Annotated in this window: 44 protein-coding genes and 1 tRNA gene; 31 read left to right on the top strand and 14 right to left on the bottom strand. The window is 33.3% G+C overall.

Annotated features, from left to right (window positions below):
• From rnr to ACOYLT_RS01440, 3 genes are all read left to right on the top strand, one after another.
• Nucleotides 1-1,868: ribonuclease R (rnr, locus tag ACOYLT_RS01430; RefSeq protein ID WP_422852054.1), on the top strand; the 1,868-nt coding region annotated here is incomplete at its 5' end.
• A 62-nt stretch (nt 1,869-1,930) separates the two neighbouring features.
• Nucleotides 1,931-2,596, top strand: coding sequence for a head GIN domain-containing protein (locus ACOYLT_RS01435; protein WP_422852055.1), 666 nt, complete (start codon nt 1,931-1,933; stop codon nt 2,594-2,596).
• 55 nt (nt 2,597-2,651) lie between these two features.
• Nucleotides 2,652-3,338 (top strand): LysE family translocator, encoded by a 687-nt coding sequence (locus tag ACOYLT_RS01440; protein ID WP_422852056.1) that lies wholly within the window; start codon nt 2,652-2,654, stop codon nt 3,336-3,338.
• 145 nt (nt 3,339-3,483) lie between these two features.
• Here ACOYLT_RS01440 and ACOYLT_RS01445 read toward each other — a convergent pair.
• Both ACOYLT_RS01445 and folB read right to left on the bottom strand, forming a co-directional pair.
• Nucleotides 3,484-3,554, bottom strand: a tRNA-Cys gene (locus ACOYLT_RS01445).
• A 96-nt stretch (nt 3,555-3,650) separates the two neighbouring features.
• Nucleotides 3,651-4,010, bottom strand: a complete 360-nt coding sequence (gene folB, locus ACOYLT_RS01450; protein ID WP_422852057.1) for a dihydroneopterin aldolase — start codon at nt 4,008-4,010, stop codon at nt 3,651-3,653.
• Nucleotides 4,011-4,112: 102 nt separating this feature from the next.
• Between folB and ACOYLT_RS01455 the strand changes: the two genes are divergently transcribed.
• The 4 genes from ACOYLT_RS01455 (at nt 4,113) to ACOYLT_RS01470 (ending at nt 7,005) form a co-directional block, all read left to right on the top strand.
• On the top strand, nt 4,113-5,798 hold the full coding sequence (locus ACOYLT_RS01455) for a glutamine--tRNA ligase/YqeY domain fusion protein (protein ID WP_422852058.1): 1,686 nt from the start codon (nt 4,113-4,115) through the stop codon (nt 5,796-5,798).
• Between the two features lie 270 nt (nt 5,799-6,068).
• Nucleotides 6,069-6,398 (top strand): YtxH domain-containing protein, encoded by a 330-nt coding sequence (locus ACOYLT_RS01460; RefSeq protein ID WP_422852059.1) that lies wholly within the window; start codon nt 6,069-6,071, stop codon nt 6,396-6,398.
• Nucleotides 6,398-6,748 carry a competence protein gene (locus ACOYLT_RS01465; RefSeq protein WP_422852060.1) on the top strand — a complete coding sequence of 117 codons (351 nt, stop codon included), beginning with the start codon at nt 6,398-6,400 and terminating at the stop codon, nt 6,746-6,748. Before ACOYLT_RS01460 ends, ACOYLT_RS01465 begins: the two co-directional genes overlap by 1 nt.
• Nucleotides 6,749-6,750: 2 nt before the next feature.
• On the top strand, nt 6,751-7,005 hold the full coding sequence (locus ACOYLT_RS01470; protein ID WP_422852061.1) for a DUF6327 family protein: 255 nt from the start codon (nt 6,751-6,753) through the stop codon (nt 7,003-7,005).
• Nucleotides 7,006-7,125: 120 nt separating this feature from the next.
• Here ACOYLT_RS01470 and gltX read toward each other — a convergent pair whose 3' ends face one another.
• Nucleotides 7,126-8,643 carry a glutamate--tRNA ligase gene (gene gltX, locus ACOYLT_RS01475; protein WP_422852062.1) on the bottom strand — a complete coding sequence of 506 codons (1,518 nt, stop codon included), beginning with the start codon at nt 8,641-8,643 and terminating at the stop codon, nt 7,126-7,128.
• 165 nt (nt 8,644-8,808) lie between these two features.
• Here gltX and ACOYLT_RS01480 point away from each other — a divergent pair, with 165 nt between their 5' ends.
• The 5 genes from ACOYLT_RS01480 (at nt 8,809) to ACOYLT_RS01500 (ending at nt 16,257) form a co-directional block, all read left to right on the top strand.
• On the top strand, nt 8,809-12,204 hold the full coding sequence (locus ACOYLT_RS01480) for a hypothetical protein (RefSeq protein WP_422852063.1): 3,396 nt from the start codon (nt 8,809-8,811) through the stop codon (nt 12,202-12,204).
• Nucleotides 12,197-12,619: an rRNA maturation RNase YbeY gene (ybeY, locus tag ACOYLT_RS01485; protein ID WP_422852064.1), complete on the top strand. Its 423-nt coding sequence runs from the start codon at nt 12,197-12,199 to the stop codon at nt 12,617-12,619. The genes ACOYLT_RS01480 and ybeY overlap by 8 nt, the downstream gene beginning before the upstream one ends.
• 1 nt (nt 12,620) lies before the next feature.
• Nucleotides 12,621-14,492, top strand: a complete 1,872-nt coding sequence (mnmG, locus tag ACOYLT_RS01490; protein ID WP_422852065.1) for a tRNA uridine-5-carboxymethylaminomethyl(34) synthesis enzyme MnmG — start codon at nt 12,621-12,623, stop codon at nt 14,490-14,492.
• A 54-nt stretch (nt 14,493-14,546) separates the two neighbouring features.
• Complete coding sequence (locus ACOYLT_RS01495) at nt 14,547-15,389, top strand: class I SAM-dependent methyltransferase (RefSeq protein ID WP_422852066.1); 843 nt, start codon at nt 14,547-14,549, stop codon at nt 15,387-15,389.
• 292 nt (nt 15,390-15,681) lie between these two features.
• Complete coding sequence (locus ACOYLT_RS01500) at nt 15,682-16,257, top strand: OmpH family outer membrane protein (protein ID WP_422852097.1); 576 nt, start codon at nt 15,682-15,684, stop codon at nt 16,255-16,257.
• A 70-nt stretch (nt 16,258-16,327) separates the two neighbouring features.
• Here the strand turns inward: ACOYLT_RS01500 and ACOYLT_RS01505 are convergent, their stop codons facing one another.
• Both ACOYLT_RS01505 and ACOYLT_RS01510 read right to left on the bottom strand, forming a co-directional pair.
• A complete protein-coding gene (locus ACOYLT_RS01505; RefSeq protein ID WP_422852067.1) occupies nt 16,328-16,711 on the bottom strand; it encodes a DoxX family protein in 384 nt (127 codons plus the stop codon).
• Nucleotides 16,712-16,714: 3 nt separating this feature from the next.
• Nucleotides 16,715-17,866, bottom strand: coding sequence for an ATP-binding protein (locus ACOYLT_RS01510; RefSeq protein ID WP_422852068.1), 1,152 nt, complete (start codon nt 17,864-17,866; stop codon nt 16,715-16,717).
• Nucleotides 17,867-18,091: 225 nt separating this feature from the next.
• Here ACOYLT_RS01510 and ACOYLT_RS01515 point away from each other — a divergent pair, with 225 nt between their 5' ends.
• The 4 genes from ACOYLT_RS01515 to ACOYLT_RS01530 all read left to right on the top strand — a co-directional run bounded on the left by ACOYLT_RS01515 (nt 18,092) and on the right by ACOYLT_RS01530 (nt 23,102).
• The gene (locus ACOYLT_RS01515) at nt 18,092-19,279 is read left to right on the top strand and encodes a phosphoglycerate kinase (protein ID WP_422852069.1); all 1,188 of its coding nucleotides are present in this window, start codon (nt 18,092-18,094) and stop codon (nt 19,277-19,279) included.
• A gap of 99 nt (nt 19,280-19,378) precedes the next feature.
• Complete coding sequence (locus ACOYLT_RS01520) at nt 19,379-21,637, top strand: LysM peptidoglycan-binding domain-containing protein (RefSeq protein ID WP_422852070.1); 2,259 nt, start codon at nt 19,379-19,381, stop codon at nt 21,635-21,637.
• 38 nt (nt 21,638-21,675) lie between these two features.
• Nucleotides 21,676-22,647 (top strand): DUF4837 family protein, encoded by a 972-nt coding sequence (locus ACOYLT_RS01525; protein ID WP_422852071.1) that lies wholly within the window; start codon nt 21,676-21,678, stop codon nt 22,645-22,647.
• Nucleotides 22,648-22,655: 8 nt separating this feature from the next.
• A complete protein-coding gene (locus ACOYLT_RS01530) occupies nt 22,656-23,102 on the top strand; it encodes a GNAT family N-acetyltransferase (protein ID WP_422852072.1) in 447 nt (148 codons plus the stop codon).
• Between the two features lies 1 nt (nt 23,103).
• Here ACOYLT_RS01530 and ACOYLT_RS01535 read toward each other — a convergent pair whose 3' ends face one another.
• From ACOYLT_RS01535 to ACOYLT_RS01565, 7 genes are all read right to left on the bottom strand, one after another.
• A complete protein-coding gene (locus ACOYLT_RS01535; RefSeq protein WP_422852073.1) occupies nt 23,104-23,916 on the bottom strand; it encodes an OmpA family protein in 813 nt (270 codons plus the stop codon).
• Between the two features lies 1 nt (nt 23,917).
• On the bottom strand, nt 23,918-25,555 hold the full coding sequence (locus ACOYLT_RS01540) for a S41 family peptidase (RefSeq protein WP_422852074.1): 1,638 nt from the start codon (nt 25,553-25,555) through the stop codon (nt 23,918-23,920).
• Nucleotides 25,556-25,605: 50 nt separating this feature from the next.
• The gene (rnpA, locus tag ACOYLT_RS01545) at nt 25,606-25,986 is read right to left on the bottom strand and encodes a ribonuclease P protein component (RefSeq protein WP_422852075.1); all 381 of its coding nucleotides are present in this window, start codon (nt 25,984-25,986) and stop codon (nt 25,606-25,608) included.
• A gap of 3 nt (nt 25,987-25,989) precedes the next feature.
• Entirely contained in the window at nt 25,990-26,403 is a 414-nt protein-coding gene (locus ACOYLT_RS01550) for a hypothetical protein (protein ID WP_422852076.1), read from the bottom strand.
• A gap of 113 nt (nt 26,404-26,516) precedes the next feature.
• Nucleotides 26,517-28,403, bottom strand: a complete 1,887-nt coding sequence (locus ACOYLT_RS01555) for a M1 family metallopeptidase (RefSeq protein WP_422852077.1) — start codon at nt 28,401-28,403, stop codon at nt 26,517-26,519.
• A gap of 52 nt (nt 28,404-28,455) precedes the next feature.
• Nucleotides 28,456-30,039: a S8 family peptidase gene (locus ACOYLT_RS01560; protein WP_422852078.1), complete on the bottom strand. Its 1,584-nt coding sequence runs from the start codon at nt 30,037-30,039 to the stop codon at nt 28,456-28,458.
• Between the two features lie 67 nt (nt 30,040-30,106).
• Nucleotides 30,107-30,967 carry an MBL fold metallo-hydrolase gene (locus ACOYLT_RS01565; RefSeq protein ID WP_422852079.1) on the bottom strand — a complete coding sequence of 287 codons (861 nt, stop codon included), beginning with the start codon at nt 30,965-30,967 and terminating at the stop codon, nt 30,107-30,109.
• A gap of 140 nt (nt 30,968-31,107) precedes the next feature.
• Between ACOYLT_RS01565 and ACOYLT_RS01570 the strand changes: the two genes are divergently transcribed.
• The 4 genes from ACOYLT_RS01570 (at nt 31,108) to sufD (ending at nt 35,239) form a co-directional block, all read left to right on the top strand.
• On the top strand, nt 31,108-31,437 hold the full coding sequence (locus ACOYLT_RS01570) for a HesB/IscA family protein (protein WP_422852098.1): 330 nt from the start codon (nt 31,108-31,110) through the stop codon (nt 31,435-31,437).
• Nucleotides 31,438-31,518: 81 nt separating this feature from the next.
• Nucleotides 31,519-32,967: a Fe-S cluster assembly protein SufB gene (gene sufB / locus ACOYLT_RS01575; RefSeq protein WP_422852080.1), complete on the top strand. Its 1,449-nt coding sequence runs from the start codon at nt 31,519-31,521 to the stop codon at nt 32,965-32,967.
• Between the two features lie 140 nt (nt 32,968-33,107).
• Nucleotides 33,108-33,860: a Fe-S cluster assembly ATPase SufC gene (gene sufC, locus ACOYLT_RS01580; protein WP_422852081.1), complete on the top strand. Its 753-nt coding sequence runs from the start codon at nt 33,108-33,110 to the stop codon at nt 33,858-33,860.
• A 62-nt stretch (nt 33,861-33,922) separates the two neighbouring features.
• Entirely contained in the window at nt 33,923-35,239 is a 1,317-nt protein-coding gene (sufD, locus tag ACOYLT_RS01585; RefSeq protein ID WP_422852082.1) for a Fe-S cluster assembly protein SufD, read from the top strand.
• A 23-nt stretch (nt 35,240-35,262) separates the two neighbouring features.
• On the opposite strand, the gene ACOYLT_RS01590 is transcribed toward sufD, so the two are convergent.
• Nucleotides 35,263-36,600 (bottom strand): serine hydrolase domain-containing protein, encoded by a 1,338-nt coding sequence (locus ACOYLT_RS01590; protein ID WP_422852083.1) that lies wholly within the window; start codon nt 36,598-36,600, stop codon nt 35,263-35,265.
• A 133-nt stretch (nt 36,601-36,733) separates the two neighbouring features.
• Here ACOYLT_RS01590 and ACOYLT_RS01595 point away from each other — a divergent pair, with 133 nt between their 5' ends.
• The 5 genes from ACOYLT_RS01595 to ACOYLT_RS01615 all read left to right on the top strand — a co-directional run bounded on the left by ACOYLT_RS01595 (nt 36,734) and on the right by ACOYLT_RS01615 (nt 39,744).
• Nucleotides 36,734-37,948, top strand: coding sequence for an aminotransferase class V-fold PLP-dependent enzyme (locus ACOYLT_RS01595; protein ID WP_422852084.1), 1,215 nt, complete (start codon nt 36,734-36,736; stop codon nt 37,946-37,948).
• 10 nt (nt 37,949-37,958) lie between these two features.
• Nucleotides 37,959-38,393 carry a hypothetical protein gene (locus ACOYLT_RS01600; protein WP_422852085.1) on the top strand — a complete coding sequence of 145 codons (435 nt, stop codon included), beginning with the start codon at nt 37,959-37,961 and terminating at the stop codon, nt 38,391-38,393.
• 21 nt (nt 38,394-38,414) lie between these two features.
• A complete protein-coding gene (locus ACOYLT_RS01605) occupies nt 38,415-38,834 on the top strand; it encodes a SufE family protein (protein WP_422852086.1) in 420 nt (139 codons plus the stop codon).
• 75 nt (nt 38,835-38,909) lie between these two features.
• Entirely contained in the window at nt 38,910-39,233 is a 324-nt protein-coding gene (locus tag ACOYLT_RS01610; RefSeq protein ID WP_422852087.1) for an SUF system Fe-S cluster assembly protein, read from the top strand.
• A 1-nt stretch (nt 39,234) separates the two neighbouring features.
• Entirely contained in the window at nt 39,235-39,744 is a 510-nt protein-coding gene (locus tag ACOYLT_RS01615; RefSeq protein ID WP_422852088.1) for a DUF2480 family protein, read from the top strand.
• A 39-nt stretch (nt 39,745-39,783) separates the two neighbouring features.
• Here ACOYLT_RS01615 and ACOYLT_RS01620 read toward each other — a convergent pair whose 3' ends face one another.
• Nucleotides 39,784-40,926: a cystathionine gamma-synthase gene (locus ACOYLT_RS01620; protein ID WP_422852089.1), complete on the bottom strand. Its 1,143-nt coding sequence runs from the start codon at nt 40,924-40,926 to the stop codon at nt 39,784-39,786.
• 106 nt (nt 40,927-41,032) lie between these two features.
• On the opposite strand from ACOYLT_RS01620, the gene ACOYLT_RS01625 reads away from it, so the two are divergent.
• The 6 genes from ACOYLT_RS01625 to ACOYLT_RS01650 all read left to right on the top strand — a co-directional run.
• On the top strand, nt 41,033-41,392 hold the full coding sequence (locus tag ACOYLT_RS01625; protein ID WP_422852090.1) for an arsenate reductase family protein: 360 nt from the start codon (nt 41,033-41,035) through the stop codon (nt 41,390-41,392).
• A complete protein-coding gene (locus ACOYLT_RS01630; RefSeq protein ID WP_422852091.1) occupies nt 41,385-42,290 on the top strand; it encodes a DMT family transporter in 906 nt (301 codons plus the stop codon). The genes ACOYLT_RS01625 and ACOYLT_RS01630 overlap by 8 nt, the downstream gene beginning before the upstream one ends.
• An 81-nt stretch (nt 42,291-42,371) precedes the next feature.
• Nucleotides 42,372-43,232 (top strand): YicC/YloC family endoribonuclease, encoded by an 861-nt coding sequence (locus ACOYLT_RS01635; RefSeq protein WP_422852093.1) that lies wholly within the window; start codon nt 42,372-42,374, stop codon nt 43,230-43,232.
• 69 nt (nt 43,233-43,301) lie between these two features.
• Nucleotides 43,302-43,874: a guanylate kinase gene (gene gmk, locus ACOYLT_RS01640; RefSeq protein WP_422852094.1), complete on the top strand. Its 573-nt coding sequence runs from the start codon at nt 43,302-43,304 to the stop codon at nt 43,872-43,874.
• A 32-nt stretch (nt 43,875-43,906) separates the two neighbouring features.
• On the top strand, nt 43,907-44,488 hold the full coding sequence (gene nadD / locus ACOYLT_RS01645) for a nicotinate (nicotinamide) nucleotide adenylyltransferase (RefSeq protein ID WP_422852095.1): 582 nt from the start codon (nt 43,907-43,909) through the stop codon (nt 44,486-44,488).
• Between the two features lie 67 nt (nt 44,489-44,555).
• On the top strand, nt 44,556-45,714 hold a 1,159-nt coding region (locus ACOYLT_RS01650; protein ID WP_422852096.1), incomplete at its 3' end, for an iron-containing alcohol dehydrogenase.

Here is a 45,714-nt window from a genome sequence, read left to right on the forward strand (position 1 = left end):
TATTCATCCCTTTTATAAATTTAAATCATGCATTGGATAACGATAAAGTAAAAGCCTATGTGTATGACAGAAGAAGTTCGAGAAAACCTGAAGCAGAGGTAATTGAAATTATAGAAAGACATAAAACAGAATTTGTTGGAGTTGTTGATATTCAGAAAAATTTCGGATTTGTAACTACGGCAAATGCCAAAATGTATACCGATATTTTTATTCCAAAAAATAAGTTAGCTGATGCTGAACATGGTGATGTGGTTTTGGTAACATTAGAAGATTGGCCCGCAAAAGCCGATTCACCGTTTGGTTCTGTTATAAAAGTTCTTGGAAAACCAGGTGAACACAACACTGAAATTCACGCTATTTTAGCCGAATATGGTTTACCTTATGATTTCCCTATTGAAGTAGAAGCTTATGCAAATAAAATAGATACTTCGATAACTCAAAACGAAATAGATAAACGTCGCGATATGCGAAAAGTATTGACATTTACAATTGATCCAAAAGATGCAAAGGATTTTGATGATGCGTTATCTTTTCAAGTTTTAGAAAACGGAAACTATGAAATTGGTGTTCATATTGCCGATGTTTCCCATTATTTAAAAGAAGGAACTATATTAGATGATGAAGCATATAAAAGAGCCACTTCAGTTTATTTGGTAGATAGAGTGGTTCCAATGTTGCCTGAAGTATTATCTAATTTTGCTTGCTCGCTTCGTCCTCATGAAGAAAAATATACATTTTCCGCTATTTTTCAATTAAATGCAAAAGCAGAAGTTTTAGATTCTTGGTTTGGAAGAACAGTAATTTATTCTGATCAACGTTTTTCATATGAAGAAGCTCAAAGTATTATAGAGACCAAATCAGATGTAATTCCAGCAGAAATATCTTTAACAGGAAAAGAATATAAAGTTGCAGCTGAAATAGTCGAAGCTACTTTAAAACAAGATGAATTGGCTAAAATTCTCCGAAGAAAAAGAATGGCTGAAGGTGCCATTTCTTTTGATAAAGTGGAAGTAAAATTCAATTTAGATGAAAATACTGAACCTGTTGGAGTATTCTTTAAAATTTCAAAAGATGCTAATCATTTAATCGAAGAATTTATGTTATTAGCCAATAGAAAAGTTGCCGAATTTATTGGAAAACAAAAGAAAACTTTTATTTACAGAATTCACGATGAACCCAATGAAGACAAGTTAATCAACCTGCAAACGGTGATTTCTAAGTTTGGTTATGCGATAAACATGAAATCCAAACAAGATATTTCAAAATCGTTAAATAAATTACTAAATGATGTTAATGGTAAAAAAGAACAAAATTTAGTTGATACTTTAACTATTCGAAGCATGAGTAAAGCCAAATATTCTACTGAAAATATTGGACATTACGGTCTAGCATTTGATTTTTACAGTCATTTTACCTCACCAATTCGTCGTTATCCTGATGTGATGGTGCATCGATTGTTGCAATTTTATTTAGACGGAGGAAAATCAGCTGATGCTGATATTTTTGAAGAAAAATGTGCTCATTCTAGTGATATGGAAGGTTTAGCTGCTCAAGCCGAAAGAGATTCAGTAAAATATATGCAAGTAAAATACATGCAAGATCACAAAGATCAAGAGTTTCTCGGAGTTATTTCTGGTGTAACCGAATGGGGAATTTATGTAGAAATAATTGAAAACAAATGCGAAGGAATGGTTCGTATTCGCGAAATAAAAGAAGATTATTACACTTTTGATGATAAACAATATGCTTTAATTGGACAAGCAACACAAAGTATTTTGCAACTTGGAGATGAAGTTTTTGTTAAAGTTAAAAATGCCGATTTAGTAAAGAAACAATTGGATTTCCATTTTATTAGAAGAAATGTTTGATATTAAGAGGAGAATGTCCAGTGAACATTCGGTATTTGGTTTATAATAGTAAGTTTGATATAATGAAAAAATTAATTTATAGTTTACTAATAGTCAGTTCGATAGCTTTTGGACAAAACGAAAAAGATGTAGATGATTTTAATAAAGTCACTTCCTTTGACCAAATAGACGTTTTCTTAATTAAGAGCGATGAAAACAAAGTTATTATTGACGGAAAAGAAGCAAACGAAGTAGAATTAGTCAATAAAAAAGGCGAATTAAAAATTAGAATGCCATTGACTAAAATAATGTCTGGAGATAATATTTCGGTTACAATTTATTTTAAAAAAATTGATGCTGTTGAAGCAAATGAAGGCTCGAGATTAACTTGTGAAGACACAATTAAAGCAACGTCTTTTGATATTATAGTCAAAGAAGGTTCTGAAATAAAACTACTACTTGATGTAGAAAAATTGAAAAGTAAAGTTTCAGATGGTTCAATAGTAACTTTGGAAGGAAAAGCGTCAACTCAGGATGTTTTGGTGAATTCAGGAGGAATTTATGAGGCAGAAAAATTAGTATCCAGTCAAACAACTATTACTGCAAATGCTGGCGGACAAGCCGATATTTTTGCAACAAATTTAGTCGATGCAAAAGTTCGCGCTGGAGGAGAAATCACCATTTATGGTAAACCAAAACAAATCAATCAAAAAGTAATTGCTGGCGGAACTATAGAACAAGCAAAGTAATTTTATTTTAAAATATAGATTTTAAATTCTAAATTGCAGTGTCAAAATTGTAACAATGATAGTAGTTAAAGATATTTTATCAGCCATCCCACTTGGTTTCTTTCTAAGTTTTATGATTGGACCAGTGTTTTTTGTACTACTTGAAACCAGTGTAGTCAAAGGATTTAGAGCTGCAATCCTATTTGATTTAGGAGTTGTATTAGCAGATATTATTTTTATAGTAATTGCTTTTTTTAGTAGTTATCGATTAATTCAAAGTATCAAAAACGATCCTGCGTTGTTCATTTTTGGTGGATTAGTAATGCTTACCTACGGCATTATTTCTTTTGTAAAAAATAAAAAAGAATCAAAAAAAAGCATAGACGAAATTGACCCAAACGAATTAGAAAAAACCAATTATTTATCCTTATTTTTTAAAGGTTTTTTCTTAAATTTTATAAATATTGGTGTCCTTGGATTTTGGTTAGCAATCCTGTTAACTATTGGACCACAACTAGAATTAAAAACATCCAGAATGTTAACTTTTTTCTCTACTTTAATTGTGACTTATTTTGTTACCGATATTTTTAAAATAATATTAGCCAAACAATTACGAAACAAACTCAACCCAAGAAACATTCTCTTAATTAAGAAATTCATTAGTATCATTTTGATTATCTGTGGTGCTTTTATACTCTCTCAAGCTTGGTTTCCTAATGAAAAAAAAATGGTAAATTCCGTTTTTGAAAAGTTAGATAAGTAAAAATAATTTTCTAAAATTTACCATAAAAAAATTTCCAAGTTTCCTTGAAGGTTTTTGAGTCAACATTCAGGTTCGAATATAATTTCAATCAATTATTTTAAAAATTAAACTAAAAAAAGAGCTACTATTTCTAGTAACTCTTTTGAGGCATCGCCCGGATTCGAACCGGGGTAGACGGTTTTGCAGACCGGTGCCTAGCCGCTCGGCCACAACGCCAGATTGACGGCAAATATATAAAACAATTGATAATTATCAATTGATAATTGATAATTTTTAGAATTCCTAATTGCTAATTTTGAAATCGTATTTCTTTTAACTACGATATTCTTCTAGTTCAATAGTAACTGCTTCAACATCTCCGCCAATAGGAGGATTCAGTTTAGAAACTGCCAAAACTATTCTAGACACTGATGGAATTTCACTAAAAATTTTAGTAACAATTCGGTGACCTACATGTTCCAATAATTTAGAACGAATAGCCATTTCTTCTACTACAATTTTATTAAGCAAGACATAATCAACTGTATCATTTAAATCATCTGTCATCGAAGATTTTCTTAAATCTGTTTTAATCTCCAAATCCACACGGTAATCGGAACCAATTAATGCTTCTTCTTTTAAGCATCCGTGAAAAGAAAAAGTTCTAATATTTTGTAGTTTTATTGTTCCCATTTTTTAAGTTTCGGATTTCGAGTTTCAGGTTTCGGGTTGTTTGGTTTTTATAAACTTGTAACTCGTAACGTTTTTAATATCTTTGCTAAAATTACAAAAATAATGTCAACAGAAGAGAAGTCACTTAATTTCATTGAACAAATCATAGAAGAAGATTTAAAAAATGGTTTGTCCAATGATAAACTACGTTTTCGTTTCCCTCCTGAACCCAACGGTTATTTACACGTGGGTCATGCAAGTGCAATTTGTTTAAACTTTGGATTAGGATTGGATTATCAAGCACCAGTAAACTTGCGTTTTGATGATACTAATCCAGCAAAAGAAGAACAAGAATATGTTGACGCTATCAAAAGAGATATTGAATGGTTAGGTTTTCAATGGAGTAACGAATGTTATGCTTCGGATTATTTTCAACAATTATACGATTGGGCTATTGAATTTATTAAAAAAGGAAAAGCGTATGTTGACAGCCAATCATCTTCGGCAATGGCAAATCAAAAAGGAACACCAACCACTCCTGGAACCAACTCGCCTTACAGAGATCGTACTGTTCAAGAGAATTTAGATTTATTTATACGAATGAAAAACGGGGAATTTCCGAACGGAACTCATATTCTTCGCGCCAAAATAGATATGTCACACAACAATATGTTGATGCGTGACCCAATTATGTACCGAATTCTGCATGAACATCATCACAGGACAGCAAATGATTGGTGTATTTATCCAATGTATGATTGGGCGCATGGCGAAAGCGATTATTTGGAACAGATTTCACATTCATTTTGTACACTCGAATTCTTGCCTCACCGAGAATTATACGATTGGTTTTTAGACCAAGTTTATGATGAGAATAAAGTTCGTCCAAAACAACGAGAATTTGCTCGCAGAAACCTTTCACATACAGTTGTCTCAAAAAGAAAACTACTGCAATTAGTAGAAGAAAATCATGTTACTGGTTGGGACGATCCAAGAATGAGTACCATTTCTGGAATGCGAAGACGCGGTTATCCGCCAATGGCAATCAGGAATTTTGCAAACACTATAGGAATTGCAAAACGCACGAATTTAATAGATGTTTCGCTTTTAGAGTTTTGTGTTCGCGAAGAATTGAATAAATCAACACACCGTGTGATGGCGGTTCTGAATCCTGTGAAGTTGGTTATCACTAATTATCCTGATGGAAAAGAAGAATGGTTAGAGGCAGAAAACAATCCAGAGGAAGAAATAATGACCTATAGAAAAGTGCCTTTTTCAAAAGAATTGTATATCGAAAGAGAAGATTTTCAGGAAGAAGCCAATAAGAAATTTTTCCGTTTAACCTTAGGAACAGAAGTTCGTTTGAAAAATGGGTATATTATTAAAGGCGAAAGTGTTATTAAAGATACTGATGGTAATATTTCCCAAATTCATTGTACTTATGATACAGACTCTCGAAGCGGAAGCGGTACAGAAGCTTCTCAACGTAAAGTAAAAGGAACTATTCATTGGGTTTCTATCAATCATGCAATTAAAGCTGAAGTTCGTATTTATGACCGATTATTCACTCATGAAAATCCGGATGGCGATAAAGAGGTTGATTTCAAAGAATACATTAATCCAAATTCCTTGGAAGTAATTACAGGATATTTGGAACCAAGTTTACAAACTGTAAAAAATTTAGACCAATTTCAATTCCAACGTTTGGGCTATTTTTGTGTCGACAAAGACTCTTCAGCACAGCAATTAGTTTTTAATAAAACAGTAGGTTTGAGAGACACTTGGGCAAAAGTGGAAGCCAAAGAATAAAAATCAAAATAGATTTTACAAATTAAAAGCTCACTTTGTTGTGGGCTTTTTCTATTATTAGATTTTCTTATTGTTTTATATTAAATCATTTGTTTTAATTATTAAAAATGGCTTTTATATTTTGATTTTAAGCCACTTTTTAGAATTTAACGGCATAATTATTAAAACCAATATAAACATTGGTAATTTTTCTTTAAAACAAGTTTTCGCCTTCCAATCAATCCAAACGATTTTTTTCGTAACTTTATTTGAAATTAAATTTTAGAAATCATGTCAAGTTCAAACAACAATAGCATTTTAGCCCTTCTTGCTGGAGCAGTAGTTGGATTGGGATTAGGAATTTTATTTGCTCCCGATAAAGGTTCGAAAACAAGAGAAAAGATTAAAGATGGTTTGGATGATCTTAAAGATGAAGCTAAATCAAAATGGAATTCCCTGGAAACAGAAACCAAAGAAAAGTTTTCAAAAACAAAAGACGATTTGAAAGATACAATTAATGATTTGCTTTCTGATTCAAGTTACAAAGCGGAAGAAGCAATAACTTTTTTGGAAGAGAAACTAGCAGAGCTTAAAAAACAAAACGCAAAACTTCAGAAATAATGGCTTTTGAAGAATTAAAACAAAACGCAGAAGGCATTCAGCAAAACACCAAAGCATATATAGAAACGAGTTTAGCGTACTATAAACTTTGGGGTTTTAAAGTAGCCATGAAGTCAACAACATTAGCTCTAAAGTTTTTTTTGATTTCAATTTGCTTGATGATTTTTTTACTTTTTATTTCTATTGCAGGATCATTAGCTCTTGGTCAACTTTTTGGCAGCTATCCAATAGGTTTTTTATGTGTAGCAGGGATTTATTTTGTATTAGCTTTATTCTTGTTTTTAATCAAAGATAAAATAGTTGAAAGACCAATTTTAGAAATATTTTCAGAAATATTTTTTAACGACTAATCATGGAAACAAAAAAATATTCATCTTACGCTGAAATAGATTTAGACCTAAAAATTATTCAAATAGAAAGGCAGATTTATTATAAAAAAATACTTAAAAGTGTTGATGACACCAAGGAAGGCATACTCCCTTCTAAAACAATAACTTTAGTAAGCAATTTGTATGAAAAAGTATTTTCAGGAACTTACGGAACGATTATAAAAACAATAATTCCTATTGTAATTAACTGGTATTTAAACAGAAAAAGAGGTAATTAAGCCTCTTTTTATTTTATACAAATGTTAATTTTGGTTTTATAATAGGTTTGAATTTGTCTGACAGATTATAATTAAAAAAGATTCAAGATAAACTTTATAACTATAAATAGTTTAAGTTTTTTATAAAGATACTATTGCTTTTTCAAGTCTTTTAATGGTTTCCTCTTTTCCAATCAATTCAACTATATCAAAAAGATGGGGGCCTTTCAAGGCGCCCACCAAACTCAAACGAAACGGCTGCATTACTTTTCCCATTCCAATTTCGTTTTGCGTCATCCAGTCTTTGACATCGGTTTCAATGTTTGCTGAAGTAAAATCTTTAATATTCTCTAATACCGAAATCAATTCCTGCATCGTTCTCGGCGTATCTTCTTTCCAATTTTTAGCTGCTTTTTCATCATACGATGTTGGTGCTTCAAACAAATATTCTGATAATTCCCAAAAATCCGAAACAAAGTTGGCACGTTCTTTTATTAAGGAAACTATTTTAGTCATTAAAGGTTTGTTTGTCATTTCGTCGAAGGAGAAATCTTTTTTAACCAAATCAGCTACAAATAAATCGGATAGTTTTTCATCACTTTGTTTTTGTAAATATTGATGATTAAACCATTTATTTTTTTCTGGGTCAAATTTGGCTCCAGCTTTGTGAACTCGGTTTAAATCAAATTTTTCAACTAATTCTTCAAGAGAAAATAACTCTTGGTCAGTTCTATCATTCCAGCCTAATAAAGCAAGGAAGTTAATTACAGCTTCAGGGAAAAATCCATTTTCTCTGTAACCCGAAGAAACACCTTCTTCCGACTTCCATTCTAATGGAAATACTGGGAATCCTAATTTATCGCCATCCCGTTTTGATAATTTTCCGTTTCCTACAGGTTTTAAAATCAATGGTAAGTGTGCAAATTCAGGAGCTTCCCAACCAAAGGCTTTGTATAATAAACTATGTAACGGCATTGACGGTAACCATTCTTCACCCCGAATAACATGCGACGTTTCCATTAAATGGTCATCCACAATATTCGCTAAATGATACGTTGGCATTCCGTCAGATTTAAACAAAACTTTATCGTCTAACAAATTCGTTTCAAAACTAATTGTACCTCGAATAATATCATGCAAATCTAAGGTTTCATTTATTGGAGTTTTAAATCGGATGACATAAGCTTCGCCAGCAGCAATTCTTTTTTCTGTTTCTACTTTTGATAAGACTAAAGAAGTATCCAACTTTTCACGATTGTGCCAGTTGTAAATAAATGTTTTTCCTTGTTCTTCGTGTTGTTTTCTATGGAAATCCAAACTCTCGGCAGTGTCAAATGCATAATAGGCATTACCAGAATTTATTAATTGGTCTGCATATTGTTTGTACAAATGCTTTCTTTCGGATTGACGGTATGGGCCAAATTTTTCATTTTTCCCAATGGTTTCGCTTGGCGCTATTCCCAACCAATCTAATGCATCAAAAATGTATTGCTCCGCTCCAGGAATGAAACGATTTTGGTCGGTATCCTCTATTCTCAAATAGAAAATACCCTTATGTTTTTTGGCAAATAAATAATTGAATAAGGCAGTTCTAACACCTCCAATGTGTAATGGTCCAGTTGGACTTGGAGCAAAACGAACTCTAACAGGTCTTGACATTTTGTTGAAATTTTGGCAAAGATAATCAGAAGCAAGAAGCAAGAAGCAAGAAGCAAGAAGTTTTTAATGAGATATAAAATCGAGAATTTTCTTTGGCAAATTTTTAACGCTTTGGTATTCGGTAAAAATTGTACTTTTATCGGTTATAAAAAGAAATTATAAAAATTGGACAATTCGAAGATTATTTATCAAAAGTTAGAAGGCTTCATTAATAAGTATTATACTAATCAATTGCTAAAGGGAATTATTTTCTTTATTGGAATAGGATTACTGTATTTCATAGTTACTTTGTTTATAGAATACTTCCTTTGGCTTAAACCAGCGGCAAGAACCGTATTGTTTTCTTCTTTTATTCTCGTAGAATTCTTTTTATTTCTAAGATTTATTTGTTTTCCGCTATTCAAATTATCCAAACTTCAAAAAGGCATTGATTATGAAGAGGCATCAGTTATTATTGGAAATCATTTCGGCGAAATAGAAGATAAGTTGACTAATTTTTTACAGCTTTCTTATGACAGAAACAAATCGGAGTTGTTAGCGGCATCTATTGATCAAAAAGCAAATACGTTGCAACCAATTCCATTTGGAAACGCTATTAACCTTCGAAATAATAAGAAATATTTGCCTTTGGCGATTATTCCGATATTGTTTTTTGTTTTCTTTTATCTTTCTGGAAACAGCAATCTGATTTCACAAAGTTTGAACCGTGTAGTACACTTCAAGCAACAATTTTTGCCACCGGCTCCATTTGAGTTTCAAGTTTTAAATACCAATTTGCAGACTGAACAAAACAAGGATTTTCTTTTAAAAGTAAAAACAAATGGTAAAGTAGTTCCTGAAAATGCCTTGATTTTTATTGGCGATGAAAGTTATTTTATGGAAAGTATTAAAGCAGGTGAATTTGAATTTGTGATTCCAAAACCTTCTGAAGATTTAGAGTTTCATATAGAAGCCAATGACGTCTCGTCACATAATTATGAATTGAAAGTTGTTACAGTTCCATCGATTGCTAATTTTGAAATGGTGTTGAATTTCCCCAATTACCTGAATAAAAAATCAGAAGTTATCAAAGGAACTGGAAATGCAATTATTCCAGAAGGAACTCAGGTAACTTGGAGAATGAATACGCTCGCTACTCAAAAAGTAGATTGGGTAAATGAAAACGCCCGCTATAGGTTTGCTAAAAATGACAATATATTTACATTGTCTAAAAGTATTCTACAGAATATAGATTATCAAATCCTCACATCGAATAATAAAATTCAGAATTATGAGAAATTAAATTATCAGCTTTCCGTAATTAAAGATCAATATCCGTCCATTACTGTGAACAACGCACCAGATAGTTTAAAGGTCAATAAGAACTTTGTTTTAGGACAAGTTTCTGACGATTATGGATTGTCTAGATTACAGGTTGTCTATTATCCAAAAGACACACCAAATAAACTTAAAAAGGCATTTATAAATGTAAAAAAAGATGTTTATGACCAATTTGTTTTTTCTTTCCCAAGCAATCTACCGGTAGAAGAAGGTGTTTCGTATGAATATTATTTTGAGGTTTTTGATAACGATGCTATTCATAATTTAAAAAGCACAAAGTCTTCTGTATTCAGCAATCGAATTGCAACCGAGACAGAGAAGCAAGACGAAATGTTACAGCAACAAAATGAAAACATTAACTCTTTAGCCAAATCCTTAAAAGCCCAAGACAAACAGCTTTCCGAAATGGAAAAATTACAAAAAATGGGCAAAGAGAAAGATAATCTAGACTATAAAGAACAACAAAAAGTAAATGATTTTATCCAACGTCAAAAGCAACAGGATGAAATGATGAAAGAGTTCTCTGAAAAGATGAAAGATAATTTAGAGCAATTTAAATCAGAAAAGAAAGACGAAAAAAAAGAATTACTTCAAGAACGGTTAGAGAAAACAAAAGAAGAGTTAGAAAAAAACAAAAAACTTTTAGACGAGCTTCAAAAGCTGAATGATAAAATCAGTAAAGAAGAATTGTTTGAAAAAATGGAGAAGTTCCAACAAGCCAGTAAAAATCAAACTAAAAGCTTAGAGCAATTGGTTGAATTAACTAAACGCTATTATGTGGAGAAAAAAGCAGAACAAATTGCAAATAAACTTGACAAATTAGCCGACAAACAAGATAAATTAGCTGACAAAACAGAGGAAAACAAAACGGACAAGCAAGATGAAATCAACAAAGAATTCGATAAGATTCAGGAAGAAATCAACGATTTAGAAAAAGACAATAAAGAATTAAAAGCTCCAATAGATTTACCAAAAACAGAAGAAAAAGAGAAGAGCATAGACGAAGATTTAAATAACGCAAAAGACCAATTACAAAAACAACAGAAAGAAGAGGCAAAACAAAAACAAAAAAGTGCTTCAAAAAAAATGAAGCAAATGAGCCAAGAAATGCAAGAGGAAATGCAATCAGGCGAAAAGGATCAAATGGAAGAAGATGTTGCTATGTTACGTCAAATTTTAGACAATCTTCTGGCCTATTCTTTTTCCCAAGAAGATGTAATGAAGAAGTTTAAAAACTTAAACAGGGGCGCTCCATCATTTAATAAAAACTTGAAAATCCAACAGGACTTAAAGCAACAGTTCAAACATGTTGATGATAGTTTATTTGCCATGTCTCTACGCAATCCAAAAATAGCAGAGAACATCACAACAGAAATCGGAAACGTTCAATATAACGTAGATAAAGCAATTGAAACTTTAGCAGAAGCTAATATCCCGAAAGGAAATTCACACCAGCAATATGCGGTTTCTTCATCTAATAAACTAGCCGACATGCTGAGCGACATTCTTAACGGCATGCAAATGAACATGCAGATGCAAGGTCAAGGAAAACCTAAACCTGGAAAAGGACAGGGTGCAGGAATGCAGTTACCAGACATTATCAAAAAGCAAGATGGTTTGGGTGAAAAGATGAAAAAAGGAATGAAAAAAGGCGAAAAACCAGGAGAAGGTAAAGACGGAAAAGATGGAGAATCTGAAGGCGGAACCGAAGGGAAAAACCAGGGTAAAGATGGAAACGGTAAAAACGGTCAGAACGGCAAAAATGGTCAAGGTGACCGTAATGGAAATTCGCAAGGCAATAAAAATGGCGAAAACGGTCAAGATGGTGAAGGAGACGCAAAAGGCATCATGGAAATTTACAAAGAACAACAACAATTGCGTGAAGCTTTAGAAAACGAATTGAAAAAACAAGGTGTTGGTGGAAGCGGTCAAAATGCTTTAGATCAAATGAAACAAATTGAAAAGCAACTTTTAAATAAGGGTTTTAATAATGAAAATTTACAAAAGATTTTAAACGTCAAATATGAATTATTAAAACTTGAAAAGGCAATACAACAACAAGGCGAAGACAAGAAACGACAATCTGAAACTAATAAGAAAGAGTTTGGCAACAAAGCCAATTTGCTGCCCTCAAAACTTAAAGAATATTTAAAGAGTATAGAAATTTTAAACAGACAAAGCTTACCTTTGCGCTCCAATTTTAACCAAAAGGTTCAAGAATATTTTAAAACAAATGATTAGTTTCAACTACGAGCTAGATTTTACTTTGCAAGACGAATCCTTATATTCGGAATGGATTTCTAAAATCATCAACTCTGAAATAAAGAAGGAAGGTGAGATTAATTATATTTTTTGCAACGATGATTACTTGCTAGAAATAAACAAACAATACCTAAAGCACGACACTTTAACTGATGTAATAAGTTTTGATTACTCTGTAGGAAACGAGTTACACGGAGATGTTTTCATTTCAATTGAAAGAGTTCGCGAAAACGCCCAAGATTTTGATGTTGATTTTCAAGATGAATTAAAAAGAGTTATGGCACATGGAGTTTTACACTACTGCGGATACAAGGATAAAAATAAAGACGACAAAAAACTTATGCGCCTAAAAGAAGAGGAAAAAATGAAGATGTTCCACGTGAAACAAAATTAAAATGTTTTTAGAAAAATACGACACAATAGTAGTTGGAGCGGGTCACGCAGGTTGTGAAGCAGCGGCAGCATCAGCAAATCTTGGCTGTAGCACCTTATTGGTTACTATGAGTTTACAAAATATTGCCCAAATGTCATGTAATCCAGCAATGGGTGGGATCGCAAAAGGGCAGATTGTTCGTGAAATTGACGCGCTAGGAGGATATTCAGGAATTATTTCGGATAAAACAGCAGTGCAGTTTAAAATGTTAAACAAATCAAAAGGACCGGCTATGTGGTCTCCAAGAGTACAATCAGACAGAATGCGTTTTTCGGAAGAGTGGAGGTTGAGATTAGAACAAACTCCTAATCTTGATTTTTATCAAGAAATGGTCAAAAGCCTTTTAATAAAGAATAATAAAATCGAAGGAATTGTAACCTCCCTTGGAATAGAGATTAAAGCCAAAACAGTTGTGTTAACTAACGGAACATTTCTTAATGGATTAATTCACATTGGCGACAAACAATTTGGCGGAGGGAGAGCAGGAGAAAGTGCTGCTTATGGCATTACAGATGATTTAATCAAAGCCGGCTTTGAAGCAGGGAGAATGAAAACAGGAACCCCGCCAAGAGTTGATGGGCGTTCACTTGATTATTCTAAAATGAAAGAAGAAGCCGGAGATTTGGTTCCCGACAAGTTTTCTTATTCAGATGAAACAAAACCGCTAACCCATCAAAAATTGTGTCATATGACTTACACTTCAAATGAAGTCCATAGTATACTTCGCGAAGGTTTTGATCGATCTCCAATGTTTAATGGTAGAATTAAAAGTATAGGCCCAAGATATTGTCCCTCTATTGAAGATAAAATTAATCGATTTGCTGACAAAGAAAGACACCAACTCTTTGTAGAGCCTGAAGGATGGAACACTGTAGAAGTATATGTAAACGGATTTTCAACTTCTCTGCCCGAAGACATTCAGTTTAAAGCATTACGTTCTGTAGAAGGGTTTGAAAAAGTTAAATTTTTCAGACCTGGTTATGCTATTGAATACGACTATTTTCCGCCAACACAGTTGAGGCACACTCTCGAAACAAAGTTAGTTGAAGGATTGTTTTTTGCTGGTCAAATTAACGGAACGACAGGTTATGAAGAAGCTGCATCTCAAGGAATGATGGCCGGAATTAACGCTGCATTAAAAGTAAAAGAACAAGCGCCCTTAATTTTACGCCGAGACGAAGCTTACATAGGGGTTTTAATTGACGATTTAATAACTAAAGGCACTGAAGAACCCTATAGAATGTTTACCTCACGTGCTGAATACCGAACACTCTTACGTCAAGATAATGCCGATTTTAGGCTAACTCCAAAGTCATTCGAAATTGGTTTAGTTTCTGAAAGCAGAATGAGAAGAATGGAACATAAATTCAACGAAAGTGAAAAAATGGTTAACTTTTTCAAAGAAACCAGTGTTACTCAAGAAGAGGCAAATCCTATTTTGGTTGAAAAAGAAAGCGCACCAATGGTTCAGTCTGATAAAATGTTCAAAGTGTTTTCAAGACCACAAATTGATTTAGACGATATATTGAAGTTTGAAAAAGTTCAACACTATATTCAAGAAAATGAATTAGATAAAGAAATCATCGAACAAGCTGAAATACAAGTTAAATATTCAGGGTATATTGAAAAAGAAAGAAACAATGCCGAAAAATTAACCAGATTAGAAGATATTAAGATTCCTGAAAATTTTGATTATAATAAAATTAAATCCATGTCTACAGAAGCAAAACAAAAGTTAAGTAAAATTCGTCCCGTAACTATTTCTCAGGCTTCAAGAATAAGCGGAGTTTCTCCATCTGATGTTTCAGTATTATTAATTTATATGGGAAGATAATTTTTTGTTCCACGTGAAACTAAATCAGTCAAGCCTTATTAATACAGTGTTTATATGAGTTTTCAAAACAATATTTTTTTTCAAAAAGTAAAAGATTATTCGGTTTCAAAAGAAATTTTCGAATTACATCATAATCCAGAATATGATTTATTAATAACTTTTCCAAAACCATCTTTAGAGCAATTACCTAGTTATTACGAAAGTGAAGATTATATTTCTCATACTGATGGCAAACGTTCTTTGTTTGAAAAAGCATATCATTTTATCAAAAGCATAGCAATCAAAAACAAAGTCAAATTAATTAATGCAAAATCAGAAAAAGGAAAACTTTTAGACATTGGCGCTGGCACAGGAGATTTTTTAGTGGCAGCTAAAAATGATGGATGGCAAACCTTAGGAATCGAACCTAGCAAAAAAGCAAAAACAATCGCAATTAATAAAGGAGTAGATTTTGCCGAAAATCTATCAGATTTAGAAAGCCATTCTTTTGATGTCATAACTTTGTGGCATGTATTGGAACATGTGCCTAATCTGGATGACTATATAAAAGAATTAAAAAGAATCCTAAAACCGTCTGGAACAATAATTATTGCAGTTCCAAATTTTAAATCCTTTGACGCAAATTTTTATGGAAGACATTGGGCAGCTTATGATGTACCAAGACATATTTGGCACTTTTCAAAAACCACAATAGACAAATTATTTTCAGAAAAACAAATGAAATTAGTCGAAGTATTACCAATGAAATTTGATAGTTTTTATGTAAGCTTATTGTCTGAAAAGTATAAAACAGGTAGTATGAATTTTGTCAGAGCTTTTTTTGTCGGTTTGAAGTCAAATCTCTCAGGAAAGAAAACAAAAGAGTATTCATCTCACATTTATGTAATAAATAATTAGTAAAACGAAAATAAAAAGCCTCGTTTAATTAAAACTAAAAACATACAAAATCACATACATAAAATAATTAAGCGTCTAAAAACACTTTATTGAAAGCCAAAAACCATAGAAAAATCAAATCAAAAGATTGTTTTTAATAATTATTACTTATGGCGGTTAAAAACAAAAGCGATCACAAATTTTCACAACTAGTTTATACAAGTATATTTTTATAATTTTGGACAAAATATTTAATTCCTTAATAATTCCTTAGAAAAAATCCTAATTTTTCATTAACAACTTTAAAAAAATGATTAAAAAAACACTTTATCTTATTGCAATAACTATTGCAATAACAGCATGTAACAAAACATCAGAGACGAAAGATTTTAAAACGGCTTACATAGATACTTCTAAATTAATGAAAGAATCTACAGAGGCTAAAGATATCGAAGCAAAATATAAAGACAAATCCAAAGTAATGGGAGGTCAATTAGAAGCTGAGGTTTCAAAGTTTAAATCAGAAGCGGCGAGTTTTAAACAAAATGCTATGGCTAACGGGCAGGCTTGGGCACAACAAAAAGGAGCTGAACTGCAACAAAGAGAGCAAGAATTAAATTACGCTCAGCAAGCAATGTTACAACAATTGCAAGAAGAAAGCGGCCTTGAAATGGATACTTTAGTTAAGACATATCGTAAAGTAATAAAAGACTACGGAAAAGAAAAAGGTTATGATTATATTTATGGAACAGGCGAAGCAGCTTCTATACTTTATGCTAAAGACAGTTATGATATCACAAATGATATTTTAAAATCTGTCAACGATAAATATAAAAACGAAGGGAAAAAGGCTGATAAAACAAGCAATAAAAAAGAAGAAAGGCAATAATTTCTAATTCAATATAATTAAAAAATGGCAAGTTGATCATCAACTTGCCATTTTTATATAATAGCTATTATCAGCTTAACCACCAAACAGCAATAATAGACGGGATAAAGTAAATCGCAATTGTTCTTGCACCATCATAATCTTTAGCTAACCTTTGTCCTAATAGCAAGAAAATCAATGTTATACTAGAAAAAACAGCACCATAAAAGCCAAAAGTTTTACCTCCATTAATTAGTAATTCAACACATCCAACAAGAGTTAAAACACCAGTTATTAATTCAAGAATTAAAATAATAAATAAAGCTAACGGCACATTGTTCTTTAAAATAGTTTGAGCAAAATGCCCTTTAAGCCAGTCAATATTTCCTTGCCAAGAAAAAACTTTATCATAGGCAGATTGTATAAAAGTGACAGCAAAAAAAACCAATACTAAAATTGAAGCAGTATTATTCATAATTTATTCATTTTTATGGATTAATCTAGTAAGTTTTATGGATAAATCGGTTAAAATTATTTTAGCGTTTCCATTTCTTTCAATATGATATATTGCATCTGAAAGTTCATTAAAAATAGAGGTAATATTGTTGCCATTTACAAAAGGAGCAAATTTTTCTAAATTAAAATTATCAACTGATGGTTCAAAATAAACCAATTTTTCAGTTTGATAATTTAAAAGCATTGCTTGTCTAAACATCACTACACAATAATCTAAAAATTGTTTCTGCCCTTCACGTCCAATACTCGCTATTTCTTCACTCCAAGAAATTAATTCTTCAATTGCAGCAGTATTTTGTTTAGCTCTAAAGGCAGCACGAACCCAATCTACAAACCATTTCTCAAAAGGAAAATCATTAGTGTCATTATTCAAAATATGCAAGGCTTTGTTATAATTTCCTTGTGCTTGATGAGCTACTTTTGAAGCAGAGGTAGAGTCTAAAAAATATTTTTCACGCATTGTTTTAGCAATAATAAATTCTGGTAAAGCTCCAAAATAAAGAACCTGACACCTCGATCGAATGGTTTGAATGATATCTTCTTCGTTTTCAGAAATTAAAATAAAAAGTGTTTTTTCTGGCGGCTCTTCTAGTAGTTTTAGCAATTTATTCGAAGCCTCAATATTCATTTTGTCAACCATCCAAATAATCATTACTTTATAACCACCTTCATAAGATTTCAATGCCAAAGATTTTAAAATATCCTGTGCGTCTTCAACCCGAATTATTCCTTGTTTATTTTGAACACCTAAATGCTTATACCAATCAAACAAACTTCCATACGGATTTTTCAGAACGAATTCGCGCCAATCCACTATAAAATCTGCACTTTTTGGTTTTGATTTAACATCTTCATTAGCAACATTTGGATATACAAAATGTAAATCTGGATGAGAAAGCGATTGAAATTTCAAATTACAACTTTCATTTCCGCCATTATTCTCCTCCCCATTATTATTACACAAAACAAATTGAGCATAGGCAATTGCAGTTGCTAAAGTGCCGCAACCTTCGGGGCCTACGAACAATTGCGCATGAGGAATTCTTCCCGATAAAGCACTTTTAATGAGATGATTTTTGATATATTCTTGCCCAATAATGTCTGAAAATTGCATGAAGCAAATATAGTAGAAATATTTAGCTATCATAAGTTGCAAAGTGTCTTAGTATCTTTTGAAACATAAAGGCAGCTTCAATTAGTGCTATAAAAACTTTATTCTTTTGAAAATAAACACTTTAATACGTTTAAAAAGCACCTGTCCCATCGATAAAAGCACAACAATCGCCGATGAAATTAATTTTATTATATTTGCAATGTTTTACAACTATATAAAGAGTAAATGAAAACACTTCAAGATTTTAATTTCAATGCAAAAAAAGCAATAATCAGAGTTGATTTTAACGTTCCCTTAGATGAAAATTTTAATGTAACAGATGCTAACAGAATTGAAGCTGCTAAACCTACTATTGACAAAATTCTTGCCGATGGGGGTAGTGTAATTTTGATGTCTCATTTAGGAAGACCAAAAGGAAAAGAAGATCAATATTCATTAAGACATATTAATTCAAAATGTTCGGAAATTTTGAGCGTAAATGTTAAATTTGCTTCTGATTGCATAGGTGAAATTGCTCAAAATGCTGCAAAAAATTTAAAGCAAGGAGAGGTTTTATTACTTGAAAACCTTCGTTTTTATAAAGAAGAAGAGGCTGGAGATGAAAACTTTGCTAAAGAATTAGCGTCTCTTGGTGATATTTATGTAAATGATGCTTTTGGAACAGCACATAGAGCACATGCTTCTACCACAATTATTGCTAAATTTTTCCCAAATCACAAATGCTTCGGAATGCTTTTGGCAAAAGAAATAGAGAGTTTAAATCGAGTTTTAAATAATTCTATAAAACCAGTAACAGCTGTTCTTGGAGGTTCAAAAGTATCTTCAAAAATTACAGTTATTGAAAATATTTTAGACAAAGTCGACCACATGATTATAGGTGGAGGCATGACTTTTACTTTTATAAAAGCACTTGGCGGAAAAATTGGAGATTCAATTTGTGAGGATGATAAACAAGATTTAGCATTACAAATTTTACAACTTGCAAAAGAAAAAAATGTTCAAATCCATATTCCTGTTGATGTTATTGCAGCAGATGCTTTTTCCAATAATGCAAATACAAAAATTGTTGATGTAAGAGAAATTCCAGATGGGTGGCAAGGTTTAGATGCCGGTCCTGAATCTTTGGAGCATTTCAAAGAAGTGATTATGAATTCAAAAACTATTCTTTGGAATGGGCCATTAGGCGTTTTTGAAATGGAATCATTTGCCAAAGGAACAATTACATTAGGGAATTATATTGCAGAATCTACTGCAAATGGAGCTTTTTCTCTTGTTGGTGGCGGTGATTCTGTGGCAGCTGTAAAACAATTTTGGCTTGAAGATAAAATGAGTTATGTTTCAACAGGCGGTGGAGCTATGTTAGAAATGCTAGAGGGAAAAGTGCTACCTGGAATTGCGGCAATTTTAAATTAATTTTGCAGCAACACAATATTAAACAAGAAATTACGTTACTAATTAGCTAATTAATAACAATTTAGATTTAAAAATATAACACTTTATAAATATAAAGTTATGATGATAAAAAAAACAATAACGTTTGCACTACTAATAGCTTCCTCCGTAATTTTTGCACAGGATGATTTAAGTATTGCCCCGTTTAAAAAGCCTCAAACTAAAAAAGAAGTTTTAGACTCAATCAAAGCTTCTTTTGTGCATGATAATATTGCATCGTGTATAGATAGTCTTTGGATGAAAGAATTAGCAAGTTTAGACCTTTATAACGAATTGACTTTAAACATTAAAAATATTAATGTTGATGAAAAAGTTGACTACGAACTACCAACAGAGCTTTTAAAAGAAAGATTAAGAAAAATGGATGAGAAATCACCTTTTAACATAGAGTATAATGTTGGTCTAGAAAACGTAATAAAATCTTTTTTAAAGAACAGAAAAAGAGCCTTTGAAAGATTGATGGGCGTTTCTCAATTTTATTTTCCATTGTTTGAAGAGTCTTTGGCAGCAAAAAACATTCCGCTAGAAATTAAATATTTAGCAGTTGTAGAATCAGCCTTAAATCCAAGAGCAGTTTCAAGAGTAGGTGCAACAGGTTTATGGCAATTTATGTATCAAACAGGGAAACAATATGATTTAACTATTAATTCTTATGTTGATGATAGAAGTGATCCTTTGAAAGCAAGTAATGCAGCGTCCCAATACATGACCAACATGTATAAAATTTTTGGCGATTGGGATTTGGTTTTAGCATCATATAATTCTGGACCAGGAAATGTGGCCAAAGCCATCAGACGTTCAGGCGGAAAACAAAATTATTGGAACATTAGAAAATTTTTACCTAAAGAAACACAAGGTTATTTGCCAGCTTTTTTGGCTACTATGTATATTTTCGAATATCATAAAGAGCACGGAATAAAACCAGACAAAGCTATCGCTAATCATTTCGCAACCGATACGGTAATGATTAAAAACGCACTTACGTTCAAACAAATTTCAGATTTGTTAGATGTTCCAGTCGCTGAATTGCAGTTTTTAAATCCCTCCTATAAAAGAGAAGAAATTCCTTTTATTACAGGAGAGAATCATTATTTAAGATTACCAATCGACAAAATAGCCATATTCACATCTAATGAAGATAAGATTTATGGTTTTGCAAATTATGAATATAGCAGAAGAGAAAGACCCTATGAAACCATGTTGGCCTCGAGAGATTCTTCCAAAACAAGAAGCATCTCTAGAGTTAAATATTATAAAGTTAAAAGAGGCGATAGTTTAAGTGAGATTTCAGATAAATATGGAATCACAATGGCTGAACTTAAAAAATGGAATCACATAAGGGGAAGTAAAGCACCAAAAGGAAGAAGTTTAAAAATTTATACCACAGAAAGCATTGCTTTTACAGATAAAAAAATCACTAAACCAGATACTACTTCTGTAAAAGAATCAAAAGCATTAGCATCAAATACCACTAAAATTTTCAAAGAACAAAAAGTGGTTACTTTTAAAGACATTGTTAAATACCATAAAGTAAAAAGAGGTGATAACCTTGGAGAAGTAGCCAATAAATATGGTGTTTCTGTTGCAGAGGTTAAAAAATGGAACAAAATTAAAAGTAACAATATAGCAGTTGGGGGAAGTCTAAAAATTATTAAAAACGAGAGAATTGTTACCACTGTTAAAAAAGAAGTAAAGGCAGACAAATCAATTGTTGATAATAAGATAGAAATAGCAGTTGCCTCTAATGAAAATAACACGGATACTAATCAAAATGCAAGTGATTATTATGAGGTTCAAAGAGGCGATAATCTTTTTAGCATTGCAAAAAAATTCAATGTTAGTTTAGAAGACTTAAAAAAATGGAATAATCTTAACGATTTGAACGTTCAATTGGGATCAAAATTATCATTAGCTAACAAAGAAGAATCGGCTAAAGAAGAAGCTCCAAAAACAGAAACAAAAATTGTAGAATATAAAGTTCATAAAGGAGATAATATTGCAAGTATTGCTCATAAATACAATGTGTCAGTTGCCGATATTAAAGAATGGAACGAACTTGAAGACAATAATGTGAAACTTGGAACGAAGATTATTGTTTCAAAAACAGAAGTTGCCATAAGCGAAACAAAATCTTCTAATAAAGAAACTGTAGCTTCAAACGAAAGAGATGAAGTGAGATTGTACTATGTAAAAAAAGGAGACTCTTTATTTAGCATTGCCAAAAAATATCCAGGCGTATCTATTTCAGATATTAAAAAATGGAACGGCATTAAAAATGAAAGTTTAAAACCAGGCATGAAATTAAAAATTAACGGTTAATCCGAAAATCTTCTATAAATTTGGGTTTTATTTCAGTTATGAATAAAACCCTTTTTTTATGCCTAATAATTGCCTCTTTGGTGAGTTCCTGTTCTTTTAAAAAAGACGCGCTTCCAAAAGATTCTTCAGCTGCAATTAATACCATTGCCGTTATTATTGACGATCAACTATGGAATGGCGAAGTGGGCGATAGCATTAGAAATAAATTTGCCTCACCGGTTTTAGGACTCCCTCAAGAAGAACCATTGTTTACCATTAATCAATATCCGGTTAAACTCTTTGAGGGCTTTTCAACTGATGCTAGAAATATTATTATTATCAAAAAGGATACGGATAATAAATTTGAAATTAAAGAAAATGAATTTTCATCACCTCAAAATTCCATTCATATTTCTGGTAGAACAACATTTGAAATTTTAGCTGTTTTAGAAAAGTATACCCCAGAAATTATCCAAAAAATGAGAACAATGGAAATTGCTCAAAATCAAAAGATATTCAAAGATACTTTATTAATCACAAAAAAAATTCAAAAGAAATTTAATATCGATTTGCTTATTCCTTCTAAATATGAATATGTAATGCGAAGAAAGAACTTCATTTGGTTAAAAAGCGAAATTACCAGCGGAAATACTAGCTTGCTGATTTATCAAATTCCTTTTAACAACATTCGCTCAAATAATTACGTTAATAATATTATAAAAACTAGAGATTCAATTGGAAAACGCTACATTCATGGTTCCGATAGAGGAACAAAAATGGTAACAGAAGAAGCCTATTCTCCCTATTTTTCCAAAACAATTTTAGCAGGAAGAAAGGCCTATGAAACCAAAGGTACTTGGCAAATGAAAAATGATTTTATGTCTGGACCATTTATCAATTACACTATTTTTGATAGATTGAACAGAAGAATTCTTGTTTTAGAAGGGTTTTGTTATGCACCATCCAAAGAAAAAAGAGATTTGATGTTCGAATTAGAAGCCATTATCAAGTCAATACAATTCAAAAAATAAAAAAGAACATGAATTTAGAATGGAAAACAAGGCGATTTGAGACACTTACTATTAATGATCTATATAATTTACTACAATTACGTAGCGAGGTCTTTGTAGTCGAGCAAAACTGTGTTTATCAAGACATTGATGGTAAAGATCAAAAAGCGTTGCACTTGACAGGGGAAGATAAAGGCAAAATAGTAGCTTACGCAAGGCTTTTTAAACCTGCAGACTATTTTGAACAAGCATCCATAGGTCGTGTGGTGGTGAAAGAATCCTCTAGAGCAAATAAACTGGGACACATTTTAATGAGAGAAGCTATTCAGGCAATCGAAACCCATTTTGAAGCAACAAAAATTACCATTTCTGCCCAATTATATTTAAAAAAATTCTACGAAAGCCATGGGTTTATTCAAAGCAGCGAAATGTATCTCGAAGACGATATTCCCCATATTGAAATGAAAAAAGAGTAAACTATATTTTTGTAATTACTAGTTCCACTCTTCTGTCATATTCTGTTCCTTTACCTAACGGAACAGTATTACCATAACCTTTGAAAGTCATTCTGTCTTTTGAAATTTTCTTAAAAATCAAATATTTATATACTGATTGAGCTCTGTTGGTAGAGAGTTGACGTTTTTTAGTATCTAAGTCAATGGCTTCTTTTTGATACGGTGGAGTGCAACATACATGGCCTTGAATTTCAAATTGCAGATTTTTATATTTAATCAGCAGTTTCGCAATTCTATCTAATGCGGTTTTTGTTTTAAAGTTTAGTTTACTGCTGCCTCTTTCAAATAATACATTGTCCAAATAAATATGGTCACCTACTACATGGTTTTTTTGAATGGTGTTATAAAAGCCAGGAATGATAATCTTGGGTAATGGTTTTAAATTTAAAACCACATCGACACGACGGTTTTTTGAACGTTTTTCGGGAAGATCTTCTACAATATCATCGTCAATAAGAATTCTTCCTTTGCCTTCAATAGTTACTATAATTTTGCTGGTAATCCCGTTTTCTATTAATTTACTTTGAATAGTCGTAGCACGATCGGTAGAGAGTTTAAAGTTATAATCATCTTTACCCACATCATCAGTATAACCAAAAATTTCAATAGATTCTATTCGAGTAGAATCCGTGTTTTTAATAAAATCTACCACTTCCGTTGCTTGTTTATCGTCTAATTTAAATTTATCAAATTCAAAGTAAACAGAATGTACAACTTCTTCTTGTGCCTGAAGTAAACCAAATAATAATAGCGGAAAATATTTCAGCAGTTTCATCTTAAATCTTTAAAATCTTATTATATTCAATGGTATTGTTTAAAACATCAACTGCTTTTTTAATTTCAAAATTATTTTTAATGTAGTATTGATACAGTCCTTCTTTGTATTGATAGCGTTTGATTAGTTCGTCTAAAAGTAAATTTTTAATTTCTTTTTTATTTATGTCAATCAAGGTTTCTTCACTTTTTTGAATTGCGTTCAAGAGTTGTTGGTATTCAGAAATTATGGCAGAGTCAATATTTTCTTTTTTGGCTTTTTCCAAAGTGTTTTTTAGCGCTATTTCGGTTTCCGTATTGAAATCAATTTTTTCTTTTTTCAAATAAGTTTTTAAGTCTGCAATATCAGCATCAGTAATATTTGGAATTTTTTCACCAAGAGACGGATTTTTGAAATAATAGTAAGTCGCATACTTGAAAATTCCATCGTTTTTTTCTAGGGCTTCTGCAATGGAACTTTTTTTCGTAGCTTCTAGTTCCACATCAGGCAAAATTCCCCCACCATCATAAACGGTTCTTCCTTTTTTGGTTTTGAAAGCGTTATAATTTTTAGTATCAGTTCTAATGGCTTTACCGTTTTTATCTTTATGTGCATAATCTAATGCCTGAATACATCTTCCAGATGGGGTGTAATATTTAGAAATAGTCACTTTTACTTGAGTGCCATAAGTCATATCAAACGGTCTTTGTACCAAACCTTTTCCGTAACTTCTACTGCCAATAATCACAGCTCGGTCTAAATCTTGTAATGCGCCCGAGACAATTTCTGAAGCTGAAGCACTTTTTCCGTCAACGATTATCAGTAAAGGAATTTTAGCATCAATAGGTTCGTGAGTAGTTTTATAGATGTTATTAAATATAGTGTTTTTCGATTTTGTAGATACTATCGTTTCGCCTTTATCAACAAAAAAACCACAAATGTTAACCGCTTCATTCAACAATCCTCCTGGATTGCCACGCAAATCCAACACGATTTGAGTAGCGCCATCAGCCTTCAGTTTTTCTAGAGCTTCTTTGGTTTCTGATGAGGCTTTTTGGGTGAATTGCGTTAATACGATATAACCTGTTTTGTCATCAATTTTACCATAAAATGGAACGGCTTTGACATCAACTTCGTCAAGTACCAATTGTGTAGTCATAGGTTTTCCTTGACGCAGGTATTTGATATCAATTTTCGTGTTTTTAGCACCTTTCAACAATTGCGATGCATCGTCTTTAAAGTCCGCCAAAAGCACATCGCCTATTTGTGTAATTTCATCACCTGCTTTCAACCCTGCTTTATCTGCAGGAAACCCTTTGTAAGGTTCTTTGATTATGAGTTTGTCGTCTTTTCTGGTAATCATAGCGCCAATTCCAGTGTATTCGCCTGTGTTGTTGATTTTAAATTTGACCACGTCCTGCTCGTTGAAATAATTGGTATAGGGGTCTAAATCAGACAACATGCTTTTAATAGCTTTGTCCATCAACTCTGCAGGATTGACTTCATCTACATAGTTTTGATTCACTGTTTTAAATAGTGTGGTGAAAATTTCTATCTGCTTCGCTATTTCAAAGAAATCATCTTTGAAACTAACCCCAACGAAAAAAAATACGCTAAGCAGTATTGTGATTACATATCTTTTTTTGAATTTTGAAAACATAATTATAAAGTTTTTATAGCAAAAAATTCTTTAACAAAAATGGTGAAATTTTAGGTTCCCGCGTTTATTGTTTTTATAAATTTTACAAATAGTTGAATGGTTTTATCGTTAATTTCTTCGTAGGGCAATCTTTCGCTGGTTTGATAGAAAAACATTAGGCAATATTTTTGTTTCAAATGGTCGGTGAGCAAGTGTTTGTTCAGTCGGTAACACTCCCGCAACACTCGCTTGTAATAATTTCTATCTACAGCATGTTTAAAATGTTTTTTTGATACCGAAACCCCCATTTTTAGGGGCATTTCCTCTTCAAAATCAAAAGGGATATATACCAATCGCAAAGGAAACTTCCCCACCGATTTCCCTTGGGAAAACAACAAATCAATGATTTTTTTGCTTTTAAGTTTTTCTGCTTTTGGATAGGAAAAAGACATTTGCTACTTGTCGTTATAGATGTTGTACACGAATTTCACTTCATTATAATTGATGTATACCTGCATTCGGTTGTTTTCTTTTTTCTTGGTAATGATGAAAATTTTGCACTTCGAAAACTTGTTGTCTATACACTCAAACGGAACTATGTTGATCTCGTCAGTATCTTCAATGTCACCATAGGCTATGATTTTAAAAGATTGCACTTCGGAGGAGTTGACGGTAATTAAATCTTTTTTGGCATCAAGGGTTATGAGTATATTGGCAGCCACAAAATCAGACCAATCATTCCAAGAGCCGTCGTCTTTTTTGTCGGTAAAACTAAGACTGCTGGTTTTAAAACGAATAGGCTGGGCTGCACTCTTTTGAAAACCCAAACTAAAAACCGCAACAAGCAAAAGAATTTTTAGATAATTCATACTCAAAAAATATTTGTCGTAAAGCTACAAATTCTATTCCATAAAAAAAGCTAGTTCAAACTATGCTATTTTAATCATGATTTAGGCATTAAAGTTTTTAAAGAGCTAGTTTGCTATCTAGTTTCCAAGCTATTGTTTTCGGGTTTTACATCGGCCATAAGACCGCTTGGGTCCAGAGTAATTTTCTTGATAGCACTCTTTGCTTTTGGAATTTCAAAAAAGTAAGTAGGATACGCCCAAGCCCAATCCGACAAAACAGTTCTTTTAATTTCCGGTGTTGGATTTTCCTTTTCAAAACTCATCATGCGCAGCGGGATATAGAATGTTTCTTTAGTGCCATCGGTATATTCTACCAAAACATCCATCGGCATAGGTGTTCTGCCAATTCGCTCTAAGGTTACGCCAGTTCTTGGCACACCATCTGTTGCTCTTTCCACAGTTTTAATGCCATAGTCTATCGTATTATTGGTTTCCGTCCAATCGGTCAAATACCAATCTAAGTTTGCACCCGATACTCTTTCTGCCGTGCGTTTGATATCATTAGGTGTTGGGTGTTTGAACTGAAATTCGGCATAGTAGCGTTTTAGACTTTTCATCAATTTGTCTTTGCCTATCAAATAAATCAATTGACTCAAAAAAATTTCACCTTTGCTATAAGACGCAATACTATAGGGTTGGTTACTGTCAAATCGGTCCGAATGGGTAGAAAGCGATTGCTCCTTGCCAGAGTTAACCAAGAAATAATAGCCTTTGTAAGCACCAGCAAATGGGTTGGTTGCTTTTTTTTCTGCGAGTTCATTTACTGCCAAATCCTCGATAAACGAAGTAAAGCCTTCGTCCATCCAGCCGTGTTTGCTTTCGTTACTTGCTAAGATGTGTTGGAACCATGAATGCCCCATTTCGTGAGCAATTAAGCCTACAAAGCCATCCAGTTTTCCTTCGCCCAAAACTAGCGTACACATGGCATATTCCATACCGCCATCGCCACCTTGTATCACTGAGTATTGCTTATAAGGATACTGTCCTACAATCTTGTTATAGTAATCCATGATTTCAGAGGTTTTGGCTTGCGCTTGTTTCCAAGTGTCTAGGATATCGGGGTTGTTTTTATACAAAAAGTGTAGCGTTACCCCATCAGACCTAAGTAATTTGTCATGAATATAGTTTTTATCAGCTGCCCAAGTAAAATCATGCACATTAGGCGCTTTAAAATGCCAAGTCATAGTTTTTTGTTTTTTTGGAATTGTTACTTTTACTCCCGCCTCTTCATAGTTATAGCCAATGTCATTAGCATTCAACAAATAGCCACTGCCGCCCAAAATATAGTTTTTATCAATGGTGATGTTTACGTCAAAATTACCCCAAACGCCGTGAAATTCTCGAGCGATGTATGGGTCAGCATGCCAACCTTCAAAATCAAATTCAGCCATTTTCGGATACCATTGTGCCATAGAAAGTTCTATACCTTCTTTATTGTTCCTACCCGAACGACGTATTTGCAAAGGCACTTGTCCGTCAAAATCAAGGGTAAAAACTGTTGATTTTCCAGGAAGAATTGGTTTGGTTAAAGTTACTTCGAGTATGGTGCCCACTTCTTTAGCCAAAGCCAAAGCACCATCTTGCTTGAAATTAGAAATTTTCAAATACCCAATTTCCTTAGGTTGTAATTTGGCAATGCGACTTTCTTTGATTTCTTTACCATCGGCATTTTTTACTTTATTGACCATTCTGCTGTCGGGATCGGAAATGTTTTGCAAACGAATGTCCATTTCACTTCCTGGTTGAAAAGCATTGTTGTACAAATGATAAAACACTCGTTTCAAAGTATCTGGAGAATTATTAGTATAAGTTAGTTCTTGTTTCCCATGGTATTGGTAGGTTTTTACATCCATGGTAACATCCATTTTGTAGTCAACGTGTTGTTGCCAATAGTTGGATTTTTGTGCTATTAGTTTTGGAACCACCAATCCGAAAAGTAGAAATAAAAGTATTTTTTTCATAATTAGTAAAGAAAAAAGGAAGAGGCTTATTTTCCTTTTCTATTTGAATTTTTTATTTTTTCGCTTTGCTTTTTGTAGCCATTTTTTCTGCCATAAGTAAAGCATTGTAAGCATTCACAATTTTACCAGAAACACAAGTGTTTGCAAAAGGCATTTCTTTTTTAGCCTCATCTACGATAACTTTATCTGAAATTGGAGTTCCAGAATCCATTAAAATATGTTTTACTTGAGAAGCAGTAAGTTTTGGGTAATATGAACGTATTAATGCCGCAACCCCTGCTGCATTTGGAGACGCCATGGAAGTTCCTTGTTCGTATTTGTATTTATTATTTGGAATAGTGGCATAAATTTCTACCCCGGGAGCAAATACATCTACATTTTTAGCGCCATAATTAGAAAAATCGGCTACTATTTTTGATCCATAAACATTGTTTAAAGCTCCGATAGTAATCAAGTTATCCGCTATTTCTTTTCCGCTAACTTCATCTGTTGGGAAGTTTGGTTCAACATCAACATTTTTTGCATCATTACCAGCTGCGTGTACAATTAGAACATCTTTTTTTGCGGCATATTTTATTGCCTCCCAAACCCATTCTTTATGAGGAGAATAATCTTTCCCAAAACTTCCGTTGATAACTTTAGCACCGTTATCTACAGCATAACGAATTGCAAGAGCGATGTCTTTGTCGTATTCATCTCCATTTGGCACAGCACGAACAGCCATAATTTCTACTTTATCTGCCACTACACCATCGCCACCTTTTCCGTTTCCACGAATTTGAGCAATGATTCCTGCAACGTGAGTACCGTGAAGCGCATCCTCTACATTTGGCCCTTTAACATTTCCGTTACCATAATGTGTTTCCTTCATATCATCTGGATTATCTTTTACTTTTCTGCCAGCAAAATCTAAATTCAAATTATAATTTAATTGGTCATAAACGTAGTCCGAATAAGATTTTATTTCCTCTTGAAAACCTTCTCCCGCCTCAGACGCTATGCTTGACATAATCATTTTACTACGAGTTAAACTAGCATCGGTAGTAACAATACTTTTAAGTTCCTTTAGAGTATATTTATCTTTTTTCAATTCTTCGCGAATGGCTTTGTCGGCTGCTACAATTATGTCCACTTGTTTTTTTTGTGGAGTTAATTCGGCAATTTTTTTATCTAATTCCACTTTCGCTGATTTGTAGTCTTCCGATCCGTCATCTCCTCTTTTAACAATGCGAGTTAATTCTAAATTTTCGTTAGTTGCTTCGCCAAGAAAATTCCATCCATGAACATCATCAATATAACCGTTTTTGTCATCGTCTATATTATTACCTGGAATTTCTTTAGTATTGGTCCAGATTTTTCCTTTTAAATCTTCGTGATCAATATCTAAACCTGAATCAATAACACCTACAATAATTTTGATGCCTTTCTTGTTTTTCAAAAGTTCAGAATAGGTTTTATCCACACTCATTCCAGGGATAGAGTCTTTTTTTAAATCTAAATTACTCCAACGTTGCTTTTGAAGTTCAGATAATTCAGTTTTTTTGGCATTAAAAGCAGTGATGCTTTGTTGTGCATTAACAGAAGCACTAGCCGTAAGGGCTACTATCAGAATGCAGAAAGGTTTTAGTTTCATCATGATAAATTTGTTTTTATTAATAGGCTAAAAATATTGTCTTTATATATAATTACTGAACTTGTTAACACTAAATTAAGAAATCTTCACAACGGAAAACTTCTTTTAGTCGGATACCTTTTTCGGTATTTTCCACTGTGATAACAGGGTTGTGAGCGTCATGTTCTAACCATAAGTAATAGTTTTTTTCTGCTGCATTATTAAGAAATTTTGATTTTTCAGGCATGGTTAAAAGCGGTCGCGTGTCATAACCCATAACGTAAGGCAAAGGTAAATGACCAGCAGTAGGAATTAAATCAGCACAAAAAACAATAGTTTTATCTTGGTATTTAATATGCGGAATCATCATCTTTTCGGTGTGACCGTCTACATAAAAAATCTCGAAATTTATTTCTTTTGCAAAGCTAAAATCGCCTTCCGGCCTTTTAATGAAATTCAATTGTCCACTTTCTTGCACCGGCAGAATGTTTTCTGAAAGAAAAGAAGCTTTTTCTCTTGGATTAGGTTTGGTTGCCCATTCCCAATGATTATCATTAGTCCAATATTTTGCATTTTTGAAAGCCAATTCATATCCTGTTCTGTCTTTGTTCCAGTTGACACTGCCGCCACAATGATCAAAATGGAGATGCGTTAAAAAAACATCAGTCACATCATCCCGATGGAAACCATATTTTGCCAAAGATGTATCAAGCGAATGCGTTCCCCAAAGAGAATAATAGCTAAAAAACTTTTCCGATTGTTTGTTTCCCATGCCGTTATCAATTAGTATTAATCTATTGCCATCTTCAATCAACATGCATCTTGCCGCAATATCAATCAAATTATTATCGTCTGCTGGATTGGTTTTGTTCCAAATGGTTTTTGGGACTACACCAAACATAGCGCCGCCATCTAGTTTAAAATTCCCGGCTTCTATTGGGTATATTTTCATTTTCAATTCTTTCCACAAATTTACAGAATTAAAAATTGATTTTTTCTATCTACTTATTAGTTATAAAAATGTTAGCAATAGTAGCAAAAACAGATATTTGTGTTAACTTTGTCCTTTATTTAGACAAAATCAAAATAAGCATGATTAAAGTTTCTGATACTGCAAGTAAAAAAATCATCGACATGATGAAAGATGATGGTTTTGATGCTGCCATAGATTATGTTCGTGTGGGCGTAAAAAGTGGTGGTTGCTCAGGTTTGTCCTATGAATTGAAATTTGACAAAGAATTAGGTGAAAATGATAAAGTTTTTGAAGATAATCATGTTAAAATAGCCGTTGAAAAAAAATCATTTTTATACTTGGCCGGCACCATTTTAGAATTTTCTGGCGGATTAAACGGAAAAGGATTTGTGTTTAACAATCCAAATGCATCGAGAACCTGTGGTTGTGGAGAATCGTTTTCACTTTAGTCGAATGCCGAAAACCATCAAGTCAAAAGATTTGAGATGGCTTTAAGCCTTTAGACTTTTAAATATTAAGACTAAAAACAAATGGCAAAATATACTGAGGACGATTTAAAAGTTGAACTCGAAAGCAAAGAATACGAGTACGGATTTTATACTGATTTAGAATCGGAAACGTTTCCTATTGGATTAAATGAAGATATTGTTCGCGCTATCTCTAAAAAGAAAGAGGAACCACAATGGATGACTGATTGGCGCATTCAAGCTTTTCGTGCTTGGCAAGAAATGATTGAACCAGAATGGGCCAATGTACATTATGAAAAACCCGATTTTCAAGCCATTTCTTATTTTTCAGCACCAAAAAAAGCAGATCCAAATAAAACATTAGACGACGTAGATCCAGACCTTTTAGAAATGTATAAAAAGTTAGGCATTTCTATTGATGAACAAAAAATGATGAACAATGTTGCTATGGACATTGTTGTCGATTCGGTATCGGTCGCCACTACATTCAAGAAAACATTGGCAGAAAAAGGAATTATCTTTATGAGTATCTCCGAAGCAATTCGAGAATATCCAGATTTAGTTCAGCGATATTTAGGAACGGTTATACCGCAAAAAGATAATTTTTATGCGGCATTAAATTCGGCTGTTTTCTCGGATGGAAGTTTCTGTTATATTCCAAAAGGTGTTCGTTGCCCTATGGAATTATCAACCTATTTCCGTATCAATCAAGCTGGAACAGGTCAATTTGAAAGAACACTTTTAATTGCCGATGAGGGTAGTTATGTTTCTTATCTTGAAGGTTGTACCGCACCAAGTCGCGATGAAAATCAATTGCACGCAGCTTGCGTAGAATTGATTGCTTTGGACAATGCCGAAATTAAATATTCAACGGTTCAAAACTGGTATCCTGGAAACAAAGAAGGTAAAGGCGGTGTTTTCAACTTTGTGACGAAAAGAGGAATTTGCGAAAAAAACGCGAAAATATCTTGGACGCAAGTAGAAACAGGTTCTGCAATTACTTGGAAATATCCTTCGGTAGTTTTAAAAGGCGATAATTCAATTGGCGAATTTTACTCGATAGCGGTTACCAATAATTTTCAGCAAGCCGATACAGGAACCAAAATGACACATTTGGGTAAAAATACCAAATCAACTATTATTTCCAAGGGAATTTCAGCTGGAAAATCTCAAAACAGTTACCGTGGTTTGGTTCGAATTAGTGCCAATGCCGATAATGCTCGTAACTTTTCACAATGTGATTCTTTGTTGATGGGAAATAATTGTGGAGCACATACATTTCCATATATCGAAAGTAAAAATTCTTCAGCAATTATTGAACACGAAGCCACAACATCTAAAATAGGGGAAGACCAAGTATTCTATTGCAACCAACGAGGCATTCCAACCGAAAAAGCGATTGCGTTAATCGTAAACGGTTTCAGTAAAGAAGTTTTGAACAAGTTGCCAATGGAATTTGCAGTGGAAGCACAGAAGTTGTTAGAAATTTCCTTAGAGGGAAGCGTCGGTTAGATTTGTTTCAAGTTTAAGGTTTCAATTTGATACCTAAGCTAAAACAAACAGAGCATGAATTTAAAAAGTATTAAATGAACAAATGTTTCAAAATTACGGATTAATAAACCTGAAACTTGAAACCTGAAACAACAATTAAAATGTTAAGTATAAAAAATCTACACGCCTCAATTGGCGATAAAGAAATATTAAGAGGCATCAACCTTCTAGTAAATGCTGGCGAAGTGCACGCAATCATGGGTCCAAATGGTGCCGGAAAAAGTACACTTGCTTCCATCATTGCAGGAAATGAAAAATACGAAGTTTCAGAAGGCGAAATCCTTTTAGAAGGTGAAGATATTTCAGAATTGGCTCCAGAAGAAAGAGCGCACAAAGGTGTTTTTCTTTCATTTCAATATCCGGTGGAAATTCCGGGAGTTTCAGTAACGAACTTCATGAAAACAGCCATCAATGAAAGCCGCAAAGCCAACGGAAAAGAAGAAATGCCAGCAAACGAAATGCTGAAATTAATTCGTGAAAAATCAGAATTATTAGAAATTGATCGCAAGTTTTTGTCACGTTCTCTAAACGAAGGTTTTTCTGGTGGAGAAAAGAAACGTAATGAGATTTTTCAAATGGCAATGCTAGAACCAAAAATAGCCATTCTTGACGAAACCGATTCAGGTTTGGATATCGATGCACTTCGCATCGTTGCCAATGGCGTTAACAAATTGAAAAACGAAAATAATGCAGTGGTTGTAATCACACATTATCAAAGATTATTAGATTATATCATTCCAGATTTTGTTCATGTATTAATGGACGGGAAAATCGTAAAATCGGGCGGAAAAGAATTGGCCTACGAGTTAGAAGAAAAAGGATACGATTGGATTAAAGCTGAATTAGAAGTTTAAAAAAGTTGTCAGTTTTCTGTTAAAAACAACAACCGACAACCGACAACCGACAACAAAAAAACATGGAATTAAAAGATAAACTTATATCCTCATTTATGGCTTTTGAAGAGCAAATCGATGTTCATTCTGAACTTCATGATGTGCGTACTTCCGCTATAAAAAACTTTGAAAACAAAGGGTTCCCTACCAAAAAAGAGGAAGCTTGGAAATATACCTCACTGAATGCAATCCTGAAAAATGATTATTCTGTGTTTCCAAAACATGAAAATACTTTAGAATTTGCAGATGTGAAAAAATATTTCCTGCACGAAATTGACACACACAAAGTCATTTTTGTAGACGGAAAATTTTCTTCTTTTTTGTCAGCAACAACTCACGAAGGATTGGATGTTTGTTTGATGTCTTCGGCGTTGAACAAACCAAAATACAAAATAGCCATTGATGAATATTTCAACAAAATAGCCAGCAAAGACGAAACGTTAACGACTTTAAATACTGCTTTTGCCAATGAAGGAGCGTATATCAACGTCCCGAAAAGTAAAGTGGTGGAGAAACCAATCGAAATTATTTATTTTTCAACAGGAGTTGAAAATGCTTTGATGTTACAACCCAGAAATTTAGTCATTGTTGGCGAAAATGCGCATGTTCAAATCATTGAAAGACATCAAAGTTTAAACGAAAATCCGGTGCTGACGAATTCGGTAACTGAGATATTTGCTCAAAAAAGAGCGATAGTTGATTACTATAAAATCCAAAACGATCTACAATCAGCAGATTTGATTGACAATACCTATATTTCTCAACAACAAGAAAGTTTTGTTTCGGTGCATACGTTTTCTTTTGGCGGAAACATCACTCGAAACAATCTGAATTTTTATCATTTTGGCGAAAGAATTGATAGCACGTTAAAAGGAATTACCATAATTGGTGACAAACAGCATGTGGATCATTTCACGTTGGTAAATCATGCAACGCCAAATTGCGAAAGCCACCAAAATTACAAAACCATTTTAGCAGGTAGTGCAACCGGAGTGTTCAACGGTAAGATTTTTGTCGAAAAAGAAGCCCAAAAAACAGATGCTTTCCAGCAAAACAATAATATTTTACTAGGCGATAAAGCAACAATTAATGCCAAACCACAATTGGAGATTTTTGCCGATGATGTGAAATGTTCCCACGGATGTACCATTGGTCAACTCGACGAAAGCGCCATGTTCTATATGCAACAACGAGGCATTCCAAAGAAAGAAGCCAAGGCATTATTGATGTACGCATTCTCTAACGAAGTCATTGAAAGCATCAAAATTCCAGAACTCAAAAAACGAATTACTATAATTATTGCCACTAAACTAGGTGTGAATTTAGGGTTTGATTTGTAGAAAATAGTTTGTCGTAAAAGAACCTATTTTATACTTGAAATAACGCCGCTCAAAAACCCGTTAAAATCAAATTCCTCACTCAATCCCATTCTTACTAAAACCAAATCTTGGCTTGGGAATATTGCCACCATTTGTCCTTGATAGCCGCTACAACGGTAAAAATCTCTTGGCACATCGGGAAAATCACCATTGGTATTGAGCCAAAAATGAGCGCCATACTTTCCGTTGGAACCGTTTGTTGGAGTTGCCACATAGTTGGACCAACTTGGGTCAAAAAGTTGTTCTCCATTCCAGTTGCCTTTGTGTAAATAGAGCAATCCAAATTTTGCCCAATCTCTCGTAGTTGCCCAGCCATAGGATGATCCCACAAAATTTCCGGCCATATCAGTTTCAATCAAAGCCGAATTCATACCGATTTTATCCAATAAACTACTGTACCAAAAATCCAAATAGTCTTGGTGGGTTTTGAATTGTTTTCGCAGAATTCCAGATAATAAATTAGTCGTTCCCGATGAATAATTCCAAGTGTTATTAGGTTTTCCAACAAATGGCTTGTTAATTTGTGATTGCGTCATGTCTTCTGCAATAAAAAGCATTTGGGTCACATCGGATATTTTACCATAATTTTCTTCCCATTCCAAACCAGAGTTCATGTGAAGCAAATCATTAATAGTGATTTTTGAACGTTCATCAGCCGCCCATTGGGCAATTGGCGCTGGTTTCATGATATTGAGTTTCCCTTGTTTTTGCAGAATTCCGAAATAGGTTGCCGTCAAACTTTTGGTCATGGACCAACCTAATATTTTGGAGTTTTTATCAAATCCATCGGCATATTTTTCGGCGATGATTTTGTCTTTATAAATCACAATCACAGCGCGAGTTCGTTTGTTTTTTTCTGCTTTTTTGTCAAAAGCATTGTCAACAACAATATTTAATTTGTCATAATCAATATTTGAAAACAGCGTGTCTTTTGGCTCTAAATTTCCAAAAGGAAAGGCTAAATTGTTTCTAGTTTTGTTTCTTTTTGGAACTTCATAAGTTTTGTTTACATCAAATTCATCATTGATTAAGGTGGCGCCTAATCCTTCACGGTAAATGGCTTTTCGAGTTTTTAATCCATAAACATTGGAAGTTACAAATCTTTGCTTATCCTCTATTTTATTGGTTGCCCAGTCTATTTTATCAATATCATTGTCGCCTTGTTGAATGGTTCCCAAACTTCTACCATCAATAAAATGCCCTGAAGCCACACTTTTTGCCGAAAATCCTGAAATTAAATCGAGTTGAGGATAAATGGATAATCGTAAATAAATCAGTAAAAAGAGAAGTAAAACACCGAAGATTTTAAGAAATTTTTTCATGTTAACAAATTTAAAGCAATTTATAAAAATAAAATCTTGTGAGCCACAAACAAATCATAAATATTCTTGAATTCATGGCATTTTACACTTCGTTTTTTCTATTTTTGTATTTAGCGTTTTTCTAAATAAAGTAATGATAGACATACAAAAAATCAGGGCTGATTTTCCAATACTTTCTCGAAAAGTCAATGGCAGACCATTAGTCTATTTTGACAACGGTGCCACTTCCCAAAAACCGCATGTAGTTATTGATGCGATATCAAAATATTACCAAGAAATTAATGCCAATATTCATCGCGGGGTGCATACATTAAGCCAATTGGCAACAGATGCTTACGAAATTTCTCGTGGTAAAATCCAAAATCATATTAATGCAAAATTTTCGTATGAAGTGATTTTTACTTCAGGAACGACTCATGCTATTAACGCTGTGGCCAATGGTTTTGCTTCACTAGTAAAAGTTGGTGATGAGGTTTTGGTTTCAGCTTTAGAGCATCATAGTAATATTGTGCCTTGGCAAATGCTTTGCGAAAGAACGGGAGCAACGTTGCGCGTTATTCCAATGAATGACAAGGGAGAATTAATTTTATCAGAATATGATGATTTACTTTCATCAAAAACAAAAATTGTTACCGTAAATCATATATCCAATGCTTTGGGAACTATTAACCCAATCAAATACATGATTGATAAAGCGCATGAAGTTGGCGCTGCAATTTTGATTGACGGCGCACAAGCGGTTCCTCATTTAAAGCCCGATGTCCAGGATTTGGATTGTGATTTTTATGTGTTTTCTGGACATAAAATTTGCGGACCAACAGGAGTTGGAATTCTATATGGAAAAGAAGAATGGCTTCGCAAATTACCGCCCTATCAAGGTGGAGGCGAAATGATAGCCACGGTTTCGTTTGAGAAAACTACGTATGCTGATTTGCCTCATAAATTTGAAGCCGGAACACCAAACATTGAAGCCGGAATAGTACTTGGAACAGCCATTGATTATCTAAATGAAATAGGTTTTGAAAACATTGCGCAATATGAACATGAATTGCTAGAATATGCGACAGATAAATTGTTACAAATAGAAGGATTAAAAATTTTCGGTACCGCAAGAGAAAAAACTTCCGTAATTTCGTTTAATATTGATGGAATTCATCCTTATGACATTGGCACGATTATAGATAAATTAGGCATTGCAGTAAGAACTGGACATCATTGTGCACAACCAATTATGGATTTTTATAAAATCCCAGGAACTATAAGAGCAAGTTTCGCGTTTTATAATACTAAGGAAGAAATAGATTTAATGATTGAAGCGGTTAAAAAAGCAAAAATGATGTTATCTTAAAAATAAAAAAATGAAAGCAATCTCATTGATTTTACTAACCATTTTCCTTGGAAAAAGTTGTACTTCCCAAGTGCAAAATGACATAAAAAAAACCACCATTCAATATACTGCCTCGACACGTGGTTTTTTTCAAAAAATAGTTGTAGCCAATCAAAAAGCAATCATCTCTAGAGACAGAAATGGCAAAGAAGCCCCAAAAGAAATAACAATTTCAGATGCTGATTGGAAAGAACTAGTAGCTGCTTTCGAAAAAATAAATTTAGAGGCATTACCGAATTTAAAAGACCCAACACAAAAACGATTTTATGATGGAGCGGCCATTGCTCATTTGAAAGTTAGTTATCAAGATAAAAATTATGAAACTAAAGATTTTGATAACGGATTTCCGCCGCAGGAAATAGAAAAACTAGTCAATAAAATTGTTTCATTAGCCAAAGAAGAGTAACACGGAAATAAATTAACTAAAATGACAATAGAACAAATACAACACGACATAGTTGATGAATTTTCGATGTTTGACGATTGGATGGAGCGCTACGAATACATCATTGAACTTGGAAAAGGATTGCCAATTATAAAAGAACAATACAAAACCGAAGACAATATCATCAAAGGCTGCCAGTCGAAAGTTTGGGTTCATGGAGAACAAAATGAAGATAAAATAGTTTTCACTGCCGATAGTGATGCCATTTTAACCAAAGGAATAATTGCCATTTTAATTCGTTCATTTTCCAATCAAAAAGCAGCAGATATTTTGGAAGCTAATACGGATTTTATAGATGAAATTGGACTAAAAGAACATTTATCGCCAACACGTGCCAATGGTTTAGTTTCTATGATAAAACAAATAAAAATGTATGCTTTGGCATTTAATGCTAAAAATTAGAATAAAATAACAAACTTCAGCAGAGATGCTGACACGAGCGCAGCGAACTGACGCAGTAAAATAAATTCAGCTTAAATGGAAGAATTCAAAGACGAAATTAACTTAGGAGAAAATGTGGTAAAAACCTTAAAAGGAATTTACGATCCAGAAATTCCAGTAGATATTTACGAACTTGGTTTAATCTACGATGTGATGATTAACGAAGACAACGATGTAAAAGTTTTGATGACCTTAACTTCGCCTAATTGCCCTGTGGCAGAAACATTACCTCGCGAAGTAGAAGAAAAAATCCAAAAAATAGACACGGTAAAATCTTGTGAAGTGGAAATCACTTTTGACCCACCATGGAGCAAAGACTTGATGAGCGAAGAAGCAAAATTAGAGCTTGGCATGTTATAAAATGCAAGATGAAATTGTAAATAAAGTTGCTAATTCTGCACTCGAAGTTTTCGATTTGGAAGATTATTATCCAATGGGTATTCGAACACAAATTGATATTTCACAATGGTTAATTGAAGGTTTTCTGCTCAAAGAAAAAGACTTTCGCGAAGCATTGAAAAACTATGATTGGGCACAATTTCAAAATCACTTTGTGGCTATTCATTGTTCTACGGATGCCATTATTCCGGCTTGGGCAACCATTTTAGTTACAACATATATTTCCACTTTTGCAAAAAAAGTAGTTTTAGGAAATCTCAATGATTTAGAAACTGCATTATTCCAAGAAATTTTACCAACATTAGATTACTCAAAATACCAAGACAAATCAGTTATCTTAAAAGGCTGTTCTAAAAAACCGGTTCCCGAAAGTGCTTACATTATGGCAGTTCAAAAACTGCAGCCTTTTGCCAAGAGCATAATGTATGGTGAAGCCTGTTCAGCAGTTCCGCTTTATAAAAAGAGCAAATAGCCAATCTAGTTTTTTGTAAAAATAAAATTCTAAATTTTATTACCTAAACGCCTGTTCTAAATCAGCTAATAAGTCATCTATATCTTCAACACCTGTGCTTAGTCTAACCAAGTCATCAGTAATTCCTATTTCTTTTCGTTTGTCTTCAGGTATAGAAGCATGTGTCATTAGCGCCGGATGATTAGCCAAACTCTCAACACCACCAAGAGATTCTGCTAAAGTGAAAACTTTTAATTTTTCTAAAAAAGATACAGCATCCCCTTTTTTTCCTGATTTGAATGTGAAAGAAACCATACCTCCAAAACCGCTCATTTGTTTTTTGGCAACTTCGTGATAAGGATGATCAGGTAATCCCGGATAATATACTTTTTCTACTTCGGGATGATTGCTTAAAAAAGCAGCGACTTTTTCTCCGTTTTCACAATGTCTTTGCACCCGCAAATGCAAGGTTTTAATTCCACGCAAAACTAAGAAACTATCCATTGGGCCTAAAGTTCCTCCTGTAGCAAACATTTGAAAATGCAATTGATCACCAAGAGCGACATCTTTAATGACTAATGCTCCAGCAATGACATCACTATGTCCTCCAAGATACTTTGTGGCAGAATGCATTACGATATCAGCGCCTAAATCTAATGGTTTTTGCAAATAAGGCGTAGCAAAAGTATTGTCTACTGCAAAAAGAATGTTGTGTTTTTTAGTGAGCTTAGCAATTTCAGCAATATCTGCTAATTTCATTAATGGATTGGTTGGTGTTTCTACCCAAACCAATTTGGTATTTTCATTAATCAAAGATTGGAACTTCTCCATATCATTCATATCCACAAAATGAAACTTAATGCCACTATCTTTATAAATTCTAGTGAATAAACGATAAGTTCCACCATATAAATCATCCATCGCTATGATTTCATCACCTGCTTTAAAAGAACGTAACAAGCAATCGGTTGCAGCTAATCCTGAAGAAAAAGCCAAACCACGAGCGCCATTTTCTATGCTCGCCAAAGCATCTTCCAGCGCTTGACGCGTTGGGTTGGCAGCACGAGAATATTCATATTCGCCTACAGGTTTTCCTGGTGAAACTTGGGCATAGGTTGAGGTTAAAAATACCGGAGGCATAACAGCTCCAGTAACTTCTTCATGGTGTTGATTGCCATGTATAACTTTGGTATTGAATTTCATTTGTATGAATGTTTTTGGCAAAGATATTTTAAAAATTAAGATGACAATAATCCTTTGACGGAAGATTAGTAGTCATAAAAAGTTTTACTTTTGTAAAAAGAAATTTATGACCAATAAAATATACTATCTCGCCTCTTGTGATACTTGTAGAAAAATCATAAAATCATTGCCAAAAAGTGTCGATTTAGTTTATCATGATATAAAACAAGACCCAATAACCGCAAGTGAATTGGAATACATGCAGACACTTTCTGGAAGTTACGAAGCTCTTTTTAGTAGAAAAGCACAACTCTATAAATCGCTGGATTTAAAAAATAAATCGTTGACCGAAGAAGACTATAAAAAATATATTTTAGAACATTATACTTTTTTGAGTCGCCCGGTTTTTATTATTAATAATAAAATTTACATCGGAAATTCGCAACAAAATATGTTGCAAGTATTGAAAGTGTTGGAAAATGTCTAGAAGAACTTTAGCACTTTTTGCGGCAACATTAGTTTCTATAATTTATGGTGTAACCTTTACTATTGCCAAAGATGTAATGCCAAAATTCGTTCTCCCATTTGGATTTATCACGATGCGTGTAGGAGGTTCAGTAATTCTATTTTGGTTGGTTGCTATTTTCGGACCTAAAGAAAAAATTGAAATTGGAGATTTTCCCCGAATTATTGCCGCCGCCTTCTTTGGTGTGGCATTAAACATGCTTTCTTTTTTTAAAGGGTTGAGTTATACTTCTCCAATAATGGGAGCCGTTTTAATGGTAACCACACCCATGATTGTATTAGTTCTTTCAGCATTCATAATAAAAGAACGCATGAAAAAACGAATAGTTTTTGGTCTGCTTTTGGGATTGGCAGGAACCATAACTTTAATTCTCTACGGAAAATCGGTCGCCAATGCTCCTAACGCTTCTTTAGGTAATTTATTGGTTTTTACCAATGCTTTTTCATATGGTATTTACTTAGTAATCGTTAAGAAATTAATGGATAAATACAATGCATTTACTTTTGTAAAATGGATTTATACCTTCGGATTTATAATGGTTTTACCTTTCGGATGGAATGAATTTCAGGCTATTCAATGGGCTATTATTCCAATGGACATTTTATGGAAAATTGGATTTGTAGTGGTTTTTTCTACTTTTATTACCTATTTATTCAATTTACTTTCCATGCGGGAATTATCCCCAACCACAATTGCAGTTTTTGTTTATTTGCAACCTTTTTTCGCAACCGTTTTTGCAATGGGTTTAGGAAAAGATGAATTGACATGGGTTAAAATAATTTCGGCAGTTTTAATTTTTACAGGAGTTTATTTGGTTACTAAAAAAACGAGTAAAAAGGGAACAGTAATTAGCGATTAGCTTTGAAAATCAGAATAACAAATCACTTTTTACGAATCACTAATCACTATTTCATATATTTGATGTCAATAAAACACACGAATGATACAATCCATGACGGGTTTTGGTAAAGCCACTTTGCAATTACCAGCCAAAAAAATTACTGTAGAAATAAAATCGTTGAACTCCAAAGGGTTGGATTTAAATACCCGAATGCCTTCTGTTTTTCGTGAAATGGAATTGGGTTTACGCAACCAGCTTTCTCAACGACTAGAACGCGGAAAAATAGATTTTTCATTGTATGTTGAAATTACTGGTGAAGAAACTTCATCAAAAATCAATGTGCCGATTGTCAGAGGTTATATCAACCAGATGAAAGCCGTAATTCCGAATGCTGATGAAACAGAATTGATGAAAATGGCTATCAGAATGCCAGATGCATTAAAAACAGAGCGAGACGAAATTGATGAAAACGAGTGGAAAAAAATTCAGACCGTCATTGATGAAGCTCTAGAAAATATTGCACAATTCAGAAAAGATGAAGGCGTTTCTTTGGAAAAAGAATTTTTACATCGTATCGCTAATATCATGACATTAATGAATAAGGCGGTTTCATATGATGCTGAACGAGTAGCAACAGTAAAAATCAGATTGAGAACGGCTTTGGATGAATTAAAAGAGAATGTAGATGAAAACCGTTTTGAACAAGAGTTGATTTTTTATCTTGAGAAATACGATATTACCGAAGAGAAAGTTCGTTTGGAAAATCATTTAAATTATTTCATAGAAACCCTTGCCGGAACAGAAGCTAACGGAAGAAAACTCGGTTTCATCACTCAAGAAATGGGAAGAGAAATCAATACTATGGGCTCCAAATCCAATCATTCCGAAATGCAGAAACTGGTTGTAATGATGAAGGATGAATTGGAGAAAATCAAAGAACAGGTTTTGAATGTTCTTTAAAGAGAATAGAGAAAAGAATAAATAAAATAGACAACACATCTTCAGATACTGAAATTAATTCAGCATAAAATGAATAAAGGAAAATTATTAGTATTCTCAGCACCATCAGGTTCAGGGAAAACAACTATAGTAAGATATTTATTGGCTCAGCCCGAATTGAATTTGGAATTCTCTATTTCGGCAGCAACTCGGGAGCCAAGAGGAGAAGAAGAGCATGGGAAAGATTATTATTTTATGTCGATTGCCGATTTCAAAAAACACATCAAAGCAGAGGATTTCATTGAATGGGAAGAGGTATATCGCGATAATTTTTATGGCACCTTGAAAAGTGAAGTTGAACGTATTTGGGCCAAAGGCAAAAACGTAATTTTTGATATCGATGTGGCTGGTGGATTGCGAATCAAACATAAATTTCCAGAAGAAACACTGGCCGTTTTTGTAAAACCACCAAGTGTAGATGAATTAAAACGCCGTTTAAAAGAACGTTCTACAGAAACCGACGAAAAAATCAATATGCGTATTGCCAAAGCACACGTAGAACTAGCCACAGCGCCACAGTTTGATACCATTATTAAGAATTATGATTTGGATGTAGCGAAGGCTGAAGCTTATGAATTGGTAAAAGAGTTTGTTAAAAGTTAGTATTAAGAATTAAGTATAAAGTATTAAGACTAATGAAAATCGGTTTATATTTCGGAACCTTCAACCCAATTCACGTAGGGCATTTGATTATTGCTAATCATTTGGCGGAACATTCTGATTTGGAGCAAATTTGGATGGTCGTAACACCACATAATCCACTCAAAGAAAAAAATACTTTGCTTGATGATTACCAGCGATTGCATTTGGTTCACTTGGCAACAGAAGAGTATCCAAAAATAAAACCTTCTGACATTGAGTTCAAATTGCCTCAACCTAATTATACGGTAAATACATTAGCTCACTTGATGGAAAAATATCCTCAACATGCCTTTTCGTTAATCATGGGCGAAGACAACTTAAAATCGTTACATAAGTGGAAAAACTACGACTACATTTTGCAGCATCACGATATTTATGTTTATCCAAGAGTTTCAGTTGGAGAAGATAATTCAGAGTTTAAAAATCATCCTCGCATACATAAAATAGATGCTCCAATAGTTGAAATATCGTCCACTTTTATTCGTGAAAACATTAAAAATAAAAAAAATATTAGACCCTTATTGCCTTACAATGTATGGGAATATGTAGATCATAATAATTTCTACAAGAAATAAGTTAACATTACTTTACCACTCGTTCCATAAAGTGTTTTGTAACTTTGTATTCTAAAACAAATTTGCCATGTTAAACTTTGAATTATACAATCCTACCAACTATGTTTTTGGGAAAGGACAAACAGAAAAATTATCAAAATTAGTTCCTGCTCGTGCAAAAATTCTTTTGGCATACGGTGGAGGAAGCATTTTTAAAAATGGTGTTTATGACCAAGTTAAAGCGGCCCTAGCAGGTTTTGAAATAGTTGAGTTTGGTGGCATTGAACCTAATCCAAGGTTTGAAACTTTGATGAAAGCGGTCGAAATTGTAAAATCTGAAAACATTACATTCATACTTGCTGTTGGTGGAGGAAGTGTAATTGATGGTGTAAAATTTATTTCTGGCGCAGTACATTTTGAAGGTAATCCTATAGATATTTTAAAAAACAGAGTTTTATTTACAGATATCACTAAAGTCATCCCGTTTGGAACGGTTTTAACTTTACCGGCAACAGGTTCAGAAATGAATTCTGGTTCGGTAGTTACTATAGAAGCAACTCAGGAAAAACTAGTACTTGGCGGTAGTGCATTATTTCCAAAGTTTTCCATTTGTGATCCAAATGTGATTGCCTCGCTACCAAAAAGACAAATTCAAAATGGCGTGGTTGATGCATTTACTCATGTGATGGAACAGTATTTAACCTACCCACATGATGCACTTTTACAAGACAGAATAGCCGAAAGTATTTTGCAAACTTTAACAGAAATAGGACCAAGTGTTGTTGAAAATCCAACCGATTATAAATTGGCCTCCAATTTTATGTGGTGCGCTACTATGGCGCTAAATGGATTAATTCAAAAAGGTGTTCCTTCAGATTGGGCAACACACATGATAGGTCATGAATTGACTGCTTTATATGAAATAGATCATGCTAGAACGTTAGCAATTATTGGTCCAAACTTGTATAGAGTTTTATTTGAAACTAAAAAAGATAAACTAGCCCAATATGGTGAAAGAGTTTGGCAAATTACTGGAAACTCTATCGAAGAGAAAGCAGAAAAAGCAATTCAAAAAACGGTTGATTTTCTTCACAAAATGGGAATGAAAACAAAACTTTCTGAAAATACAGACAACTACCAAAACACAGCAGCTTTTATTGTAAATCGTTTTACAGAAAGAGGTTGGAAAGCACTAGGCGAAAAACAAAATGTTACGTTGGATAAAGTAAAAGAGATAGTTGAAATGA

Origin of the sequence: Flavobacterium sp., from assembly GCF_049318185.1 — a bacterium.
Lineage (GTDB): Bacteria > Bacteroidota > Bacteroidia > Flavobacteriales > Flavobacteriaceae > Flavobacterium.

Excerpts from the sequence above, each read along its gene's own strand:
- ACOYLT_RS01435 (WP_422852055.1), top strand. The coding sequence starts at position 1,931 with ATGAAAAAATTAATTTATAGTTTACTAATAGTCAGTTCGATAGCTTTT.
- ACOYLT_RS01440 (WP_422852056.1), top strand. The coding sequence starts at position 2,652 with ATGATAGTAGTTAAAGATATTTTATCAGCCATCCCACTTGGTTTCTTT.
- folB (WP_422852057.1), bottom strand. The coding sequence starts at position 4,010 with ATGGGAACAATAAAACTACAAAATATTAGAACTTTTTCTTTTCACGGA.
- ACOYLT_RS01455 (WP_422852058.1), top strand. The coding sequence starts at position 4,113 with ATGTCAACAGAAGAGAAGTCACTTAATTTCATTGAACAAATCATAGAA.
- ACOYLT_RS01460 (WP_422852059.1), top strand. The coding sequence starts at position 6,069 with ATGTCAAGTTCAAACAACAATAGCATTTTAGCCCTTCTTGCTGGAGCA.
- ACOYLT_RS01465 (WP_422852060.1), top strand. The coding sequence starts at position 6,398 with ATGGCTTTTGAAGAATTAAAACAAAACGCAGAAGGCATTCAGCAAAAC.
- ACOYLT_RS01470 (WP_422852061.1), top strand. The coding sequence starts at position 6,751 with ATGGAAACAAAAAAATATTCATCTTACGCTGAAATAGATTTAGACCTA.
- gltX (WP_422852062.1), bottom strand. The coding sequence starts at position 8,643 with ATGTCAAGACCTGTTAGAGTTCGTTTTGCTCCAAGTCCAACTGGACCA.
- ybeY (WP_422852064.1), top strand. The coding sequence starts at position 12,197 with ATGATTAGTTTCAACTACGAGCTAGATTTTACTTTGCAAGACGAATCC.
- mnmG (WP_422852065.1), top strand. The coding sequence starts at position 12,621 with ATGTTTTTAGAAAAATACGACACAATAGTAGTTGGAGCGGGTCACGCA.
- ACOYLT_RS01495 (WP_422852066.1), top strand. The coding sequence starts at position 14,547 with ATGAGTTTTCAAAACAATATTTTTTTTCAAAAAGTAAAAGATTATTCG.
- ACOYLT_RS01505 (WP_422852067.1), bottom strand. The coding sequence starts at position 16,711 with ATGAATAATACTGCTTCAATTTTAGTATTGGTTTTTTTTGCTGTCACT.
- ACOYLT_RS01510 (WP_422852068.1), bottom strand. The coding sequence starts at position 17,866 with ATGCAATTTTCAGACATTATTGGGCAAGAATATATCAAAAATCATCTC.
- ACOYLT_RS01515 (WP_422852069.1), top strand. The coding sequence starts at position 18,092 with ATGAAAACACTTCAAGATTTTAATTTCAATGCAAAAAAAGCAATAATC.
- ACOYLT_RS01520 (WP_422852070.1), top strand. The coding sequence starts at position 19,379 with ATGATGATAAAAAAAACAATAACGTTTGCACTACTAATAGCTTCCTCC.
- ACOYLT_RS01525 (WP_422852071.1), top strand. The coding sequence starts at position 21,676 with ATGAATAAAACCCTTTTTTTATGCCTAATAATTGCCTCTTTGGTGAGT.
- ACOYLT_RS01530 (WP_422852072.1), top strand. The coding sequence starts at position 22,656 with ATGAATTTAGAATGGAAAACAAGGCGATTTGAGACACTTACTATTAAT.
- ACOYLT_RS01535 (WP_422852073.1), bottom strand. The coding sequence starts at position 23,916 with ATGAAACTGCTGAAATATTTTCCGCTATTATTATTTGGTTTACTTCAG.
- ACOYLT_RS01540 (WP_422852074.1), bottom strand. The coding sequence starts at position 25,555 with ATGTTTTCAAAATTCAAAAAAAGATATGTAATCACAATACTGCTTAGC.
- rnpA (WP_422852075.1), bottom strand. The coding sequence starts at position 25,986 with ATGTCTTTTTCCTATCCAAAAGCAGAAAAACTTAAAAGCAAAAAAATC.
- ACOYLT_RS01550 (WP_422852076.1), bottom strand. The coding sequence starts at position 26,403 with ATGAATTATCTAAAAATTCTTTTGCTTGTTGCGGTTTTTAGTTTGGGT.
- ACOYLT_RS01555 (WP_422852077.1), bottom strand. The coding sequence starts at position 28,403 with ATGAAAAAAATACTTTTATTTCTACTTTTCGGATTGGTGGTTCCAAAA.
- ACOYLT_RS01560 (WP_422852078.1), bottom strand. The coding sequence starts at position 30,039 with ATGATGAAACTAAAACCTTTCTGCATTCTGATAGTAGCCCTTACGGCT.
- ACOYLT_RS01565 (WP_422852079.1), bottom strand. The coding sequence starts at position 30,967 with ATGAAAATATACCCAATAGAAGCCGGGAATTTTAAACTAGATGGCGGC.
- ACOYLT_RS01570 (WP_422852098.1), top strand. The coding sequence starts at position 31,108 with ATGATTAAAGTTTCTGATACTGCAAGTAAAAAAATCATCGACATGATG.
- sufB (WP_422852080.1), top strand. The coding sequence starts at position 31,519 with ATGGCAAAATATACTGAGGACGATTTAAAAGTTGAACTCGAAAGCAAA.
- sufC (WP_422852081.1), top strand. The coding sequence starts at position 33,108 with ATGTTAAGTATAAAAAATCTACACGCCTCAATTGGCGATAAAGAAATA.
- sufD (WP_422852082.1), top strand. The coding sequence starts at position 33,923 with ATGGAATTAAAAGATAAACTTATATCCTCATTTATGGCTTTTGAAGAG.
- ACOYLT_RS01590 (WP_422852083.1), bottom strand. The coding sequence starts at position 36,600 with ATGAAAAAATTTCTTAAAATCTTCGGTGTTTTACTTCTCTTTTTACTG.
- ACOYLT_RS01595 (WP_422852084.1), top strand. The coding sequence starts at position 36,734 with ATGATAGACATACAAAAAATCAGGGCTGATTTTCCAATACTTTCTCGA.
- ACOYLT_RS01600 (WP_422852085.1), top strand. The coding sequence starts at position 37,959 with ATGAAAGCAATCTCATTGATTTTACTAACCATTTTCCTTGGAAAAAGT.
- ACOYLT_RS01605 (WP_422852086.1), top strand. The coding sequence starts at position 38,415 with ATGACAATAGAACAAATACAACACGACATAGTTGATGAATTTTCGATG.
- ACOYLT_RS01610 (WP_422852087.1), top strand. The coding sequence starts at position 38,910 with ATGGAAGAATTCAAAGACGAAATTAACTTAGGAGAAAATGTGGTAAAA.
- ACOYLT_RS01615 (WP_422852088.1), top strand. The coding sequence starts at position 39,235 with ATGCAAGATGAAATTGTAAATAAAGTTGCTAATTCTGCACTCGAAGTT.
- ACOYLT_RS01620 (WP_422852089.1), bottom strand. The coding sequence starts at position 40,926 with ATGAAATTCAATACCAAAGTTATACATGGCAATCAACACCATGAAGAA.
- ACOYLT_RS01625 (WP_422852090.1), top strand. The coding sequence starts at position 41,033 with ATGACCAATAAAATATACTATCTCGCCTCTTGTGATACTTGTAGAAAA.
- ACOYLT_RS01630 (WP_422852091.1), top strand. The coding sequence starts at position 41,385 with ATGTCTAGAAGAACTTTAGCACTTTTTGCGGCAACATTAGTTTCTATA.
- ACOYLT_RS01635 (WP_422852093.1), top strand. The coding sequence starts at position 42,372 with ATGATACAATCCATGACGGGTTTTGGTAAAGCCACTTTGCAATTACCA.
- gmk (WP_422852094.1), top strand. The coding sequence starts at position 43,302 with ATGAATAAAGGAAAATTATTAGTATTCTCAGCACCATCAGGTTCAGGG.
- nadD (WP_422852095.1), top strand. The coding sequence starts at position 43,907 with ATGAAAATCGGTTTATATTTCGGAACCTTCAACCCAATTCACGTAGGG.